General features: G+C 39.1%; 49 protein-coding genes (2 of these 49 only partly in view). 39 read left to right on the top strand and 10 right to left on the bottom strand.

Going from position 1 to position 57,671, the window contains the following annotated elements:
- Positions 1 to 171 carry the final stretch of a sialate O-acetylesterase gene (locus CPT03_RS13115; protein WP_099439272.1) on the top strand. 1,230 nt of this gene lie to the left of the window's left edge, so the window shows 171 of its 1,401 coding nt (coding positions 1,231–1,401); the start codon falls outside the window, past its left edge; it ends in the stop codon at positions 169 to 171.
- A 10-nt stretch (positions 172 to 181) separates the two neighbouring features.
- Here CPT03_RS13115 and CPT03_RS13110 read toward each other — a convergent pair whose 3' ends face one another.
- Both CPT03_RS13110 and CPT03_RS13105 read right to left on the bottom strand, forming a co-directional pair.
- On the bottom strand, positions 182 to 733 hold the full coding sequence (locus CPT03_RS13110) for a hypothetical protein (protein ID WP_157766432.1): 552 nt from the start codon (positions 731 to 733) through the stop codon (positions 182 to 184).
- Between the two features lie 53 nt (positions 734 to 786).
- A complete protein-coding gene (locus tag CPT03_RS13105) occupies positions 787 to 2,283 on the bottom strand; it encodes a sulfatase (RefSeq protein ID WP_245869835.1) in 1,497 nt (498 codons plus the stop codon).
- 456 nt (positions 2,284 to 2,739) lie between these two features.
- Here CPT03_RS13105 and CPT03_RS13100 point away from each other — a divergent pair, with 456 nt between their 5' ends.
- Entirely contained in the window at positions 2,740 to 3,198 is a 459-nt protein-coding gene (locus CPT03_RS13100; protein WP_216641547.1) for an SRPBCC family protein, read from the top strand.
- Between the two features lie 213 nt (positions 3,199 to 3,411).
- On the opposite strand, the gene CPT03_RS13095 is transcribed toward CPT03_RS13100, so the two are convergent.
- Entirely contained in the window at positions 3,412 to 3,600 is a 189-nt protein-coding gene (locus CPT03_RS13095) for a hypothetical protein (protein ID WP_099439269.1), read from the bottom strand.
- Between the two features lie 537 nt (positions 3,601 to 4,137).
- Positions 4,138 to 4,497 carry a VOC family protein gene (locus tag CPT03_RS13090; protein WP_099439268.1) on the bottom strand — a complete coding sequence of 120 codons (360 nt, stop codon included), beginning with the start codon at positions 4,495 to 4,497 and terminating at the stop codon, positions 4,138 to 4,140.
- Between the two features lie 519 nt (positions 4,498 to 5,016).
- Between CPT03_RS13090 and CPT03_RS23125 the strand changes: the two genes are divergently transcribed.
- From CPT03_RS23125 to CPT03_RS13000, 19 genes are all read left to right on the top strand, one after another.
- Positions 5,017 to 5,181, top strand: a complete 165-nt coding sequence (locus CPT03_RS23125; RefSeq protein ID WP_245869834.1) for a hypothetical protein — start codon at positions 5,017 to 5,019, stop codon at positions 5,179 to 5,181.
- 15 nt (positions 5,182 to 5,196) lie between these two features.
- Positions 5,197 to 5,472 carry a dihydrofolate reductase family protein gene (locus tag CPT03_RS23120; protein WP_245869833.1) on the top strand — a complete coding sequence of 92 codons (276 nt, stop codon included), beginning with the start codon at positions 5,197 to 5,199 and terminating at the stop codon, positions 5,470 to 5,472.
- 333 nt (positions 5,473 to 5,805) lie between these two features.
- The gene (gene gap, locus CPT03_RS13080; RefSeq protein ID WP_099439267.1) at positions 5,806 to 6,798 is read left to right on the top strand and encodes a type I glyceraldehyde-3-phosphate dehydrogenase; all 993 of its coding nucleotides are present in this window, start codon (positions 5,806 to 5,808) and stop codon (positions 6,796 to 6,798) included.
- Positions 6,799 to 6,877: 79 nt separating this feature from the next.
- Positions 6,878 to 8,071 carry a phosphoglycerate kinase gene (locus CPT03_RS13075; RefSeq protein ID WP_099439266.1) on the top strand — a complete coding sequence of 398 codons (1,194 nt, stop codon included), beginning with the start codon at positions 6,878 to 6,880 and terminating at the stop codon, positions 8,069 to 8,071.
- Between the two features lie 212 nt (positions 8,072 to 8,283).
- A complete protein-coding gene (gene mraZ / locus CPT03_RS13070; protein ID WP_068890708.1) occupies positions 8,284 to 8,757 on the top strand; it encodes a division/cell wall cluster transcriptional repressor MraZ in 474 nt (157 codons plus the stop codon).
- Entirely contained in the window at positions 8,747 to 9,652 is a 906-nt protein-coding gene (rsmH, locus tag CPT03_RS13065) for a 16S rRNA (cytosine(1402)-N(4))-methyltransferase RsmH (RefSeq protein ID WP_099439265.1), read from the top strand. The genes mraZ and rsmH overlap by 11 nt, the downstream gene beginning before the upstream one ends.
- Positions 9,649 to 10,059, top strand: a complete 411-nt coding sequence (locus tag CPT03_RS13060; protein ID WP_099439264.1) for an FtsL-like putative cell division protein — start codon at positions 9,649 to 9,651, stop codon at positions 10,057 to 10,059. Before rsmH ends, CPT03_RS13060 begins: the two co-directional genes overlap by 4 nt.
- Positions 10,049 to 12,145 carry a penicillin-binding protein gene (locus CPT03_RS13055; protein WP_099439263.1) on the top strand — a complete coding sequence of 699 codons (2,097 nt, stop codon included), beginning with the start codon at positions 10,049 to 10,051 and terminating at the stop codon, positions 12,143 to 12,145. The genes CPT03_RS13060 and CPT03_RS13055 overlap by 11 nt, the downstream gene beginning before the upstream one ends.
- A 1-nt stretch (position 12,146) precedes the next feature.
- On the top strand, positions 12,147 to 13,604 hold the full coding sequence (locus CPT03_RS13050; RefSeq protein WP_099439262.1) for a UDP-N-acetylmuramoyl-L-alanyl-D-glutamate--2,6-diaminopimelate ligase: 1,458 nt from the start codon (positions 12,147 to 12,149) through the stop codon (positions 13,602 to 13,604).
- Positions 13,604 to 14,875: a phospho-N-acetylmuramoyl-pentapeptide-transferase gene (gene mraY, locus CPT03_RS13045; RefSeq protein WP_099439261.1), complete on the top strand. Its 1,272-nt coding sequence runs from the start codon at positions 13,604 to 13,606 to the stop codon at positions 14,873 to 14,875. The genes CPT03_RS13050 and mraY overlap by 1 nt, the downstream gene beginning before the upstream one ends.
- The gene (gene murD / locus CPT03_RS13040; RefSeq protein ID WP_099439260.1) at positions 14,875 to 16,218 is read left to right on the top strand and encodes a UDP-N-acetylmuramoyl-L-alanine--D-glutamate ligase; all 1,344 of its coding nucleotides are present in this window, start codon (positions 14,875 to 14,877) and stop codon (positions 16,216 to 16,218) included. Before mraY ends, murD begins: the two co-directional genes overlap by 1 nt.
- Positions 16,219 to 16,221: 3 nt before the next feature.
- Positions 16,222 to 17,388: an FtsW/RodA/SpoVE family cell cycle protein gene (locus CPT03_RS13035; protein ID WP_172954178.1), complete on the top strand. Its 1,167-nt coding sequence runs from the start codon at positions 16,222 to 16,224 to the stop codon at positions 17,386 to 17,388.
- Between the two features lie 9 nt (positions 17,389 to 17,397).
- Positions 17,398 to 18,513 (top strand): undecaprenyldiphospho-muramoylpentapeptide beta-N-acetylglucosaminyltransferase, encoded by a 1,116-nt coding sequence (murG, locus tag CPT03_RS13030; protein ID WP_099439259.1) that lies wholly within the window; start codon positions 17,398 to 17,400, stop codon positions 18,511 to 18,513.
- Complete coding sequence (gene murC / locus CPT03_RS13025) at positions 18,513 to 19,868, top strand: UDP-N-acetylmuramate--L-alanine ligase (RefSeq protein WP_099439258.1); 1,356 nt, start codon at positions 18,513 to 18,515, stop codon at positions 19,866 to 19,868. The genes murG and murC overlap by 1 nt, the downstream gene beginning before the upstream one ends.
- Positions 19,861 to 20,736: a cell division protein FtsQ/DivIB gene (locus tag CPT03_RS13020; RefSeq protein WP_099439257.1), complete on the top strand. Its 876-nt coding sequence runs from the start codon at positions 19,861 to 19,863 to the stop codon at positions 20,734 to 20,736. Before murC ends, CPT03_RS13020 begins: the two co-directional genes overlap by 8 nt.
- Positions 20,737 to 20,786: 50 nt before the next feature.
- Positions 20,787 to 22,145 carry a cell division protein FtsA gene (gene ftsA / locus CPT03_RS13015; protein ID WP_048904200.1) on the top strand — a complete coding sequence of 453 codons (1,359 nt, stop codon included), beginning with the start codon at positions 20,787 to 20,789 and terminating at the stop codon, positions 22,143 to 22,145.
- 129 nt (positions 22,146 to 22,274) lie between these two features.
- The gene (ftsZ, locus tag CPT03_RS13010; RefSeq protein ID WP_099439256.1) at positions 22,275 to 23,909 is read left to right on the top strand and encodes a cell division protein FtsZ; all 1,635 of its coding nucleotides are present in this window, start codon (positions 22,275 to 22,277) and stop codon (positions 23,907 to 23,909) included.
- A gap of 158 nt (positions 23,910 to 24,067) precedes the next feature.
- Positions 24,068 to 25,309 carry an aminotransferase class I/II-fold pyridoxal phosphate-dependent enzyme gene (locus CPT03_RS13005; protein ID WP_099439255.1) on the top strand — a complete coding sequence of 414 codons (1,242 nt, stop codon included), beginning with the start codon at positions 24,068 to 24,070 and terminating at the stop codon, positions 25,307 to 25,309.
- Between the two features lie 259 nt (positions 25,310 to 25,568).
- Positions 25,569 to 25,745 carry a hypothetical protein gene (locus tag CPT03_RS13000; protein WP_048904203.1) on the top strand — a complete coding sequence of 59 codons (177 nt, stop codon included), beginning with the start codon at positions 25,569 to 25,571 and terminating at the stop codon, positions 25,743 to 25,745.
- Between the two features lie 85 nt (positions 25,746 to 25,830).
- On the opposite strand, the gene dapA is transcribed toward CPT03_RS13000, so the two are convergent.
- The 3 genes from dapA to CPT03_RS12985 form a co-directional block, all read right to left on the bottom strand.
- Positions 25,831 to 26,712, bottom strand: a complete 882-nt coding sequence (gene dapA, locus CPT03_RS12995; RefSeq protein ID WP_099439254.1) for a 4-hydroxy-tetrahydrodipicolinate synthase — start codon at positions 26,710 to 26,712, stop codon at positions 25,831 to 25,833.
- 10 nt (positions 26,713 to 26,722) lie between these two features.
- Positions 26,723 to 28,735 carry an NAD-dependent DNA ligase LigA gene (ligA, locus tag CPT03_RS12990; RefSeq protein WP_099439253.1) on the bottom strand — a complete coding sequence of 671 codons (2,013 nt, stop codon included), beginning with the start codon at positions 28,733 to 28,735 and terminating at the stop codon, positions 26,723 to 26,725.
- A 62-nt stretch (positions 28,736 to 28,797) separates the two neighbouring features.
- The gene (locus CPT03_RS12985; protein WP_099439252.1) at positions 28,798 to 29,484 is read right to left on the bottom strand and encodes a hypothetical protein; all 687 of its coding nucleotides are present in this window, start codon (positions 29,482 to 29,484) and stop codon (positions 28,798 to 28,800) included.
- Positions 29,485 to 29,588: 104 nt separating this feature from the next.
- Between CPT03_RS12985 and tyrS the strand changes: the two genes are divergently transcribed.
- The 3 genes from tyrS to CPT03_RS12970 all read left to right on the top strand — a co-directional run bounded on the left by tyrS (position 29,589) and on the right by CPT03_RS12970 (position 31,905).
- Positions 29,589 to 30,875 carry a tyrosine--tRNA ligase gene (gene tyrS, locus CPT03_RS12980; RefSeq protein WP_099439251.1) on the top strand — a complete coding sequence of 429 codons (1,287 nt, stop codon included), beginning with the start codon at positions 29,589 to 29,591 and terminating at the stop codon, positions 30,873 to 30,875.
- A gap of 98 nt (positions 30,876 to 30,973) precedes the next feature.
- Positions 30,974 to 31,453 carry an antitoxin Xre/MbcA/ParS toxin-binding domain-containing protein gene (locus tag CPT03_RS12975; RefSeq protein WP_099439250.1) on the top strand — a complete coding sequence of 160 codons (480 nt, stop codon included), beginning with the start codon at positions 30,974 to 30,976 and terminating at the stop codon, positions 31,451 to 31,453.
- A complete protein-coding gene (locus tag CPT03_RS12970; protein WP_099439249.1) occupies positions 31,453 to 31,905 on the top strand; it encodes an RES family NAD+ phosphorylase in 453 nt (150 codons plus the stop codon). The genes CPT03_RS12975 and CPT03_RS12970 overlap by 1 nt, the downstream gene beginning before the upstream one ends.
- On the opposite strand, the gene CPT03_RS12965 is transcribed toward CPT03_RS12970, so the two are convergent.
- Genes CPT03_RS12965 through CPT03_RS12955 form a run of 3 tightly spaced genes read right to left on the bottom strand, consistent with a single transcriptional unit; the run spans position 31,902 to position 35,711 of the window.
- Entirely contained in the window at positions 31,902 to 32,885 is a 984-nt protein-coding gene (locus CPT03_RS12965; protein WP_099439248.1) for an acyl transferase, read from the bottom strand. The genes CPT03_RS12970 and CPT03_RS12965 overlap by 4 nt on opposite strands.
- A gap of 29 nt (positions 32,886 to 32,914) precedes the next feature.
- Entirely contained in the window at positions 32,915 to 33,265 is a 351-nt protein-coding gene (locus CPT03_RS12960; RefSeq protein WP_099439247.1) for a hypothetical protein, read from the bottom strand.
- Between the two features lie 4 nt (positions 33,266 to 33,269).
- Positions 33,270 to 35,711, bottom strand: coding sequence for a penicillin acylase family protein (locus CPT03_RS12955; RefSeq protein ID WP_317044292.1), 2,442 nt, complete (start codon positions 35,709 to 35,711; stop codon positions 33,270 to 33,272).
- Between the two features lie 210 nt (positions 35,712 to 35,921).
- On the opposite strand from CPT03_RS12955, the gene CPT03_RS12950 reads away from it, so the two are divergent.
- From CPT03_RS12950 to CPT03_RS12880, 15 genes are all read left to right on the top strand, one after another.
- Positions 35,922 to 38,819: a TonB-dependent receptor gene (locus CPT03_RS12950; protein WP_099439245.1), complete on the top strand. Its 2,898-nt coding sequence runs from the start codon at positions 35,922 to 35,924 to the stop codon at positions 38,817 to 38,819.
- 210 nt (positions 38,820 to 39,029) lie between these two features.
- Entirely contained in the window at positions 39,030 to 41,486 is a 2,457-nt protein-coding gene (locus CPT03_RS12945; protein ID WP_099439244.1) for a glycoside hydrolase family 31 protein, read from the top strand.
- Complete coding sequence (gene glgB / locus CPT03_RS12940; protein ID WP_099439243.1) at positions 41,486 to 43,393, top strand: 1,4-alpha-glucan branching protein GlgB; 1,908 nt, start codon at positions 41,486 to 41,488, stop codon at positions 43,391 to 43,393. The genes CPT03_RS12945 and glgB overlap by 1 nt, the downstream gene beginning before the upstream one ends.
- A gap of 35 nt (positions 43,394 to 43,428) precedes the next feature.
- The gene (locus CPT03_RS12935; protein ID WP_099439242.1) at positions 43,429 to 43,971 is read left to right on the top strand and encodes a tetratricopeptide repeat protein; all 543 of its coding nucleotides are present in this window, start codon (positions 43,429 to 43,431) and stop codon (positions 43,969 to 43,971) included.
- 243 nt (positions 43,972 to 44,214) lie between these two features.
- A complete protein-coding gene (locus tag CPT03_RS12930; RefSeq protein ID WP_099439241.1) occupies positions 44,215 to 45,036 on the top strand; it encodes a DUF393 domain-containing protein in 822 nt (273 codons plus the stop codon).
- A gap of 5 nt (positions 45,037 to 45,041) precedes the next feature.
- Positions 45,042 to 45,968: a TIGR01777 family oxidoreductase gene (locus CPT03_RS12925; RefSeq protein WP_099439240.1), complete on the top strand. Its 927-nt coding sequence runs from the start codon at positions 45,042 to 45,044 to the stop codon at positions 45,966 to 45,968.
- An 80-nt stretch (positions 45,969 to 46,048) separates the two neighbouring features.
- Positions 46,049 to 47,635, top strand: a complete 1,587-nt coding sequence (locus CPT03_RS12920; protein ID WP_099439239.1) for a CotH kinase family protein — start codon at positions 46,049 to 46,051, stop codon at positions 47,633 to 47,635.
- A 37-nt stretch (positions 47,636 to 47,672) separates the two neighbouring features.
- Positions 47,673 to 48,299: a class I SAM-dependent methyltransferase gene (locus tag CPT03_RS12915; protein WP_099439238.1), complete on the top strand. Its 627-nt coding sequence runs from the start codon at positions 47,673 to 47,675 to the stop codon at positions 48,297 to 48,299.
- 9 nt (positions 48,300 to 48,308) lie between these two features.
- Positions 48,309 to 48,776: a VOC family protein gene (locus tag CPT03_RS12910; RefSeq protein WP_245869832.1), complete on the top strand. Its 468-nt coding sequence runs from the start codon at positions 48,309 to 48,311 to the stop codon at positions 48,774 to 48,776.
- 25 nt (positions 48,777 to 48,801) lie between these two features.
- A complete protein-coding gene (locus CPT03_RS12905) occupies positions 48,802 to 49,233 on the top strand; it encodes a Fur family transcriptional regulator (RefSeq protein WP_099439237.1) in 432 nt (143 codons plus the stop codon).
- Between the two features lie 46 nt (positions 49,234 to 49,279).
- Positions 49,280 to 51,271 carry a heavy metal translocating P-type ATPase gene (locus CPT03_RS12900; RefSeq protein ID WP_099439236.1) on the top strand — a complete coding sequence of 664 codons (1,992 nt, stop codon included), beginning with the start codon at positions 49,280 to 49,282 and terminating at the stop codon, positions 51,269 to 51,271.
- Between the two features lie 288 nt (positions 51,272 to 51,559).
- Entirely contained in the window at positions 51,560 to 54,223 is a 2,664-nt protein-coding gene (locus tag CPT03_RS12895) for a DUF1553 domain-containing protein (protein ID WP_245869831.1), read from the top strand.
- A 5-nt stretch (positions 54,224 to 54,228) separates the two neighbouring features.
- Positions 54,229 to 55,737 carry a DUF1501 domain-containing protein gene (locus tag CPT03_RS12890; RefSeq protein WP_099439234.1) on the top strand — a complete coding sequence of 503 codons (1,509 nt, stop codon included), beginning with the start codon at positions 54,229 to 54,231 and terminating at the stop codon, positions 55,735 to 55,737.
- A gap of 35 nt (positions 55,738 to 55,772) precedes the next feature.
- Positions 55,773 to 56,711 carry a sugar phosphate isomerase/epimerase family protein gene (locus CPT03_RS12885; protein WP_099439233.1) on the top strand — a complete coding sequence of 313 codons (939 nt, stop codon included), beginning with the start codon at positions 55,773 to 55,775 and terminating at the stop codon, positions 56,709 to 56,711.
- A gap of 3 nt (positions 56,712 to 56,714) precedes the next feature.
- Positions 56,715 to 57,671 carry the 5' portion of a c-type cytochrome domain-containing protein gene (locus CPT03_RS12880; protein ID WP_099439232.1) on the top strand. It continues 453 nt past the right edge of the window, so the window shows 957 of its 1,410 coding nt (coding positions 1–957); the start codon lies at positions 56,715 to 56,717; the stop codon falls past the right edge of the window.

Raw genomic sequence — 57,671 nt, 5'->3', positions numbered from 1 at the left:
AAAGTGTTTTATCCGGCCGAAGCATCAATTACAGGTAAAACTGTAGTTGTGCACAGTGAGTCTGTTAAAAGCCCTGTAGCTGTCAGATATGCCTTTAAAGACAGATCTGAAGGAAATCTTTATAATGTAGAAGGATTACCAGCCGAACCTTTTAGAACCGATACCTGGTAAACAACCGGCTTTATAACCCTGCCTGAAGCTCAGTGCCTCTAATGTAAATCTGGTTTGCCCTCTCCAGGTTTTCTTCACTTTTGGTGGTGATCTTGATGATGTCCATATCTTTTACAGCACCTTTTAAAGAACCAAAATCACTTTCAGACAAAATATTAATATTTAAGATGTAATTTTCATCAATTTTAAGGTTGGTTACATTACCTTTTAGCAGGTTATTATCTATCACGTATAAGGTAGCGCGTGCGGGAGATTTAACATATTTGTTCCTGATTTCTTCCAGTGTCATAAATCGAAATAAACCAGGGTTTTTGGTTGCCACATAAACCTCGCCGAACTTACTGTCTGAGTTTACTTTAACGTCTTTGATTTCGCTCATACTAAAGAGGGGCAGGCAGGTACCTACTAATGTGCTGTCTAGAAAATACCTTGGCTGAACATTCGTGTGAAATTTCTTAACATCGTTTCCATAAACAACATTTACTTTCTCAGATACCGGACTGGTTTGGCCTGCTGCAGCTACAGTAAGCAGACAAAATGTTAACATGAATAATAACCTCATAATTTCCCCCTTTAATAACGGAATATAAGGAATATTATCAAATAAATGTAAAATTATAAATTATTTATAATTTGTTCAGCTTCTGTATCCTCGTATTCATGGGCAGCCATACCGAGCTTTTTCTTCAGGTCTGCCATAACAGGGACATATTCCTTAAGTTCAGCCAGGTTCTTTAATTCACTCGGATCCTTTTTAACATCGTAAAGCTCCCAGTAATTTAGTTTTCCATAAAAACGGATCAGTGTGTATTGATTGGTTCTTATACCAAAATGCGGGTTTACCAGGTGTGGACCCGGGTATTCGTAGTAATGATAATAAACAGGTCTGTCAGGTTTATCTGGTTTGCTGCCCTTAAGTAAAGGCCAGAATGATTTTCCTTGTACATCTGTTGGCACTGTAGCCCCGGCAATATCAAGTAAAGTAGGAGCCCAGTCTATATTGGCTACCACATTGTTTACCGTACTTCCTGCTTTTACTTTTCCCGGGTACCTTACTATGAACGGTGTTTTTAGCGACTCCTCATACATAAATCGCTTGTCAAACCAACCGTGTTCTCCCAAATAAAAGCCCTGGTCCGAGGCATAAATTACAATGGTATTTTTGCTCAGCTGCTCCCTGTCAAGGTAATTTAAGATCTGGCCAATATTCCTGTCCAGTGAATTTGCAGTAGCATAATAATCTTTCATATAGCGCTGATATTTCCAGGTGGCCAAAGCTTTTCCGGTTGGTTTTTTCTCTTCAAAATCTTTGGTTACTTTTTGCTGGTAATAATCAGCAAAGGCTTTGCGCTGAGCAGGATTCATCCTTTCATAAAGAATGAACTTTTCGAAATCTACATTAACTTTCAGGTCGCGGTCAAGCTGCATTGCTTTTTCAACAGTCATGTACTGTTGTTTAGCTGCGGGCCTTCCTTCATATTCATCAAAAAAAGTAGCAGGTAGTGGAAAGTCTACATCATCATATGCGCCAAGATCCTGGATATCCGGCAGCCATTCCCTATGGGTAGCCTTTTCGCCAACAACCAAAAAGAAAGGTTTGCTTTTGTCACGCGAGTCAAGCCATTGTTTTGCTTTGTCTGTAATGATATCTGTAACATAGCCCTCGGTTCTGGTTGTATCGTTATTTTTACTTATAAAATCAGGATTGTAATAAAAACCCTGATCAGGCATAATTTCCCAATGATCAAATGCTTTTCCGGGCAAAGTTCCCAAATGCCATTTGCCAATCCAGGCGGTCTGGTAACCCGCATTGCTTAAAAGGCCGGGTAGCATTTGCTGATTTACATTAAATTTACCATCATTTGCTTTGTATCCGTTTATGTGGCTGTATTTGCCGGTCAAAAAGCAAGCCCTGCTTGGTCCGCAAATGGAATTGGTAACCAACTGGTTTGTGAACAAAGCACCTTCTTTCGCAAGTCTGTCAATATTGGGTGTATGTGCTATTTTATTACCATAAGCACCAATTGCCTGATATGCATGGTCATCTGAAATAATAACAATAATGTTGGGTTGGGTAGACGATTGATGAAAAGCTCTGGTTTTTGAGCTCATAAATTTTATGCTTCCCCATATTACAAGTATGCAGGCAACACTCCAAATAATGACCGATCTTATCATATCTTCTTAAAAGTATAGTTTAGAATTTGCGGATAAGATACGGAATATGTTATTTTTAGCTGGTATACAATTATGTATATTGTGAAAGAATTTCTCTAAATTTATATTATGACAGCACTAATGGTGATATTGATAACAAGAAAACTGAAAAGGTCATTAGGATCGGTCAAACTTCAAAATGCGAAGGAGGCTATTTATGAAATAGAAGCTTTATATTGATGAGGAAATGGTTTATCTATCAGAGATTTATTTAAAAAAGTGAGCATACTACTGTTAATTTAAAGGCTGTAATTGAGCGTTTACATGATGAGGGACTTGTTTAATTTGCATTTTAAATGCTATCATTCTTTGGGTAAATAATGCATGCAACTAGTATAAAACATCATTATTATGGAAAAAGCAGGTAAAACACCAGGCGTGCAAGCACAAATGTTAATCAGAAGGCCGGTGGCAGTTGTTTTTGAGGCATTTATTGACCCGCAAATCACTAAGCATTTCTGGTTTACCAAAGGGAGCGATCGCCTTGAAGTAGGAAAAACAGTTAAATGGGAATGGGAAATGTATAATGTTTCCAGTTCAGTACTGGTCAAAGAGATTGTACCAAATAAAAAAATAGCCATTGAATGGGATGAATACGGTACACCTGTTGATTTTGAATTTGAGGCACTGAGTGAGGGTACTACCTATGTTACTATTTCGCAGTATGACTTTAAAACCACTGGTGATGAGCTGCTTGCAGAGATCAATGGAGCAAGCGGAGGCTTTACTACAGTAGTAGACGGGTTAAAAGCCTACCTTGAACATGGCATTAATTTGAATTTAATAGCAGATAAGTTTGCGAAAAGTTAAGGGAGCCTGTCAAAGTCCAGGTCACTAAAAAGGAAGTCATTAGAATCAATATTTAACTTAAATCCTGTTATTTTTTTATTGGTATCCTTTATAAAAACCACTTCGCCTTCCGGCACAAAAGGGTCATTAAAAATAATCTTGAACCGGTCCGGATCAATGTTGTATAAGAAACCTGAAAAAAGTTCTTTTGTGGGAAGTAACTCGAGGAAAGGCTTACCATGCTTTATGGTCCCTGATTATGCCAATGGCAAGGCCAGGGATTTTGTAATCAGCTACCTGTTTTTCAATAAACTGATCTAGCCCAGTTGAGTCGTTTTGCTGACTGAAAGAGAGGTAAGGGGCAAATAAAAGCAGAATTATAAAGATCCTTTGGGTGGCGTTTGCAAAGCATTTGTGGTTCATTAGCTATGGATTGTATATCAAATGGTCAGGTGGTTGATGAAAAATCGGTAGGTTATGCACGAAAATTCGTATATTATAGAAAGAATAGGCACGACTGCTGTAAAGAGGTTGATAGACAGTAAGCTAGCGCTGGAATACCTTTTGTAATTAATTCTAAAGGATTTACCAAGTAAACAATCCTATCTTGAGTCTCCTGATCATAGCATTCAAATCGTCCCTGTATCTGCAGACGCACGTTCCTTTATGACTGTTAAAGTATTGGATGCATATGAGGCTGACTTAGTCAGGTTAGAATATAGTTTGATATAATTTTGTCTACGCTTTACATTATTACTGATTTAAATAGAGCAGGAAAGTCGACTGTTGGGTCTGTTTATCTCCCAGATGAAATCAGAACCAATTATAAAGTTTTTGATGTTGATAAACTTTTTATGGAGAAGCAAGCAGAACTTTTTTCCATACGTTTGAAGCTCTAGTAGAAGAAGCGCTATTGAAAAATGACAACTTCGTATATGAAGGCCATTTTAAGCTATAGTACTATGGAACCGGCTCCCAGAGTTCAATTTTATTTCCTTCGGGATCATAAACCCAGGCAAATTTGCCATAGCTCTCATCTTGAGTTTTGTCATCGATTGTTACGCCTTCTTTTCTAAGTTCGGCTAGCAATTCGTTGAGATTATTTACGCGGAAATTGAGCATAAACTGCTGATGGTCATTGCCGAAATAATCTGTGTTTTGAGCAAAAGGAGAAAATACAGTGGGTCCGGCTTCCTGATTCCAGATATATCCGGTTTTCATAGAGTTAATGCCGAAATGTTTCTCGTACCAATCTGCAAGTGCTTCCTGGTTTTTAGAGCGGAAAAAAATACCGCCGATGCCTGATATACGTGACGCCATTGTTATTGATTTTTAAGTTATATAAATATAAGTTTATTGCAGGCATTAATGCAACTGTTTACTTTTCGAACACACCATGTGTGTGTCTTTTGCGTACCTAAAACGTACCTTCTGTGAAAAAGCACCTTGTTTCCACATTTACTCCGCAGAAGGTATGCATCAGCTACGCAGAACAACCTGATAAAATATTTGCTGTTTAATTTGTTAATATTTCCTTAATATGTTGAAAATCATATGACCAGAGCGTTAATTCAGTTGCATGGTTCTCTTGGTAGTTTGCTAACTATTGAAGTAGTAAGTGGTTAATGAAAAATTATAAGGACAAATCCCCCTTATATTGTCACGATTGCACCTCACTCTTGCTTCTCGTCTTGTTTAAATTTGGGTAATAATTAAACTAATAACTAAATGAGAAAGATTAGAATTTTCGAACACATCTTGGATGGGGTGATAGAATACGATGGAGACTATACTTATGGCGCTTGAACTACGCCTTACAGAAGTTCTGTCGGGGCGGCAATGCTGTTTGATGGATACGGGCCAAGCTTTGACCTGCTGCTTGCCCGTAAAACCTACGATATATTTAGTGGCTTTTGGCCTAATGCCGGCGATTTCCCAATGGCAAATGCTATAAATGCTGCAACTAAATATATTGCAAACCACAGACCTGATAGCCTGGTATGAGGGCCGGTAAAAGATTTGAGTGGGGATGTTGTAGATGCAATTCGTGATCTTAAATCAACTGAGGGACCAGACTTGATCGTTGTGGGAAGTTCAACGCTAACGTCCCTATTGCTTGACAATGGATTGGCCCATGAGGTTATACTCATTATCTATGCGGTTTTGCTTGGCAAGGGTAAACGTTTATTGTCGGATAGTATTGATGGCCGGGAACTTGCTTTTGTCGACTCTAAGGCTACACCTACAGGTTTGCTCATTAACACCAATAAACACCTCGGAATACTGAAGAAATGATCTTTGGCTTGAGTAGCCTGAGTAACAAATTAGCTTACCCTCAAGTGTGAAGAAGAATCTGTACTTATGGGTATTCATGGGCATTTTTTTGGGTATGCTCATAGCTTGCTAAATCTGGAATAAGCCACTGCTAAATTAACTGTCACTTTAGTGATTGTTGGGGACTATGGTCATCTCTACGATAGGAGAGTTGACTGAGGGAGTAGAGAAGATGGGATGACTGGCGTAAGAGACGAACAATAATGTCTGCGTAATTTTTAATAAACCCGTTTAAAATTTTACCAGTGCTAATAAGAATATAGGTACTTTTGCCTCCAGAACAAAACGAGTAAAATGAACATCGCAATTAATGGTTTTGGTAGGATTGGACGCATCTTTCTGCGTACTGCTATCGAAAAAAACATCAACGTTGTTGCCATCAATGATCTGGGAGATCCGGCTGCTTTGGCCCACCTTTTTAAGTATGATACTGTACACAGAGGTTTTAAGGGTACAGTGAAATTTGAGAATGATGGTTTGATCATTAATGGAAAGAAAATTCTTGTATATGCTGAGCCTGACCCGGGAAAACTGCCGTGGGCCGATCTGGGGATTGACCTGGTATTGGAGTCGACAGGCAAGTTTGCCAGTAAGGCAGGAGCCGACCTTCATTTGATAGCAGGTGCCAGGCAGGTGTTGATATCAGCACCATGTGGTGATAAGGGGGTTGAAATGGTAGTGCTTGGTGTAAATGATGCTGAGGTAAACCTGAAAGCACCGGTGCTTTCGAACGCTTCCTGTACCACCAATAACGTGGCACCGATGGTTAAAATACTGGACGATAACTGGGGTATTCTGGATGGTTACATCACCACTGTACACTCTATGACCGGCGACCAGAACTTACACGATGCACCGCATAAAGACTTACGCAGGGCAAGGGCGGCATCGGCTTCTATTATCCCAACCAGCACAGGCGCTGCAAAAGCAATTACCAATATATTCCCTCATCTGGATGGTAAACTGGGGGGTGCGGGGATCAGGGTGCCGGTATTAAACGGCTCTTTAACTGATTTTACCTGTATTCTTAAAAAGGAAACAACCATTGAAGAGATTAATGTGGCCTTTAAAAAAGCTTCGGAAAATGAGATGCGCGATATAATAGAGTATACTGAAGACCCGATAGTTTCCGTTGATATTTTAGACAATCCACATTCGTGCATCTTTGATAGTCAGCTTACTTCTATAGTGGGCGATCTGGTAAAGGTTGTTGGCTGGTATGATAATGAATCGGGGTACTCTGCACGTTTGGTAGATGTGGTGCAAAAAATTATAAAGAGTAATTAATGCTTCTTATATTTGGCGCGACGCAAAAAGTTCGGCGTAAAATTTAGAACCAACCAATACGAAAACAATAATTTAAAAAATGAGAACAATAGATCAATGCAACTTTGCAGATAAGAAAGCTTTAGTCAGAGTTGACTTTAACGTCCCTTTGGATAAAGATTTTAATATTACTGATGATAAAAGAATGCGTGCGGCGCTACCTACAATCAATAAAATATTAAATGATGGTGGTAGTGTTATTCTAATGTCTCACCTGGGCAGACCAAAAGATGGTCCGGATGATAAAAATTCTTTGAAGCACATTTTAGGTGATCTTTCGAGAATGCTGGACCTTGAAGTGAAATTTGCCAATGATTGTATTGGTGCTGAAGCGGTTGAAAAAGCTAAAAACCTGATGCCGGGACAAGTGCTTTTGTTAGAAAACCTGCGCTTTTACAAGGAAGAGGAAAAAGGCGATAAAGCTTTTGCTGAAAAGTTAGCGAAACTTGGAAATGTATATGTAAATGATGCTTTTGGTACTGCACACCGTGCACATGCATCAACTGCTATTGTTGCTGAGTTTTTCCCTGATGCTAAATACTTTGGTTATTTGATGGCTGAAGAATTGAAGAATGCTGAAAAAGTAAATCATGGTGCTGCTAAACCTTTTACTGCTATTATGGGTGGTGCAAAGGTATCGGACAAGATTTTATTGATTGAAAGTTTACTTGATAAAGTTGACAACCTGATTATTGGTGGTGGTATGGCTTATACTTTTGCTAAAGCACAAGGTGGCGAAATTGGTACTTCTTTATTAGAAGCTGATAGAATGGAGCTTTGCCTGGAGCTACTGGAGAAAGCTAAAGCTAAAGGTGTAAATTTAGTGTTGCCTGTTGATACTGTAATTGCTGATAAATTTGACAATGATGCAGAAAAAGGTAATGTTGATGCCGGACAAATTCCTGCTGACTGGATGGGATTAGATATTGGCCCTAAAACTGCTGAATTGTTTGCCGGTATTATTAAAGACTCTAAAACATTATTGTGGAATGGCCCGATGGGTGTTTTTGAAATGACCAGTTTTGAGGTGGGTACACGCGCAATTGCTGATGCAGTTGTTGCGGCAACTAAAGAAAACGGTGCCTTCTCTTTAATTGGTGGTGGTGATTCGGCTGCTGCAATTGCCAAGTTTAATTTAGAAGATGAGGTAAGCTACGTATCTACCGGTGGTGGAGCATTGCTTGAATATATGGAAGGTAAAGAATTGCCGGGTGTAAAAGCTATAAATGACTAGTATACCTGACTAATTTTAAGGACAGGCGTTTCGTTTTTGCGAAACGCCTGTTTTGTTTACCACTTCCTCCCACCGTGATTTATGGCCTTTTTATAGTAAAAATGGGGGAAAGTGGTAGAGATTTAATATGTGGAAAACTTTTTGTGGTAGAATGTGGTAAAAAGTGGTAGAAGTACTTATTTTTACACTACATAAAAAGTGCACATATTATAATGGTTCAGTTATTAGGAGAATTTGATTGTAAATTAGACGCGAAAGGCCGCTTGATGGTCCCTTCGAGCCTGAAAAAGCAATTGCCTAATGTTGAGCAAGAGGGACTTGTGATTAACAGGGGTTTTGAGAAGCACCTGGTGATCTATCCTAAAAAAGTATGGGAAAAGATTGTGGAGGACTTGAGTAAGCTGAATCCGTACGAACAAAAAAACAGAGAATTTATAAGATTATTTACCCGCGGTGCTACAGAATTGACACTGGATGCAACTGGCAGGGTTAATTTGCCCAACTCATTACTGGAATCGGTAGGTATTGAAATTAATACTGAACTGGTACTGGCTTGTCAGTTCGATAAGATTGAGGTTTGGTCTAAAAAATCATACGAAGCATTATTTGATAAAGATCCTGCTGACTTTGCGCTGCTTGCTGCCGAAGTGATGGGGGATAAGAACAGGAGGGAAGATGGAAAATAATTACCATGTTCCGGTTTTGTTGCAGGAGTGTATTGATGGTTTAAATATTAAACCTAACGGTGTTTATGTTGATGTAACTTTTGGCGGTGGTGGTCACTCAAGAGAGATCCTTAAACATTTGGATAAAGATGGTGTGCTGATTGCTTTTGATCAGGATCCGGATGCGCAGAGAAATAAGATAGATGATCCGCGCTTTCACTTTGTAGATCAGAATTTCGCATTCCTTAAAAATAACCTTCGCCTGCTGGGCTTTAAAGCTGTTGATGGCATTTTGGCTGACCTTGGTGTCTCTTCTCATCAGTTTAATGAGCCGGAAAGAGGATTCTCGACCAGGTTTGATTCTGCATTGGATATGCGAATGGATAAGCAGGGTAAGCTTACTGCTGCGGAAGTACTGAATACTTATACTGAAGAAAAGCTGCACCGCATATTTGGTATTTATGGTGAGGTTAAAAATGCAAAGTCGCTGGCTAAAGCTGTAGTGACCGGCCGTATAGAGCGCCCGATAGCAACCCTGGCTGATTTTAAAAAAGCAGTTGCGGCACACATTCCAAAGGGAAAAGAAAATAAATATATGGCGCAGGTTTTTCAGGCCCTGCGCATCGAGGTGAATGCCGAGATAGATGTGCTGGAAAATTTTCTGGTACAGACTGCTGATGTGCTAAAGAGTGGGGGACGTCTGGTGGTGATGTCTTACCATTCTTTGGAAGACCGGCCGGTAAAGAATTACCTCGCCAAAGGAAAGTTTAAAGGTGAGGTTGATAAAGACTTTTTTGGTAACGAACAAAAGCCTTTTAAACTAATAACAAGGAAAGCTGTAATGGCTGATGAAGCTGAACTGGAACGTAACAGCAGATCCAGAAGTGCGAAATTAAGGATTGGAGAGAAGTTATGAATAACAGGTTTAGGGAACATATAGACGAGGAGCCGGAAGAAGACGAAGAATTGGATATCAGGATCAAGAAAAAAGAGCCTGCATCTGAAAATCAGTTCTTTAAAAAGTTATTTACTGAAGGGGTAGTGAGTAAGGAAGCTGCAACAGAGATGTTGCCGTTTTTGATATTTCTGTCGGTTTTGGGAATGCTGTATATCGCGAATAGCCATATGGCCATCAAGAACATCAGGAATATAGATCAGTTAAGTAAGGAAGTAAAAGAGATGAGCTGGGAATACAAATCGCTTAAGGCTGATTTGATGTTTAAAAGTAAACTAACAGAAGTTGCAAAAAAAGTGGATACACTGGGAATAAAAGAATTAACAGAGCCACCAAAAAAAATTGTAATAAGCAGTAATGAATATTAGAGCTAACATATTATTACGTGTTTATCTGTCTTTCGGACTGATTGTACTGTTTGCCGTGGCAGTACTGATCAGACTTTGCGATGTACAGTTTGTGGAGGGACATAAATGGCGTGCCATGGCCGATAGTCTCTCTACAAAGTATATCAATGTGGAAGCAGCACGTGGAAATATCTACTCAAACGATGGAAGCTTGCTTGCAACTTCTATTCCTGAGTATGAGCTCCGTATGGATATGTATGCCGGTGGTATTGCTGATAATGAAGTGTTTGATGGTAAGGTTGATTCGTTGGCATTGAGGCTATCGCAATTCTTTAAAGATAAAACGCCTAAGGAATACTCAAGGTACTTACGTACTGCCAGACGTGACAGTGCACGTTATTTATTGATTAAGCGTAAAGTTGGTTATCAGGAACTTAAAGAGATCAGGACTTTTCCTTTATATAATGTAGGAAAATACACGGGTGGCTTAATTGCTGTTCAGCAAAATAAAAGAATAAAACCGTTTAAATATCTTGCTGCAAGGACTATTGGCTATAAAAATGAAAATGTTGCCAATGGGGTTGGTTTAGAGGGCGCATACGGTGAATATATTAATGGCGAAAGCGGAAAAAGACTGGTTCAGAGAATATCTGGCGGTGTTTGGATGCCTGTTAATGATGAGGCTGAGGTAGCGCCTAAAGAGGGTGCAGATATTATATCGACCATTGATATTAATATGCAGGACCTGGCGCAAAGTGCGTTGGAAAAGCAGTTGAAGATTAGTGATGCTGACCACGGAACTGTAATACTGATGGAGGTGACTACAGGTGAGGTGAGGGCAGTTGCCAATTATACAAGGGTTAAAGAAGGGGTTTACGAAGAGAAATTTAATTATGCTATTGGTGGTAGCCAGGATCCTGGATCGACCTTTAAGCTGGCTTCTTATATGGCACTTCTGGAAGATAATAAAGTGGATACCAATACAATGGTGGCTACTGGAGACGGAACTTACAGGATACCGGGCCATACGATTAAAGATTCGCATGGTGGTATTGGAACGGTTACCGTAATGAAGGCTTTTGAGCAATCGGCAAATACTGCGGTAGCCAAGCTGGTTAATGCGGCTTATCAGGATAATCCATCGCAGTTTACCGATCATTTGTATGATATTCATATGAATGAAAGGCTTGGGTTGCAGATACCGGGTGAAACCAAGCCGGTGATTAAGAATCCTTCGTTTAAAAGTTGGAATAAAAATATGACACTGCCACAAATGGCATATGGTTATGAAATGCAGATTACGCCTTTGCAAATGCTGACTTTTTACAATGCCATTGCCAATGATGGTAAGTATATCGCGCCAATTTTTGTTAAGGAAATCCGTAGGCTGGGAAACCCGATTCAGCAGTTTAGTGCAAGGGTGATTTCGGATAGGGTTTGTTCTGAAAAGACAGTTAAAAAATTGCAGGCTATGCTGGAATCGGTAGTTACTAAAGGTACTGGTAAGCTGATGGGATCGCCATTATACAGGGTAGCGGGTAAAACAGGTACTGCCCAGGTTGCTGATGGGAACAGGGGGTATAAGGCTAAAAAGAGCTATCAGGCTTCTTTTTGTGGTTATTTCCCTGCTGATAAACCTAAGTATTCTATTATGGTAGCCATTAACGGGCCTAAAAACGGTTACTATGGTGCTGCGGTTGCTGGGCCGGTATTTAAAGAAATTGCTGATCGCATTTATGCCAGTGATATGGAAATGTACAATGATATTCCAAATCATCTGGTAGGCAATACAAAAGCTCCTGAAGCGAAAGCGGGTGAGAGTAAAGCGGTTAAAAAGATTTATAAATCATTAGGTATTAAAGCGCTTTATGCAGATAAATCTGTAAGTGGTATTGATACCAATAATGGGGTTCCTTACGAAGAGCTTGCTACGGTAAAAGGGGTAATGCCTGATGTGAAGGGAATGGGTTTAAAAGATGCATTATACCTGTTGGGTAATGCGGGATTAAAAACCAGGGTAAAAGGTGGTGGTAAGGTTGTAGCACAATCTATACCTGCCGGAAACAGAATTGGAAGAGGATTATTAGTTCAACTTGAATTACAATAAGATGCAGTTGCAGGAAGTTTTATATGGGGTAGCAATAACAAACCTGGTTGGGGTAACCAGCAGGGAGGTTAGCGCTTTGGTGTTTGATTCGCGTCTGGTTGCTAAGGATGTTGTGTTTTTTGCAATTAAGGGTACTTTGTCTGACGGGCATGCCTTTATCCCTGCTACTATTGAAGCAGGCGCAAGTGTTATTGTTTGCGAAGTAATACCTGCAGTTCGAGATGAGCAGGTAACTTATATAGAGGTTGAAAACAGTGCGGCTGCGTTGGGGATTATGGCTTCTAATTTTAATGGAAATCCTTCTGCTAAACTACAGCTAATTGGTATTACTGGTACCAATGGTAAAACTACTATTGCTACTTTATTATTTAAATTATTCAGGGAGCTTGGTTATAAGGTTGGTTTGATCTCGACAGTTGAGAATCATATTAACGATCAGGTGATTCCTGCTACGCATACTACGCCAAATCCTTTGGCTTTAAATAGTCTTTTACAGGATATGGTGGCTGCCGATTGTAGCTATTGTTTTATGGAGGTTAGTTCTCATGCGGTGGTGCAGCATAGAATTGAAGGCCTAAGTTTTTCAGGGGGGGTGTTTTCTAATATCACACATGACCATTTAGATTTTCATGTAACCTTTGATAATTATATTAAAGCGAAAAAGGCTTTTTTTGACGGCCTGCCAAAATCGGCTTTTGCATTAACCAATGTTGATGATAAAAACGGAATGGTAATGCTGCAGAATACTAAAGCTTCGAAAAAAACCTATGCCCTTAAACAGCTTGCTGACTTTAACGCTAAGGTTATTGAAAACAGCTTTAACGGTTTGCACCTGGATATTGACGGGGCCGATGTATTTTTTAAACTGGTAGGTTCTTTTAATGCTTACAATTTACTTGCGGTATACGGTACTGCTATGTTGCTTGAACAGGATCAGCTTTCGGTACTTACAGTATTAAGTAGGTTAACAGGTGCCGAGGGTAGGTTTGAGTATGTGGTTTCGCCTCAGAATATCATTGGAATAATTGACTACGCGCACACTCCTGATGCTGTTCAGAATGTTTTGAATACCATACAGAATATAAGAAAAGGTACTGAACAGGTGATTACAGTAATTGGCTGTGGCGGCGACAGGGATAAAGCTAAACGCCCTGTAATGGCGCAGGTTGCTTGCGACTGGAGCGATAAAGTGATTTTAACTTCGGATAACCCGAGAACGGAAAACCCGCAAACGATAATAGAGGATATGGAAAAGGGTGTTTCGCCAACAAATAAAAGAAAAACATTAAGTATAGTGGACAGGAAAGAGGCAATTAAAACTGCCTGTCATTTGGCTAAACCCGGTGATATTATTTTACTGGCAGGTAAGGGGCATGAAAAATATCAGGAAATAAATGGTGTAAGACATCATTTTGATGATAAAGAGGTATTGGTGGAACAATTTAATTTGATCAGCTAATGTTGTATTATTTATTCGAGTATCTAAATCAGAACTATGAGTTCCCCGGCTTGCGGTTGTTTCAATACATCACCTTCCGTACCTCTTTGGCTGTAATTATTTCGCTGATCATTACTACTGTGTATGGCAGAAGGCTGATCAATTATCTGCAAAAGATGCAGGTAGGTGAAACTGTGAGGAACCTTGGTTTAGAAGGCCAGATGCAAAAACAGGGTACGCCTACTATGGGGGGGATTATTATTTTGCTGGGTATTTTGGTACCTACATTATTGTTTGCCAACCTGACCAATATTTATGTGATTTTAATGATTGTAACCACCGTTTGGATGGGGGTTATTGGCTTTGTTGACGATTACATTAAGGTTTTTAGAAAAAATAAGGAAGGATTAGCCGGACGCTTTAAGATTGTTGGACAGGTTGGACTGGCGCTTATTATTGGCTGGACGATGTACTTTAACCCGAATATTGTAGTAAGGCAAACTGTTGATGAGGGTGCAAATGCTAAGGTAACTGCCGGCATAGCTGCAAAGACTACTGCACCAATGGTTTTGAGACAAAAAGGGGAGAGCTTTTATTATACTCAGGATGTGAAATCGACCCTGACCAATGTTCCTTTCTACAAAAATAACGAGTTCGATTACGCCAAAGTGCTTAAGTTTTTAGGCCCTGGCTATGAGAAATATGCGGTAATGGTTTTCCTGGTATTTGTGGTTATTATAGTAACTGCAGTATCAAACGGAGCCAATATTACGGATGGTATTGATGGGTTGGCTACGGGTACTTCGGCCATTATTGGTTTAACACTGGGATTATTGGCCTATGTGTCAGGTAATACGGTGATTGCAGATTACCTGAACATTATGTATATCCCTAATTCGGGTGAGCTGATGATTTTTGCGGGTGCTTTTGTGGGTGCTTGTGTAGGTTTTTTATGGTACAACTCTTATCCGGCCCAGGTATTTATGGGGGATACGGGAAGTTTGGCCATTGGCGGTATCATTGCGGCTTTTGCCATTATGATTAGAAAAGAATTGTTGATTCCGATTTTATGCGGGGTCTTTTTGATAGAGAATTTATCTGTAATTATCCAGGTAAGTTATTTTAAATATACAAAGAGACGGTTTGGCGAAGGCAGAAGGATTTTCCTGATGTCGCCTTTACACCATCATTATCAGAAAAAAGGATACCATGAGGCTAAAATCGTAACGCGGTTTTGGATTATCGGAATCTTACTGGCTATCATCACTATCATCACTTTAAAACTGCGGTAATGGAAAAGGGTAGAATTGTAATTCTTGGTGCAGGAGAAAGTGGGGTTGGAGCAGCAATGCTGGCGCAGAAACAGGGTTTTGATGTTTTTGTGTCGGACTTTGGGGCTATAGCCACGCAGTATAAAGAGATTTTAGAGGAATTGCGGGTTGACTTTGAAGAGAAACAACATACTGTCGAAAAAATATTGAGCGCAGTAGAAGTGATAAAAAGTCCGGGAATACCTGATAAGGCCCCGATTATAAAAGACATTAAGAAAAAAGGGATTCCGGTGGTTTCGGAAATTGAATTTGCAAAAAGGTATACCAATGCGAAAACAATATGTATTACCGGATCGAACGGTAAAACAACCACCACTATGCTTACCTACCATGCTTTAAAGAAAGCAGGATTTAATGTTGGCCTTGGCGGAAATATTGGGCATAGCTTTGCCGCACTGGTAGCAACAGCTGAATACGACTGGTATGTGCTGGAACTTTCGAGCTTTATGCTGGATGACATGCATGAGTTTAAGGCTGATATAGCCGTACTATTGAATATTACACCTGACCATTTGGATAGGTACGATTATAAACTTGGGAATTATGCTGCATCGAAAATGCGGATAACCCAAAATCAGACAGCTGATGATGTTTTCATTTACTGCGCTGATGACCCCGAAACTTTAAAAGTTTTAAAAACAACGAACGTAAGTTCAAAAATGTATCCCTTCTCTATTCGTAAAAAGATGGAGAGCGGCGCATACCTGGAAAGCAATATCATACACATAAATATACACCTAAACGACGAATTAACCATGTCTATTTCAGAGTTAGCCCTTCAGGGCAAGCATAATATTTACAACTCTATGGCTTCGGGCATAGTGGCCAAAGTATTAGACATTCGCAATACTTCCATCCGCGAGAGTATGGGAGATTTTAAGAATATTGAACACAGGCTGGAACATGTGGCAAAGATTTCGGGTGTAGATTACATCAACGATTCTAAAGCCACCAATGTGAATTCGACCTGGTATGCTTTAGAAAGTGTAGGGACCGACGTGATTCTGATTATGGGTGGCGTTGATAAGGGTAATGATTATACTATGCTTAAGGATATGGTGCACCAGAAGGTGAAAGCTATTATATGCTTAGGTAAAGATAATAAGCGTATTCATGAAGCTTTTGAAGAGGATGTGGAGATTATAGTGAATACTTTTTCTGCTCATGAAGCGGTACAGGTGGCTTATCATCTGGCTAAAAAAGGTGATACAGTATTATTATCGCCGGCATGTGCAAGCTTTGATTTGTTTAAAAATTACGAAGACAGAGGTAATCAATTTAAGACTGCTGTTAAAGAATTATAAGTTATGGTTGCAATAAACAAAATTCTGGACAAAACAAAAGGAGATCGCTGGATTTGGCTGATCATCATTTTGTTGTCGCTTATTTCGGTTTTGGTAGTATACAGTTCTACCAGTACCCTGGCATTTAAGCGCGGTGTAGGAGTTGAAAAATTATTGCTTACCAAACACGTGATATTTGTGCTGATAGGGATTGCGATGATTTATATAGCGCATCTTTTGGATTACAGATACTATGCCGGGATTTCAAAAGTGCTGATGGTGATTACCATACCATTGCTGGTGTATACGCTGATTTTTGGAGCTAACGTAAATGATGCTTCCAGGTGGGTTAAAATACCGTTGATCGGTTTAACATTTCAGACTTCGGATTTGGCTAAACTGGCTTTAATTACATTTTTAGCAAGGATGCTGACGCGTAAACAGGAGAATATTAAAGATGTTAAAGAAGCATTTATCCCAATTATGGGTTCTGTTTGTGTGGTGTTTGTGTTGATTGCATGGGCAAATATGTCGACAGCTTTAATGCTTTTTGGTGTGAGTATCTTACTGTTGATTATAGGTCGGATTAGTATTAAGCAGATCATGATGGTGTGTGCCGGTGGTTTTGTGCTTTTACTTTTTGTAGCCTTTTTAGGTCCACGTAGGGAAGTGTACAAATCGCGTATTGAAACTTATATGCATCCGGAGCGTCAGAATTCTGATAAGACATTTCAGTCTGACCACTCAAAGATTGCTTTGGCTTCTGGTGGGGTTTTTGGTAAAGGACCCGGAAATAGTATTGAAAAGAACTTTTTGCCGCACCCGTATTCTGATTTTGTATTTGCCATGATCATTGAAGAGTATGGAACTATAGGGGGGATAATTGTAATGTCGCTTTATCTGGTACTGCTATATAGGTGTATAAAGATTGTAACCCGGGCGCCAAAAGCATTTGGGGCATTGCTGGCGGCAGGTTTAAGTTTTAGTTTAACCATACAGGCCTTTGCAAATATGGCTGTTGCAGTTGGTTTGGGCCCGGTTACGGGTGTGCCTTTGCCATTGGTAAGTATGGGTGGTACCTCTCTGTTATTTACAAGTATTGCATTTGGAATAATATTGAGTGTAAGTAAAGACGTGGAAGAGAATAGTAGTAAGAAAGTAATTGTAGGCGAAATACCTGCAATGGCATAATATAAAGAGATGGAACCAACAAGAGTAATTATTTCGGGTGGCGGTACTGGCGGACATATTTTTCCAGCCATATCTATCGCCAATGCGCTAAAGCGTATGGAGCCTGAGTGCGAAATACTGTTTGTTGGCGCTACCGGTAGAATGGAGATGGAAAAGGTTCCTGCTGCCGGATATAAAATTGTTGGTTTAAATATTAGTGGTATCCAAAGAGGTTCTATTATTAAAAACCTTGGCCTGCCATTTAAACTTTTTGGAAGTGTTAGAAAGGCCATGCAATTGATCTCTGAGTTTAAACCGGATGTTGTTGTAGGGGTTGGTGGTTATGCATCAGGACCAATACTATATGCGGCATCATTAAAAAATATTCCTTACCTGATACAGGAGCAAAACTCTTATGCAGGTATAACCAATAAATGGCTGGGTAAAAAGGCTGCTAAAGTTTGTGTGGCTTTTGATGGCATGGATCAGTTTTTTCCTGCCGAGCGTATATTAAAAACCGGAAACCCGGTAAGGAAAGATGTTGTTGATATTTTAAACAAGCACCATGCTGGTGCAGAATTGTTAAAGCTTGATCCGCTTAAGAAAACAATACTGGTTACAGGTGGTAGCCTGGGTGCCGGTACTTTAAATAAAAGTATTGAAAAGCATTTGCCGGATTTGTTGAGAGAAGATGTGCAGGTGATATGGCAAACTGGTAAGTTCTATTATAAGGGAATTGCTGAACGCTTGGGTTTGGACTATCATCCAAATGTGCGTATTCTGGAGTTTCTGAATAAGATGGATATGGCTTATGCGGCTGCAGATCTGATGATATCGAGAGCGGGAGCTGGTACTATTGCAGAATTGTGTTTGATTAAAAAGCCGGTTATTCTTGTTCCTTCGCCTAATGTGGCAGAGGATCATCAGACGAAAAATGCCATGGCTTTAGTGAAACACAATGCAGCGCTGTTGATAACAGATCGATCTGCTGAAGATACCCTGGTTAGGGAGGCTTTATCGTTGCTAAAAGATAAAGAGCGGTGTAAAACACTTGCAGAGAATATCGGGGAGATGGCTTTGCCTGATGCCGATAACCTGATTGCGCAGCAGGTTTTAAATTTAGCAGGAAGGGAGGGATTAAAATAATGGAACTGGACAATATAAAAAGAGTTTATTTTGTAGGTATTGGTGGAATTGGGATGAGTGCCCTTGCCCGTTATTTTATAAAAAGAAAGTGTATTGTTTGCGGTTATGATAAAACGAAAACAAACCTTACAACTGCTCTTGAGCAGGAAGGCATCCTGATATCGTATGTGGATAATGAGGATACTTTGCCGAATTGCTTTACTGAGGACGATACAGAAACATTGGTGGTTTATACACCTGCCATACCTAAGAATTCGCAGATACTGAATTACTTTAAAGGTCATGGTTTTAAACTTAAAAAACGTTCAGAGGTTTTGGGTATCATTAGCAAAGGGCAGTTTTGTATTGCTGTTGCCGGTACACATGGTAAAACCACTACCTCATCAGTAGTTGCACATATTTTAACTGACACCGGTTATGGCTGTACTGCATTTTTAGGAGGAATAGCCACCAATTATAACAGTAATTTTTTAATTGGTAATAACAATGTTGTGGTGGTAGAGGCTGATGAATATGATCGTTCATTTTTGACCTTGCACCCGGATATTTCAGTGATTACTTCTATGGATGCGGATCATCTGGATATTTATGGTGATGCATCGCATTTGCAGGAATCATTTAAATTGTTTGCTGCTCAGCTAAAGCCTGAGGGAACGCTGTTTGCTAAAAAAGGCTTGCCTATTGCCGGTTCAATAAGCTATAGTGCGGATATGGACTCGGAGGTTAGGGCTAAAAACATCAGAGTAGAGCATGCAAGCTTCGTGTTTGATTATCAGGATGCGGATCATTTGATTGAAGGGATAAGCCTGATGCTGCCCGGAAAGCATAATGTAGAAAACACTGTGGCAGCAATTGCTGTTGCTTTAAAGCTGGGGATTGACCCGGATAAAATAAAAGCTGCTGTAGCAAACTTTAAGGGTGTTAAAAGGAGATTTGAATACATTGTAAATTCTCCGGAGCACATTTATATAGATGATTATGCCCACCACCCTGAAGAATTGAGAGCTTGCTTTAATGCGGTAAGACAATTGTATCCTGATAAGAAATTGACAGTAATCTTTCAGCCGCATTTGTTTACCCGTACCCGTGATTTTGCAGATGATTTTGCAAAAGTTTTAAGCACTGCTGATGATTTGGTACTGCTGGAAATTTATCCGGCCAGGGAATTGCCTCTGGAGGGTATAAATTCGCAGTATTTGCTGGATAAGATCTCTTTGGAAGACAAAGAGATATGTGGAAAAGATTTAGTTGTGGCGCGCATAAAGAACAAGCAGCCTGAGTTACTTTTAACTGTAGGTGCCGGTGATATAGATACATTGATACAACCCCTAAAAACCTTGTTGACAAATGTTTAAGAGGATAAATTGGAGATCGGTATTTAAAGGTTTTGCCTGGATTGTTAGTCTGGCAGGAATTATAGTGCTTATGAGTTTTGTGAGCATTAAGAAGAATACTGTGACCTGTACCAATGTTAAAATCTTAATTCCGGGGGCTGATAATTTTATTGAAAGGGAAGAAGTAGACGCGATTTTAAAACAGAGCCAGGGGGTTTTGATAGGGAAAAATCTGGAACAGATTAACCTGGAAGATATTGAAAAGAAATTAAAAGCTAATCCTTACATCGCTTTTGCAACTGTTTATGCTGATATGAATGGGGTTATTCATATTAATGTTAAACAGCGCCAGCCTATATTAAGGATTATAAATGCCAGTGATCAGGATTTCTATATCGACAGAAATGGATTGAAAATGCCAATTTCTCCAAATTTTACGGCCAGCGTATTGGTTGCGAATGGAAAAATACTGGAACATTTTAGCGGTAAGGTAGATACTTTAATTACCAAACTGGCAAAAGACTTATATAAAACTGCATCTTATATAAAGCAGGACACGCTTTGGGATGCGCAGATTGAGCAATTGGTTGTGGATAGTAAAAATGACATTCAGTTGGTACCAAGGGTGGGTAACCAGCGGATCATTTTGGGAACTGCAGATTCTTTAGAGGTTAAAATGAGAAATCTGCGCGCCTTTTACAATAAAGCAATGCCAAAGGTGGGATGGGATACCTATAAAACCATCAATATTAAATATACTAACCAGGTTGTTTGTGAAAAGAACATGGTTGATTCTTTAACAGGGAAGAGGTTAGATACTCTGGAGAAGAAGCCGATAGATACGGTACCCCGGGAAGAGATGCCGGATGAACTAAAGGAAGATAATTAAACAGTTACCAGGAAAAACAAGAATAAAAAACTCAACAAATCAATATAGTTATGGGCAAAGAAAAATTAACCACTCAGTCTCCAATTGTAGTAGGATTGGATATTGGTACTACTAAGATCTGTGTGATCGTTGGTCGCAGAACACAACACGGAAAAATAGAAGTATTAGGTATAGGAAAAGCAGAATCCGCAGGGGTAACACGTGGTGTGGTATCCAATATCCAGAAAACAGTTCAGGGGATAGCTCAGGCGGTAGAACTTGCAAGTGGACAATCGAACGTCGAAATCCGCGTTGTTAATGTAGGTATTGCTGGCCAGCATATCAAAAGTTTACAACACCGAGGTATTTTGACCAGAAGAGAGCTGAATAATGAGATAGGAAAGAAAGACATTGACAAATTAATTGATGATATGTTCAAACTGGTTATGCCCCCAGGAGAAGAAATCATTCATGTATTGCCTCAAGAGTTTACTATCGACAATGAGCCAGGTATTAAAGATCCTATTGGAATGGCAGGAGTGCGTTTGGAAGCAAACTTCCACATCATTTCTGGTCAGGTAACTGCGGTAAAAAATATAATGAGATGCGTAACCAATGCAGGGTTGCAAACTCAGGAATTAATACTGGAGCCATTAGCTTCTTCGGAATCGGTGTTGAGCGATGAAGAGAAAGAGGCAGGTGTGGCTTTGGTTGATATAGGTGGTGGTACTACCGATATCGCTATTTTCCATGAGGGAATTATCCGCCATACAGCAGTTATTCCTTTTGGTGGCAACAGTGTAACTGAAGATATCAGAGAAGGATGTTCTGTGATGAGAAATCAGGCTGAGTTGCTGAAAACCCGTTTTGGTTCGGCATTGGCAGAAGAAAATAAAGAGAATGAGATTATTTGTGTTCCGGGATTGAGAGGAAGAGAACCTAAAGAGATTTCAGTGAAAAATCTTGCTTATGTAATCCAGGCCCGTATGGAGGAAATTATTGAGCATGTTTACTATGAAATTAAATCTTCAGGTTATGAGAAAAAACTAATCGGTGGAGTTGTAATTACCGGTGGTGGTGCTTTATTGAAACACTTGTCGCAGTTGGTAGAATATGTAACCGGATTAGATTGCCGTGTTGGATATCCGAATGAGCATTTGTCAAAATATGAAGACATGCCTAAAACCATCTATGATGATTTGAAAAGCCCAATGTATGCAACCAGTGTTGGTTTATTAATTAAAGGGATACAAAAAGCTGAGGAGTTACTTGAAGAAATGAAGCAGCCGGGAGTATTTGTAGAACGACCAAAAGATAAAGAGAAAGTGAAGCGTTCTGGTGGTGGATTGTTTGATAAACTCCTTGCAAAAACAAAGGATTTTATCAAAGACGACATGAATGTAAGTGACGAAGATTATATAAAACCGTAATATTTTTCAACAAAACGCGATTTTTCCACATTCTTAACAGTTGTGGAAAACGCCTGTTAAAAAAGTGTTAATATTACATAGAGAGATGAACAGGAAAAACGAATTTTTAAATAACTGATTCATAAAGATATGCAGTTTGAAATGTTAAAAGATAAGTCGTCAATCATCAAAGTAATTGGTGTTGGTGGCGGTGGAGGTAATGCGGTAAACCATATGTACCGTTCTGGAATTACAGGTGTTGACTTTATCATTTGTAATACTGATGCTCAGGCACTGGAGTTTAGTCCGATCCCTAACAAAGTTCAGCTTGGTGCAAGTTTAACTGAAGGTATGGGTGCGGGTTCTATTCCGGAAGTTGGGAAAAATTCGGCGATAGAGAATATTGACGATATTAAGCAGATGTTGGGCAGCACTACAAAAATGTTGTTCATCACGGCAGGAATGGGTGGTGGTACCGGAACGGGTGCCAGTCCTATTATCGCTAAAGCTGCAAAAGAATTAGATATTTTAACGGTAGCCATTATTACTACACCTTTTGCCTTTGAAGGTAAAAGACGTAAAATGCAGGCTAACGATGGATTGGATGAACTGAAAAAATATGTAGATTCTTACCTGGTTATTTCTAACGATAGATTACGTGAAATATTCGGTAACCTTACTTTAGGTTCAGCATTTGCTCAGGCAGATGATATTTTAACAACTGCAGCTAAAGGAATTGCCGAGATTATAACGGTGCCAGGATATATCAACGTGGATTTTAAAGATGTGCGTACCGTTATGAAAGATAGCGGCGTATCTATAATGGGTAGTTTTGCCTGCGAAGGTGAAAACAGAGCTTTAAATGCTGTTGAAGGTGCTTTAGCTTCCCCATTATTGAAAGATAATGAGATTGAAGGTGCCAGATATATTTTATTGAACATTAGTTCTGGTACACAGGAAGTAACAATGGATGAGGTTACCATTATAACTGATTATATTCAGGAGAAGGCTGGTCTTTCTGCAGATTTGATCTGGGGTAACTGTATTGATGAGAATCTTGGTGAAAGATTGTCTGTAACCATTATTGCTACCGGTTTCCAAACTAAAGAACAGCGCGAAGAAGACAAAAAGAACGTTAAAAAAATCTCTTTGTTAACTCCTGAAGAGGCACCTATGGTGCGTCCGGTAGAGCCTGTTAACTCTTTTATACAGCCTAAAGCTGATGTTCCTGCCCAGGAACCGGTAATGAAAGCTAAAGAAGAGATAAAGCAATCTGATCTTTTCGGTGATTTATTTAATATCAATAAAACCAGAAAAGTTGATGAACCTGAAAATACAGTTGTAAGACATACTTTAATTGAAGAAGAACCGGTTCAGGAAACTCAACAGGAGTCTGCAGGTTTTGAGTTTGAAATTAAACTCGCTGAAACGGATTTCGTATTTGAAACTCCTGCATCAGTATTCAATAATGATGTTGAAGCTCATAAGGAAGAGATTCTTGAAGTGGGAGCTGATGACGATAAAAACGATGAATCAATAGAAGATCAGCTTAAAAAATCGAAAGAAAGAATTTTAAGATTAAAAGATCTTAGCATGAAATTAAGAACCAGCAATGGTTTGCAGGAGTTAGAGAATGAGCCGGCTTATAAACGTAAGCAAATGCAATTGCAGCAGGTTCAGCATTCATCTGAATCTCAGGTTTCCAGATTTACGTTAAGTAATGATGAAGATGGATCAACTGAAATCAGACCTAACAACTCGTTTCTTCATGATAATGTTGATTAATGATTAACATAAAAAAAATAGAAAGCCTTAGCAATAAATATGTTAAGGCTTTTTTGGCATAATAATAGTGTATTAGCCTTGGTACAGGCTGATGTTGCGTATCAGTCATATTAACCTTAAATTTGCAAAAAATATAAAAAAACTTAATACATATAACATTGGATATTTTTGAAAAGATAGCAAAGCATATGGGCCCTATCGGGCAACATCACAAATGGTCACATGGATATTTCTCATTTCCTAAATTAGAGGGGGATATCGCTCCTCACATGAATTTTCGCGGTAAAGAGCATCTGGTATGGAGCTTAAATAACTACTTAGGTTTAGCTAATCATCCTGAAGTAAGAGAAGCTGATTTAAAAGGGGCTTCGGATTTTGGAATGGCTTATCCAATGGGTGCCCGTATGATGTCGGGTAACTCAAAATACCACGAACAACTGGAGCAGCAACTTGCGGCATTTGTAGGTAAACCAGACGCTTTTCTATTGAACTATGGTTATCAGGGAATGGTTTCTATCATTGATAGTCTTGTGGATAGAAATGATGTTATTGTTTATGATGCTGAATCTCATGCATGTATTATAGACGGATTGCGTTTGCATATGGGTAAACGTTTTGTGTATAAGCATAACGATATTGAGAGCGCACGCAAGCAACTTGAAAGAGCAACTAAACTTGTTGAGCAAAGTGGTGGTGGTATATTGGTAATTACCGAAGGTGTTTTTGGTATGTCGGGTGCACAAGGGAAATTAAAAGAACTTGTTGACCTTAAAAAGGAGTTTAACTTCCGCTTATTGATTGATGATGCTCATGGTTTTGGTACTATGGGGCCTACCGGTGCAGGTACCCACGAAGAGCAAAACTGTATTGACGGGGTAGATGTTTACTTCGGTACTTTTGCCAAATCTATGGCTGGTATTGGTGCATTTGTAGCCTCTACCGAAGAAATGACTAATTTTTTCCGTTACAATATGCGTTCTCAAACTTTTGCCAAAGCATTACCAATGCCTATGGTTATTGGTTTGTTAAAAAGATTAGAGCTGTTAAAGAACAATCCTGAGCTTAGAGAGAAATTATGGAATGTAGCTACTACATTACAGAAAGGCCTTAGAGACCGTGGATTTGATTTAGGCGTAACAAACACAATGGTTACCCCTGTGTTCTTAAAAGGTGAGCTGCTGGAAGCTACGGCACTTACAATGGACCTCCGTGAGAACTACGGAATATTCTGTTCAATTGTAGTGTATCCTGTTATTCCTAAGGGACTAATTGAGTTAAGGTTGATACCAACTGCTGTTCATACAATGGAAGATGTACAGCGCACCTTAGATGCCTTTAGTGAAGTTTCGGATAAATTGAAAAGCGGATACTATAAAGAGAATCAATTCTCTATAGCATAACAGTCATTTTAGTAAAAAGCCCCTCTAAGCATATTAGAGGGACTTTTTTGTGTTAAGTTATTTTGTAATCGCTTGATTTTCAGTCTTATGGTTTAATTTAAAGTAGATTTAATTGTGCATAACCCCATGGAATGTGGAAAAAAACAAGGTTTTAGGCACTTTTTTATTAATCCAAAAGTTTTTTTTATAAAATAAACATCTTACTTTAGTAATAGAGTATTAATCAAAACCTTAAAAACCTAAAAGGAGTAAATTAACGATGAAAAAATTTAATGAAGTAAAAGAGCTTGTAGCAGCTTTAGAAGCTGATGCCGACAAATTCTACAACAAGGCGAACAGTGCTGCAGGTACACGTGTACGTAAAGGTATGCAAGATCTTAAGAACTTAGCTCAAACTATTCGTTTGGAAATTCAAGAGACAAAAAATAAAGGTTAGAACCACTTTACTTTTTGTTTTGATGAATAAAAAAAGCGTCCTGATATATTTCAAGACGCTTTTTTTATTGAGTGGGGTATATTAATTACCCGGTAATCTTTTTCGATTCTGCAATAATTGCTTCACGGATACCCTGAGAAACCTTAACCAAAGGAAGTCTGAGGTTATCATCGCACACGCCGAAGTGTTTTAATGCTGCTTTAGCACCTGCAGGGTTACCCTCTACAAACATTAATCTGGTAAATTCGATTAAACTAAGGTGCAATGGCAGTGCTTTAGCAAAGTCGCCGGCCAGACATAACCTAATCATGTCAGACAATTGCTTTGGTAATGCATTTCCAATAACAGATATCACTCCAACGGCACCTAATGATATCATTGGCATTGCAACAGGGTCATCGCCAGAAATTAACATAAAGTCGGCTGGCTTATCTCTCATGATCTGGTTAAACTGATCAAAATTTCCTGATGCCTCTTTGATACCAATAATGTTATTTAAATCAGTTGCAAGGCGGCAAGTTGTGTGAGCGCTAACATTGCTTCCTGTGCGGCCAGGTACATTGTATAACAAAATTGGCAATGAGCTAGACTCGCTAAGTGCTTTGTAGTGTTGGTAAATACCTTCCTGAGTTGGTTTATTGTAGTACGGGCTTGCAGATAAAATGGCACTGTAACCACTAACTTCAAAATCTTTTATATTTTGTGCAATAGCTCTGGTGTCGTTACCGCCAATTCCTGCAACAAGCGGTAAACGTCCATTATTTATTTCTGCTGTAAATTCCCAGATCTTCTTTTTTTCGTCCTTATTGAGTGTTGATGCTTCTCCTGTGGTACCCAATGATACCAGGTATTCTACCTTTCCTTCGATCAGGTAATTGATCAGGTTTTTTAACCCGTCAAAATCTACTGACCCATCTGCATTAAATGGTGTAACCAGTGCTACACCTGTTCCATGAAATTTGTTCATTGTTTAATTATTATTTCAACATCTCTAATAAATCACCCTCTGCAATCAGTGGTATATTTAATTTTTTCGCTTTATCCAGTTTAGACGGACCCATATTATCGCCGGCAAGCAGATAATTAAGTTTGGCCGAAATGCCACTTAATATTTTCCCACCATTGCTTTCTATAAGATCCTTTAGTTCTTCTCTGCTATAGTTCTCAAAAACGCCCGAAATTACAAATGTTTTTCCAGTTAACTTGTCACTTTGTAAAGCAATTTCATTTTCTATAGCTTCAAATTGAAGTCCGTAGGATTTTAAAAGCCCAATTTGATGTAAATGTTCCGGATTTCCAAAATATTCAATGATACTTTCTGCAATACGTTGTCCAATTTCATCTATAGCTGTTAGCTCTTCAAGGCTTGCGATTGATAGCTTGTCAATATTTTTAGTGCCGAAAGCTAATTTTTTGGCAACAGTTTCGCCTACATACCTGATGCCTAATCCGAACAAGACTTTTTCGAAAGGCATTTGCTTAGATTGCTCAATACCTTTAAGCATATTTTCAATGGAACGTTCTCCAAAGCGCTCTAAAGTTTTTAATTCTTCGGCCTTTTCGTGAAGAGTATACAGGTCGCTGATGTGTTTAACCAGCCCTTTCTGATAAAATGTTTCAATGGTTTCGTCTCCAAGACCATCAATATTCATAGCTTTCCTACCTATGAAATGTTGAATCTTGCCTACAATTTGCGGGGGACAAGCTTCATCATTAGGGCAGTAAAATGCCACTTCACCTTCTTTCCTGATCAGTTCCGATTGACATTCAGGACAAACTGTGGGGTAAATAATTTTAAGTGCCCCGGCTTTACGTTTATCCATGTTTACGTTAATTATTTTGGGGATTATCTCTCCGCCTTTTTCTACGAACACACTATCTCCCTCATACAAATCCAATCTTTCAATCTCATTTGCATTGTGCAGGGTGGCCCTCTTTACAGTAGTACCGGCAAGTTGCACCGGTTTTAAATTCGCTACAGGAGTAACAGCACCAGTGCGACCAACCTGGTAAGTTACCTTTTCCAATATGGTCTCTACTTCTTCCGCTTTGAATTTAAAGGAAATGGCCCAGCGAGGAGATTTAGCAGTAAAGCCCAGTTCCTGTTGCTGTGCATAGCTGTTCACTTTAATTACAATACCATCAATGTCATAAGATAATTTGAAACGTTCAGTTTCCCATTGTTTAATAAACACCAATACCTCATCTATACTACCAGCCAGTTTTGAATTGCCGCTCACATTAAATCCCCAACTTTTTAAAGTCTGTAAGCTTTCCCAGTGAGTTTTAAAATAATTCTTGTCGGTATTTAATGAATATAGAAAGCAATCAAGAGGGCGCCTGGCCACTTCTTTCGAGTCTTGCATTTTCACTGTCCCTGCGGCAAAATTCCTCGGGTTAGCATATTGGATTTCCCCAAGCTCTTCTCGCTCTTTATTTAAGCGTTCAAAGGCTGCACGGTGCATAAAAATTTCACCCCTGATCTCAAACAGAGGGGGCACTTCCTCATTTTTTAATTTATGGGGGATGTTGTTTATTGTTTTTACATTGGTGGTTACATCGTCACCTTTGGTGCCATCTCCGCGGGTAACGGCTCTTACAAGCCTGGTATCCTCATAAGTCAGGCTGATGGAAAGTCCATCAAATTTGAGTTCGCAAACATATTCAAAACTCTCGCCTATAGTTTTTCTTACCCGCTCATCAAAATCACGAAGATCCTGCTCATTATAGGTGTTTCCTAATGAGAGCATTGGCCATCTGTGTTTTACAGTCGTAAATGTTTTGGTTATTTCGCCTCCAACTTTTAGGGTAGGAGAGTCGGCGTCTGCAAATTCCGGATGTTCTTTTTCCAGTTTACTTAGTTCCTCAAGTTTTTTGTCGAACTCATAATCTGCAATGGTGGGCATTGCCAATACATAATAATTGTAACTGTGTTGATTAAGCTCCTTAACCAGCGCATCCATTTTATCTTTTATATCAAATAGTGACATGAAAGCGAAGATACAAATTAGCAACAGCAGCTAATTGAGATTTAGATGAAATATTTTTGATGTTAATGATTGCCTGAATTTAGATGGAGTTCAATGTTGTTAAAGATAGACATATAGTTCTCCTCCAGGTTTGTCTTGAAAATAGATAGTTTCTCTGTTAATAAGACAAGTTGTGGCTCCGTAAAAGGACTATCCCATAGGCGCATACAAATCCGGTTTAAGGCGTAGGATATGTTTTCGATTTTTTGATAGCTAAAAAGATATCTACTTGAAATAAAACTGTTCAGAAATTTAAAGAATATAGTGGTATCAGCTACGCCACTTTTTTTCAGAAAGGAATCTAATGCTTTTGTATCTGCCCCGCTTAGCTGCTCATAAAAAGTATTGATATTTACCGTACCGTGAATGGTTAGTAAATGATCAAGCACCAGCTCAAGACCAATATGGGCAAGAAAGAAGGGCTTAACAGGACTATTTTCTAATACCGGTAAAATGATTTGCTTTAAGGAAGTGGTGTTGGATTTGAAAAACTCTGATGAGTGGAAAACTGCGTCAACTGCAATATGTCGACCCCAGCCTTTAAGAATAGAATTTTCATTTGCAACAGATTCAAAAAGGTGTTTTTCTTTTAGCGGATATAAGTTGCTGTCTTTCTGTGCGTTCTTTACGAAATCTGGTAAAACCACTCCAATAACCATGTTTGGATCATGATTGTCTCTTTCAAAATAAAAATGCGACAAAAAGTTCATTGCCCTAAAAGTAGCTAATTTTGTTCAGTTTAACGGTTTTTGGAGCGTATTCAATTAAAAGGATAACATAGGTTTTCCTATATTTGCGGCAAAAGGATATAAGAATGACCAATTTCGTTGAAGAGCTACGCTGGAGAGGTATGTTGCAGGACATCATGCCGGGTACCGAAGAAAAATTGAATGAAGGAATGACCTCTGGTTATATAGGTTTTGACCCTACTGCCGATTCACTGCATGTAGGACATTTAACCCAGATCATGACGCTTATTCATTTTCAACGTGCAGGTCATAAGCCATATGCATTAGTAGGTGGAGCTACAGGCATGGTAGGTGATCCTTCTGGTAAATCTGACGAAAGAAATCTTCAGACTGAGGCTATGGTAGAGCATAACCTTGCCGGCATGAAAAAACAACTTTCTAAATTTTTGAAATTTGAAGAGGCTGGCAATGGGGCAGTGATGGTAAACAATAATGACTGGTTTAAGGATATGAACCTGTTTACTTTTATCAGAGATGTGGGTAAACACATTACTGTAAACTATATGATGGCAAAAGATAGTGTTAAAAGAAGACTGGAAGGCGATTCAGGACTTTCTTTTACAGAATTTTGCTACCAATTGATTCAGGGTTATGACTTTTATTACTTGTGGAAACACCACAATTGCCTGGTGCAAATGGGAGGTTCTGATCAATGGGGTAACATTGTTACCGGAACAGAACTCATCAGAAGAAAGGATGGAGGTACTGCTTTTGCGGTTACAACTAATCTGATCAAAAAAGCTGATGGCACTAAGTTCGGTAAAACTGAAAGTGGTGCAGTTTGGTTAGATCCGGCAAAAACGTCGCCTTATAAATTCTACCAGTTTTGGCTTAATGCGTCTGATGATGATACCAAAAAATGGATCAGGATTTTTACACTTAAATCAAAGGAAGAAATAGAAAGCCTTGAAGCTGAACATGACACTGCTCCGCATTTGCGTGTTCTTCAAAAAGCATTGGCAGGAGATATAACTATTAGAACCCATTCGGCTGAAGCATTGGAAACAGCAATAAAAACTTCTGAGTTTTTATTTGGTAATGGTTCTTTGGAATTCTTTAAAACATTAAATAAAGCACAGGTTTTAGAGATATTTGAAGGTATTCCTCAATTCAGCATATCAAAAGAAGAGCTTGAGCAAGGTATTGATGCAGCTACTTTACTTGCCGAGAAATCGAGTGTTTTTGCCTCTAAAGGAGAAGCTAAAAAACTAATTCAGGGTGGTGGCGTATCTGTAAATAAAGAAAAGATTAGTGACCCGCAAGGTATTTTTAATGTTCAAAACCTATTGAATGATCAGTTTATTATTGTTCAAAAAGGAAAGAAAAATTATTACCTGTTGATTGCAGGCTAATTTAGCTTTTCTGATGGAAAAGTTTAGGTAAGGAAATGTTGTGGATTCTTTTAATTTCGGACAAATTGTATTATATTCGTGTATAATGTCTGGTAGATATGAAAAAGAAAACAGAAACGCGTACCGAACTTGCTGAACCAGCAGTAGCATATGGCAACTTAAATTCAGGATCGTTTGTTGGTTTGCTTGGAGGTAGCTATGCTGTTTCAACAGATTTTGATTTGTTAAAACTTGCCCGTAAAGGTGTTTCAAAAAAAGCACTGGTAAGCCTGGCAAAACAGATTTCGCTTACTATACAGGAAATTGCAGGGATTATGCATATTTCTGAGCGGACACTGCAGCGTTATACTCCGGCAACACTAATTAAAACTGAACATGCTGAAAAGGCCATTGAATTGGCCAGATTATACGAGCGTGGTACAGAAGTATTTGGTACTATAGATAATTTTAATGATTGGATGAAAACACCCAATTATACTTTAAACGGAGAACCCCCATTGAATTTGCTGGATACCTCTATAGGTTTTGAACTGATTCTTCAAACACTAGGCCGTATAGAGTACGGGGTTTTTAGTTAATGCAGCTTTATAGAATTTCGCTTTGTAAAAAGGCTACGGACATGAGCGGGATGGGTGCCAAATTATTTGGTGGACGCTGGAACAGTGTTGGTATTTCGGTTTTGTATATGGCAAGCAATAGGGCATTGGCAGCTTTAGAGGTACTTGCACACTTAACTAATATACAGGATCCTGAAAGTTTTTGTATTGCTGTTTTTGATGTTCCAGATAATAGTATTGAAGAGGTAGAAAAACAACTGTTACCCAATGACTGGAACAGCTACCCATCTCCATCTTCCTTAAGAAAGAGGGGTGATGCTTTTGCTAAGGCAAATAAAGCATTACTGCTAAGAGTTCCTTCGGCAATTGTAGAAGATGAGTATAATTACATTTTGAATGTGAACCATCCTCTTGCCAATAAAGTTAAGATTATAGAAGTGAAGCCCTTTTTATTTGATAAAAGATTACACTAGCCTATTAATAGGTTACATCCTCTGATATCAGCATTGTCAAAACGACCTAAAACCTCAAAAGACCCATCTTCAAATACACGGCCCAGATCCTGAGTTGCTATAAAAGAACAGGAATTCACGTTAGCAAGATCAATAACATTAATTCCTCCTGTCTTGTTGTTTGCTATAAGACTTAGTGGGTCATTGGTGTCGCGCAGGTTAATCTTCATCCAGGGCGGACAGTTAAATATTCCATTTCCGTAAGAGTATGCTTGCGATAAAAGTTCGGTCATGCCATATTCACTATGAATGGCATTGACACCAAAGCCATTCTGTAGTATTTCATGCAATTCTTCTCTAACCATTTCTTTCCTTTTTCCTTTCATGCCACCAGTTTCCATAACAACCAGTTCTGGGAAAGTTATTTTGTGCTGTTCAACAAAATCAAGCAGGGCATAAGTAACGCCAATAAGAATTGTTTTTTGGCCAGAGGCCTGTAACTCTTTTAGCTTTTTAAAAAGGTCATCATGATTATGTAAAAAGTAGCCACTATCTTTATGCTTGCTCTGTTTTAACAAGGCATCAACCATATAAATTAAAGATGATCCATCGCGTTCCAGGTAAGAAGGCAATAATGCAAGAAAACAGGTTTGCTCTGGGTCACCATAAAACTGTTCAAAAGCACTATTAAAGCTTTGCTCATAGACTTTAACATCGGTAACCAGATGTCGGCTTTGTGACATGCCCGTTGTGCCTGAACTACTAAATGTAATCTCAGTTTCTTCAGTTGAACTTAACACATTGTGGCTTTTAAAAAAGCTGATAGGCAGGTAAGGAATATGATCTGATGAAGATATTTCTTCAGGCTTAATCCTTAAATGAGAGATGTATTTGCAATACACAGAACAATTCTTAGCCTGATGTTTAAATACCTTCAGCGCTGCCTTTTCAAACTGTTCTTTGGTTTCAATAGAGAAAATTTGACTGATTAAATCTTTCACGTGCGCAAAAATACACAACAAAGTTTTAATTAAGCATTGGTTTTCTTAGTTAGAATAGCTTTTCTGAAATGATAGCCACAAAAGCCACTCACCCCCGCAATAAATGCACCCAGCAAAGCGCTCAATGCCAGTACCAGTATCCATGAATTTACCCCAAGCATACCAGCAACCCTTAATGCAAGAATATTGTTGTTGGGTAAGCTTTTAAATAAAGCCATACCTGTCCATAACAATAGAATGGCAAAAAATGGCGACCATAAAGATATTTTTCCGGTTTTACCAATTAAACCACAGGTAGCAAAAGAAATTACCACAACTATCCACCATGGTAAAACCATTTGAAGCAAGTAAGAAGCTATTAAAATTACAATAAATACCATGATGCTATTTTTTGGATATTTTTAATTTAGAAATTATTTTGGCGGATGGATCATCGACAGATTGCATAAAGAAAAGGTCATATAGCTCTCCATTGGCCCAGGTATCAATCATATTGTCATAAAATTTACTTCCGGGATTGCCCGATTGTCCACCTGGAAAAACACCATGTCCTTTAGGCGTTTTTCCCAATTCAATCACCATTCGCCATGATGGGCCGTTGCTTTCGCTTAATGCATCAATGGTCATTTTTCCGCCGCCAATCATTAAGGTTTTAGATCCGAAGCCAGGTACCTTTGCAAGGTGCGGAACATTGCTATGTTTAAAGTTAGCCCATTGCCATCTCTCGCCAATAGGACCGTACTTACGTTCCAGGCTATCGCACGAATACTTAAATGCTTCATTTACGAGGTCACTTAAAGTTTCTTTCTGGGGAGTATTAACATTGTCGATCCACTTAGCATCCGGTTGTGTTAAAATCAGCTGCACAGTTCTGTCTCTCGAAGGATAGCGCATTGGCACACCATCCACATTAAACTCATCCTCCCAGATGTTATATTGAATACGCTTTGTCCATAGGTCAAAGATACTTGCTGCAACTTCTTTTGCATTATAGTGTTTATTCCAGGCAGACACTAAAGAGAACCCTTCTTTTTGTGTCGCGTTGAGTTTGCTGCCGTCTACCAAAGGTAAAATGGCAGGTAATATATTTTGAGCATGAATACTGTAAGTGTCAGTTTGCATCGTTCTGATACTGTCAGCAGTAGCATTGGTCATAACCGATAACCGGTCATTTATGCGCTTTGCCCGTTCATACGGACTAAATTCCCAATTAATGTAATAAGGATAAGTTTGATCGGTTGAGGATTGATTAGCAGAGCTAACAAAATCTCGTGGAGGGTTTTTAACCGTAGGGTTCTGTGAAGCAGGAATCCATCCCTGCCAATCATTTTTAGGATCGGAACCGTCCAGAATAAATTTACCCTGATCTTTCCATTTTAGTGGGAATTTGCCATTTGCAGTAATGGCGATATCATTATCTGCAGATGCGAATACAAAGTTTTGGGCCGGAGCCGTATAATAGGTTAATGCCTTGCGGTAATCGTTATAGTTTTTGCCACGGTTTAATAAATAGAAAGTTTTAAGCTCATTGGATTTATCGTGAGCAATCCACCTAAGGGCATTGCCGACAGGAATATTTTGAGCTTTAGAGAATTTTTCTGGCTTTTGCAGATAAACAACGGGGCCTTGATGCGTATAATAAACCGTATCTATCTCAGTTTTGCTACCCCTAATTATAATCTTTTCAAGGCGGGTAGTAGTGTTTTTCCACTCATTATTGTACCAATAACTTTTGTGCGTATTGTCTTTAAATTTGATCTGATAAAAATCTAAAACATCGGCAGCTACATTGGTTACTCCCCATGCAATGTTCTGGTTAAAGCCAATAATTATGCCTGGAGCTCCGGGTAATGATACACCGTAACTGTTCAATCCTGGCGCATGAAGCTGAATTTGATACCAGATAGAAGGGAGGGTTAAATCAAGATGAGGGTCGTTTGCTAAAATGGGATAGCCGGATTTTGTTTTTGCACCTGATATAGCCCAGTTATTACTTCCAATTCCCTCTTCTTTTTGCTTGGTTTGTATGTTTCCTGTTAGCATTTCTTCTGCTACATCAGCAGGAGGTGTAGGTATCGGAAGAGGATTAAAGTCCCATTTGGTGCCTACAGGGATAATTGGGTCTTCTTTAAAAGGGTAGTCAGGAAATAAATCTTTAACCACATCAGTTCCAAATTTCTTTCTGATGTTGGTCATGTAGAACTCGTCAGATCCCATAGCCAATACCGCCGACATCTGTTTTAGCAGTAGGGCACATTTTAATGGGGTCCAGTCTTCTGGTCTGAAATCCAGTAGTTTGTACTCAACGGGTAGTTTTGCCTGAGATAAAGAATGTATATAGGCGTTAATACCGGCAGTGTATGCAAGTATCATTTCTTTTGATTTGGGGTCGGCCATCATACCTTCCAACGATTTCTCTGCACCATAAACCATACCCATCCGGCGTTGATACTTATCAAGTTCTATTGCCTTTTTACCTACAACTTCAGATATGCGCCCGGCGGCAAAACGAGTTTGAAAGTCCATTTGCCATAAGCGATGCATTGCTGTTACATAACCCTGGGCAAAGTAAACATCATGATCATTCTGGGCAAAAATATGTGGAATCATCCTGTCGTCGAACGCGATGTCAACATTTTGAAGGGTACCCTTTAAAACCAGTTTTTTGTTGGCAGCCACCCTGGTGTTTTCTGCATTTTGCCAAAAACCTGTAAAAGGGTTCAGGAATCTGAGAAGAGGTGGGGTATCGCCGAATTTTGTATTGAGAGCATATGTTAGCAGTATTGGTATAACAATGCAAATGAGGGCTTTTATTTTATTCATCATAGCTCAGTTAAAGGCACATCTAAAACATGAATGAAGTATTTGGTTTTTACTTCTTCCGGAATTTAAATTGACTTTGCAATTTAACATAAAAGTTAAATCAATTGCAATGAAAATGAGATTTTGATGATGAAATATTCATTGAAATTAGATTTGGAAAATTAAATTAATGTATTATATTTATAATAAATTAACCTTATATAAATTAACTGCATGAATAAAACTTTTACAAAAGCAATCTTTACATTTTTGTTGCTTTCCATGTCCGTCTTGATAGCACAAGCACAAAATGTAATCATTAGTGGAACTGTTTCAGATAAAGCCACTAAGGAACCAATACCAGGTGTTGGGATTACTGTCAAAGGCACTACAATAGCAACGGCAACAAACACGAATGGTAAATATACCCTTACGGTTAAGCAGGCTGCTCCATTTACAATCGTTATTTCTTATGTTGGTTACGCCTCAATCGAGAAAGAAGTAACAGGGAATACCTCAAATTTAGATTTTGAAATAGAAACCACTACTGTTCTGGGGCAGGAGGTAGTTATTTCTGCATCAAGAACTCCTGAGCGTATTCTGGAATCACCGGTATCTGTAGAGCGGATGGGACCGGCGGTATTAAAAGAACTATCTGCACCATCATTTTATGATGCCCTTACCAATATGAAGGGGGTTGAGATCAGTGCACAGAGTTTAACTTTTAAATCAATAAATACCAGAGGGTTTAACTCTAATGGTAATACCCGTTTTAATCAGCTTGTTGACGGAATGGATAATCAGGCGCCAGGGTTAAATTTCTCGGTAGGTAACATTATTGGTATTTCAGATCTTGATCTAGACAACGTGGAGTTGCTTCCGGGAGCATCTTCGGCACTATATGGTGCCGGTGGTATTAGCGGTACCATGCTTATGACTTCAAAAAGCCCTTTCGATTACCAGGGTGCAAGCTTTTCTTTTAAATCAGGAATTAATCATATAAATGATGATAATACCGGAAATCAGCAGTACAATCAGTTAGATGTGCGGATGGCAAAAGCATGGAATAACAAGTTTGCTGTAAAAGCTACATTTTCATACCTACAGGCTAAAGACTGGCAGGCAGACAACTATAGTAACTTTGATCGTACGGGTCGTGCTTTTAAAGCAGGCGACCGATCAGATCCGGCTTACGATGGTATAAACGTTTATGGTGATGAAAGTTCGCAAAATATGCGCAGTGTAGTTCAGCAAAGCATTGAGCCTACAATACGTGCTGGTATTTTAGCAGCATCCGGAGGTGCATTTAATCCAAAAACTGTACTCGACAACCTTCCTGCGGGAACCAGTTATCCGCAGTATATAGGTTTTATAAATGCGAATGTGCCGGCTCCTTTGCGCCCAGCAGTAACTAATCAGTATCTGCCATTCTATTTCGGACTTAAAAATTCTGCCATTCTTCCAAATCAGGAAGTAACAAGAACTGGTTATAATGAAAATGCACTGGTTGATTACAATACCCAATCACTTAAAGCATCTGGTTCATTACACTACAGGTTTACACCTACAATAGAGGGTATTGCTCAGGTAAACTGGGGGTCAGGTACTTCGGTTTATACAGGTTCCGACAGATACTCATTGCGTAACTTTAGCATCGGACAGTATAAATTAGAACTAAAAGGACAGGATTTCTTTGTTAGGGGGTATACCACACAGGAACGTTCCGGTGATTCTTATATTTCTTCTATTTTGGGTGCGTTCATTAACGAGGCTTCAAAAAAATCACAAGCATGGTATCCTGAATACATCAGTACCTATATCGGAGCAAAACTTACAACTCCAGGAATTACTGATGCACAGGCCCACGCCGCTGCAAGAAACGTTGCCGATCAGGGGCGTTTTGTACCTGGTAGCCCACAGTTTGAGGCTGCAAAAGATAAAATCGTAAACAGTACAATTGCTTCTGGTACAGGTGCAAGATTTGATGATAAAACCAATTTGTATCACTACGAGGGTATGTACAATTTCTCAAATGCACTTAATAATGTAGTGGAATTGCAGGTTGGTGCATCCTACCGCATTTACCAATTGCGTTCAGGCGGAACTATTTTTGATGATCTTAACCATAAAATTGACATCAATGAGTATGGTGCATTTGCTCAGATCGCTAAAAAGATGTTTGCTGATAAGTTTAAACTGGCTGTATCTGGAAGGTATGATAAAAGCTCTAATTTTGACGGACGCTTTACACCAAGAGTATCAGGAGTACTTACAGTTGCACCAGATAATAACATCAGGGTTTCCTTTCAAACAGGTTACCGTAATCCAACAACCCAGAACCAGTATATTGACCTTTCTGTGGCTGGGGGCTTACAGCGACTTATTGGTGGAATACCAAGCATGCTGAACAAATACAATATGCTTACCACAAATATTCCTTTTACTGATGTAAGTTACCGTGCATTCCTTGCATCGGTTGCAGCAGGAACGCCAGATCCTACAATCTTAAAACAATACAATTTTGATCCGAGAGGAGTTCGTCCAGAGAGTGTTCAGGCTTACGAGGTGGGTTATAAAGGATTATTAGGCTCAAGATTCCTGATAGATGCCTACGCTTATTACAATACCTATAAAGACTTCATTACAGCGGTAGATGTTTTTCAGCGGAATCCGGACAATTCATTTTCTAAATTTGGCGCACCTGTAAATGCAACAGGCAAAGTAACTTCTTATGGAGGTGCATTAGGACTGGACTATTTAATCGGAGGTTATAACTTAAGTGGAAATGTATCGTACAATAAATTGGGCGATCTTCCTGCTGATTATATCAACGACTTTAATACACCGGAAGTGAGATATAACCTTGGCCTTGGTAACAAAGAGATCATTAAAAACTTTGGTTTCAATGTAAATTACCGCTGGCAGGATAAGTTTTACTGGAATTCGTCTTTTGCATCAGGAGATGTGCCTTCATTTAGTACCATCGATGCTCAGGTTAACTTAAAAATACCTTCAGTAAAATCAATGATCAAACTTGGAGGTTCAAATATTTTAAATAAATATTACTTCACTTCGTATGGTAACCCTTCAATAGGTGCGCTTTACTATGTAGGATTTACATTTAACCCATAAAATAAATTAATAAAACTCCACTCATTTAATTAGTTTTATAAAGCGCTTGTATCAATACAGGCGCTTTTTTTAATAAGTATATTTTTATATGATAATAATCCTTTGGTTTTAATAGAAATTTTAACACTTTAGTTGTATAAAATACACGATCTGTTATGCAATACGCTACATGATCAACAGGGGAGAGAATTTTTACTAAAGCGATTTTTCATGGAAGAAAATAAAGAATTAATAAACAATATAATTACTAAGGAAACTGTTGATGCACCGATACAGCACTTAAACAATCCGGTAACGGATATAAAACCCATAGTTAAAAAATACCTTAGCCCTGTACAAAGTGTTACTACCGCAGGAAACAAGTTTTTCTTTGCCGATGGCGATGCAAAAGTGGAAATAAGAGTAGTAAGCGACGAGATTATTAGAGTTAGACTTGCGCCTCATGGTGTTTTTCTGGATGATTTCTCTTATGCCGTTCCGGTGGTTGATCAGAAAGTTACCACATTTAAGTTCGAAGAGCTTCAGGACCATTACGCAATATCAACCAATACCGTTACCTGTAAGGTGAAAAAAGACGATTTTCATATCTCATTTACTGATAACCTGAATCATAAGGTGATGAGTGAGGATGCTACACCTATGCACTGGGAAGAAAACATAGAGTTTGGTGGTTACTATGTTTATGCCACTAAAAAATGCGGAGCAGAAGAGAACTTCTATGGTCTCGGAGATAAATCAGGAAACATGAACCTTAGAGGGCGTCATTTTCAAAACTGGAATACCGATGCATACTCATTTGGATGGGATCAGGATCCTTTATACCGCACCATTCCTTTTTACGTTGGCGTAAATGAACAGGCTGCATATGGGATTTTCTTCGATAATACTTTCCGTTCTTACTTTGATTTTGGAAGAGAAGACAACTCGAAAACCAGCTTCTGGGCAGATGGCGGCGAATTGCAATATTACTACATCCACGGGCCGCATATGATGGACGTGGTAAAAAGATACCAGACCTTAACGGGAACCCATCCAATGCCTCCAAAATGGGCCTTAGGTTATCACCAGTGCAGGTGGAGCTATTACCCTGAAAAAAAGGTTAAGGAAATAGCGGATGGGTTCAGATCACGTAACATCCCTTGCGATGCCATTTATCTGGATATTGATTATATGGACGGCTATCGTTGTTTTACCTGGAACAAAAGCCATTTCCCAGATCCGAAAAGAATGATTAAGGAACTTGCTAACGATGGTTTCAAAACTGTTGTAATGATAGATCCGGGTATCAAGGTTGATGACAACTATTGGGTATTTAAAGAAGGTAAAGAAAACAATTACTTCTGCCGCCGTAGTGACGACTATTTCATGGAAGGACATGTTTGGCCTGGCCGGTGTCAGTTCCCAGATTTTACCAATCCAACCGTTAGAGAGTGGTGGGGTAACTTGTACAAAGAACTTGTAGATATTGGTGTCGCCGGAGTATGGAATGATATGAATGAGCCTGCAGTATTTGGCTCTGGTACATTCCCTAACGATGTACGCCACAATTATGATGGTTACAGAGGCTCGCACCGCAAAGCCCATAATGTTTATGGCATGCAGATGGTTCGCTCAACTTACGACGGACTGAAAAAGCTAATGCGCAATAAGCGTCCGTTTACCATTACCCGTGCAGGGTATTCTGGTATGCAACGCTATGGTTGTGTGTGGACAGGCGACAATGTGGCTACATGGGAACATTTAAAAATTGGAAATATCCAATGTCAGCGTATGTCTGTTTCAGGTGTACCTTTCTGCGGAACAGATATAGGCGGTTTTAGCGGAGAACCTGATCCGGAATTGTTTACAAGATGGATACAGTTGGGTACATTCTCTCCATTTATGCGTGCCCATTCTGCAGGTGATACTGCCGAAAGAGAGCCATGGAGCTTCGGTGAGCCATACACCAGTATCAACAGAACATATATAGAATTAAGATACAGGTTGCTTCCTTATCTGTATTCCGTATTCTGGGAGCATCACCGTTATGGTTTCCCTATTTTAAGACCATTGGTAATGCTTGAGCAGGAAAACATCAGCAATGGGTACCGTCAGGATGAGTTCACATTTGGCGATAAAATATTGGTTTGTCCGGTTTTAGAGCAAGGTGCAGCATCCCGTATGGTTTACTTGCCGAAGGGAAAATGGTATAATTTCTGGACACACGAAATATTAACAGGCGAAAGTGAGCACAGCATTGCAACACCTCTGGATCATATGCCATTGTTTGTAAGAGCAGGCTCAGTAATACCTGAATATCCTGTAATGCAATACGTTGGCGAGAAGGATGTAGACGAAGTGCTACTGAATGTTTATTTTTCTGAATATGAAGTGAACTCATTTCTGTTCGAAGATCATGGCGATACTTTTGCTTATGAGCAGGACATTTACTCAGAGAAAAAGTTCAGTGTTAAAGGAACGCAGTATGCTTTAACCATTGAGCAGACCAGAAGCGGTTTGTATACTCCTAATTACGAGTTGTACAATTATAACATTGTTGGCTTACCATTCAACGTAAATAAGATCACGGTTGATGATATTGAAATAACCGATTATGCTTTGGATGAGCTTAATTGCTTACGTTTTAAATCAAATAAAAATTTCACCACAATAAAAATCTATAATTAATGGAAGTGCTTGCCTATAGTTTATTTAGCGATTTTGATATCTCATTATTTATTTCAGGCAAGCATTTTAGGCTGTATGAGAAATTTGGTGCACACCTGATACAGCACAACAATACTAACGGAACTTATTTTGCTGTCTGGGCACCTAATGCCCAGGCGGTAAATGTAACCGGCAATTTTAACCAATGGAATAAAACATCACACCAACTTAACAGACGATTAGATTCTTCTGGTATATGGGAGGGCTTTATTCCAAACATTGGTAAAGGTGAAGTATATAAATATGCCATTAAAGGATTTGATGGTACCGATATAGAAAAAGGTGACCCTTTTGCTACTAAATGGGAGCATCCACCAAGAACTGCTTCCATTGTTTGGGATACTGATTACGCCTGGAAGGATAAAACATGGCTCAACAAGCGCCCAAAAGTTAATGTATTAAATAAGCCAATGTCGGTTTATGAAGTGCACCTCGGCTCATGGCAGCGCGATCCATCAGAACCCAAAAGGGTATTAACCTATAAAGAAATAGCAGTAAGCCTGGTGCCTTATGTACTGGATATGGGCTTTACCCATGTAGAACTTATGCCTATCATGGAATATCCATATTACCCTTCATGGGGATACCAGATTACAGGTTACTTTGCCGCAAGTTCCAGACATGGAACCCCACAGGAGTTAATGTTCCTGATAGAGGAGCTGCATAAAAACAATATAGGTGTTATATTAGACTGGGTTCCTTCGCATTTCCCAGGTGATGCACATGGACTTTTTAAGTTTGATGGTACTCATTTGTATGAGCATGCTGATATGCGTAAAGGATTTCATCCCGATTGGAAATCATACATCTTTAATTACGACAGAAACGAGGTGCGGTCTTTCCTGATCAGTAATGCAATGTACTGGTTGGATAAGTTCCATGCCGATGGTTTACGTGTAGATGCTGTAGCATCTATGCTTTACTTTGATTTCTCCAGAAAGGCCGAAGAAGCTGCTACAAATGAGTTTGGCGGTAGCGAGAACCTTGGTGCAACATTGTTTCTTAAAGACCTTAACGAAGCCGTATATGGTTCCTTTGAAGGCATACATACCATTGCTGAAGAAAGCAGTACTTATCCGGGAGTAACCCATCCTGTATTCGCCGGCGGACTGGGTTTTGGAATGAAATGGATGATGGGCTGGATGAATGATACGTTAAAATACTTTAAAAACGATCCTGTTAACCGAAAATACCATCATCATCAACTCACTTTTAGCATTACTTATGCCTTTAGTGAGAACTTTATGTTGCCTTTTTCTCATGATGAGGTAGTGCATGGCAAATCTTCTATGATTTATAAAATGCCTGGCGATGAGTGGCAAAAATTTGCCAATCTGCGTGTACTTTATGCTTATATGTTTACACAACCGGGCACAAAATTGCTTTTTATGGGTAATGAGTTTGCTCAAACCCATGAATGGGATTTTAAGAACTCGTTAGATTGGCACCTGCTACAACATCCTCCTCATTTAGGAATGCAGAAAACCGTAAGGGCTATTAATAAGTTATATAAATCTGAACCAGCTCTGTATGAGCATAGCTTTTCGCATGAAGGCTTTGAGTGGATCAATGCAGATGATGCACAGCATTCCGTTTACATTTACATTAGAAAAGGTTTAAAAGCAAAGGATACACTGATTGTGATTCTGAATCTTACTCCTGTTTACCGCGAGAACTACCTTGTAGGTTTACCATTTAAAGCCAAATGGAAAGAAATATTCAATACAGATGCTAAAGAGTTTTTTGGAAGCGGAAAGTTGAATGAAGACGTATTGCTTCCTCTACAAGAGACCTGCCATGGTAGGGAGTATTCTATTTCTTTAAATATTCCACCCTTAGGGGCATTGGTTTTAAAGCAAGCCAAGTAGATCTTTGTTTTCAGTATTTTTATTATAATTCGTAAATGACTCAGAATATACATTTTTCGGAAGAAGGTAAGCAGGCAGAAATTCCTATTAAAAAAGCTAACTATAAATCTTATATCATATGGGGTAGTGTAGCTGTGGTTTTAATAATAAGCTTGTTTATTTGGGCACCATGGTCTTCTGGTTTGTATAACAAATTCGCTATTAGTAAACAAATGTCGGTAACCGAGCGTGGAGAAAGTGCAGGAGTGCTTACTAAAGCTGCCGAGTTATATAACTCAGGAGATTACACTGCAGCGCGTAAAATAATGCAAACAGAATACATGAGTAACCCTCAGGATCCATTGCTGTCATACTATTTTTCAATTACATTGATAAAGAATTCTCAGGAACATGAGGCAAGAACAGTACTAAAAAAATTGTATGAAGGAGAGTCGGCATTTAAATACGATGCAGCCTACTATGTGGCATTGAGTTATATTAAACAAGACAATAAAAAAGAGGCCTTAATTTGGTTATCCAAAATTCCTCAAGGCACTCCGAATTACGAAAAAGCAAAAGAACTTTCAGGTAAATTGTAAGTAAAAAGATTTCTCAGGTAGGCTTTTTCATGGTCTTGATAAGGAGTTGCTAGGGTTCTGATACGCTTTTGTCCCTATTAACTCCCTATAAGAACCCTATTAATACCCTCTCAATATTTTGGAAATAAAATTTTTTAGATGTACATCAATAAGAAACTGGAATAATTAAATATTTTAAATGTATTTTATATTAAACTTTCAGTAATTTTTGAAAGTTTAATAATTTATTGTTACATTTGATCTATGAAAAGCTTAAAAAACCATTTGATCCTTTTTGATGCGGAATGCCCTATGTGTAAGCTGTATACTAAGGGTTTTACTAAGGTTGGAATGCTTGATCCTACGGGAGCACAACCTTATCAGAACATGCCTCAAAATGTTTGTCCTTATGTGGATCAGCAAAGGGCAGTTAATGAAATTGCACTGGTTGATACTGAAACAGGGCAGGTAAGTTATGGCATACATAGCCTGTTTAAAGTGCTTGCAAATTCAATCCCATTTTTAGGTCCACTGTTTTCTCTTAAGCCTTTTATCTGGATAATGAGTAAAGTGTATGCCTTTGTATCTTATAACAGGAAGGTAATAATACCAGCAGAAATTACAAAAGACAGCTTTGCCATTCAGCCTACCTTTAAATTGAAGTATCGCATTGCGTATCTATTATTTACCTGGTTCATGGCTAGCCTTATCCTTACACATTATGCTGGTTTATTAAAAGATTTGATGCCGGTCGGGGATGCTTACAGAGAATATTTTATTTGTGGTGGGCAGATTGTTTTTCAGGCCATCGTAGTGGGTATTCTAGCTTGGGATAAGAAATGGGAATATCTGGGTAATATGATGACGATATCTTTTGCCGGTTCTTTATTGTTGCTTCCTGCATTGTTAACAGCTAAGTTCCTGGTATTGCCTGCTCTTTTTTACGTCATTTACTTTATGGGAGTAGCTGGTATTATGTTTCTGGAACATTTGAGAAGAATGGGCATTTTAAAGTTAGGATATATACCTACCTTAACCTGGGTACTGTACAGAATAATTGTTCTTTTACTGATCTTGTTTATCTAAAGAATATGAAATATGCAAAAATAGTATTGGCCGGAGGCAACGGTTATCTGGGGAATGTTTTAGCTAACTATTATAAAACTATTGCCACTCAGGTAATAATACTCAGCAGAAAAAATAAACCTGTTGAAGGTAATGTGGAAACAGTTTTATGGGATGGAAAAACAGAGGGGCTATGGATAGAAGCGCTTAATGGTTCAGACATGCTGATTAATCTTTGCGGGAAAAATGTAAACTGCCGTTACAACAAAAAGAACAGGGACGAGATCATTGCTTCGAGAACAGTTCCTACGAGATTGTTAAATAAAGTAATAGCAGAGATGGCTAACCCTCCAAAACTTTGGATTAATGTGACTTCTGCAACGATTTATCGCCATGCGGAAGATCATGAACAAGATGAATATACAGGAGAAATTGGCTATGGTTTTTCTATAGATGTGTGCAAACAATGGGAAGGTTCATTTTTTGAAACTGAAACACCTTTGACACGTAAAGTTGCGTTAAGAATGGGTATTGTATTGGGTAGACATGATAGCGTGTTCCCTCGACTGCTTAATTTGGTTAAATTCGGTTTAGGTGGTAGCCAGGGTGATGGTCAGCAGTATGTTTCCTGGATTCATGAGTACGATGTGGCCAGATGTACAGAATGGTTAATAAATAATGAAGAACTGGTTGGTGTTGTTAATTGTGTTGCCCCACAGGCAGTTAAAAATACAGAACTAATGAGTTTAATACGGAGTACTTATGGTATTCCTTTTGGATTACCCAGTCCACAATGGTTATTGGAAATAGGAATGCTTTTAATAGGCTCAGAAACAGAACTGGTTTTAAAGAGCAGGTGGGTGGCGCCTAAGCGCTTGCTTGAGTCAGGCTTTATTTTTCAGTTCCCAAATGCAAAACATGCAATTCATGATATTTTGAGCATAAGAATATGATGCTTAGTCTTTAAAGTGTTCTGCGTTTGAGGGTATTTGGAAATAATTCCTATCTTGAATAGCCAAATACACTAAACCTTATGACCTGCAGAGCTTTAAAATCTGGTAAGAACTGGTGCAAATTGATGTTTATCTTATCAGTACTTATTGTAATTTCTTCCTGTAAAAAAGATGAAAAACATGAAGACCCACCGGTAATACCTAAAAGCGACAAGCAATTAAAAATTTTTAGATTCAGTGCATTGAAGAACAGTGTTCTGGTAAAAGACATTGATGGCGAGATTGTAGGTGATACCATATATGCCAGGGCATTTGCAGGAACAGACATTAGTAAGCTTATACCTTCCTTTACTTATGATGGTGCAAAGATATTGGTAGGCGATGTGGTTCAGAAAAGTGACACAACAATTAATGACTTTACTCATTTGGTAAGCTATAGCGTGGTAGCCGAAGACAATACCAAAAAAACCTATTTTGTTAAGTTTACTGATAATGGGATAGCTGCACTTTATATCAATACAAATAATGTTCCTATTACCAGCAAAGAAACCTATATTATGGGTTCTTTAAAGTTAGTGAGCAATTTTAAAGACGTAGTTTACGAAGGTAAAACGGAAATAAAGGGAAGAGGCAATTCGACCTGGTATGATATGCCTAAAAAGCCTTATCGTATTAAGCTTGATAAGAAAGCCGGCTTGCTGGGTATGGCAGAGAGTAAAAACTGGGTGCTTTTAGCCAATTATGCCGACAAAACATTAATGCGCAATGAGCTTGCCTTTATGCTAAGCCGGAATATGGGGCGTGCTTTTACACCAAATTCAAGATATGTTGAGGTATATTTAAATGGGTCGTTTATTGGTAATTATCAGCTAACTGAACAGATTAAAGAAGGTAAAGGGCTTGTTGATATTGAGGAGCAACCCGATGGTACTACAGCTTTACCAGATCTTGCGGGTGGATACCTGATAGAGCAGGATCTATTTGCCGATGGTGAGCCGGTATATTTTAAGACGCAAAAGAATATGCCTTTTGTAATTAAGTATCCTGACGAAGATAAGATCAGTCAGCAGCAAAAGGATTATATCAAAAATCATTTTCAGAAATTTGAGGATGCTTTATATTCGATAAACTTTACGGATCCGGTAAATGGCTACAGAAAGTATTTTGATGTAAATAGCTATGTAGATTTTTACATTGTAAATGAAGTTATAGGTAATCCTGATGCATTTAGAAGCACTTATATGTTTAAAAAACGTAACGACGATAAAATTTATGTCGGTCCGGTTTGGGATTTTGATAAGGCGGCAAATAACGATAATCGTTTGGGTGACCAGGTAAATGGGCTAATGTCTAACTCAGCATTTGAACCTAAGATATGGTTTAAAAGATTGATGGAGGACCCAGGCTTTAGGCGTAGAATAAGAGAACGATGGAACGAACTGAAGGCAAAAATAAATACGGTGCCCGATGCAACTGCCCCACTAGCCAAAAAGCTAGCGGTTTCGCAGGTCAGGAATTTTATTAAATGGGATATCTTAAAAAGACAGTCGTATTTAGAACTTCAGGTATCGGGATCATATGCAGGAGAAGTTGCTTATCTGAAAAATTTCCTAACAAGGCATATCGAATGGTTGGATACAAAATTCAACAGCAGCGAATATCAATAGGGTAAGAAATAGGAGGGATTTTTGTTATTTTTGTGCTATGAATACTAAACAAGCTTATAACATCTGGGCTGCACAATACGATACTAACGATAATAAAACAAGAGATCTGGAGGGCTTGGCCCTAAAATTATGCCTTGCCCGTGTTCCATTTAATAAGGTTTTGGAGATTGGCTGCGGGACAGGAAAAAATACTGAATGGCTTATTGGAAAAGCAGCAATGATTACGGCTGTTGATCTTTCAGATCAAATGCTGGCCAGAGCAAAAGATAAAATAACATCTAACAGGGTTGATTTTAAACAGGCAGATATTACTGCCCGCTGGAACTTTAGGGATGGTCTATACGACCTGGTAACTTTTAGTTTGATATTGGAGCATATTGAGAATCTTGATTATGTTTTTAACCAGGTATCTAAATCTTTAAACCCGGAGGGTTACGTGTATGTTGGTGAATTGCATCCATATAAGCAGTATACCGGTACTAAAGCCAGATTTGATACAGAAGATGGTAAACAACTGGTAGATTGCTTTAACCATAATATATCTGATTTTATTCAGGCCGGTAAAAAGCACGGACTGACTTTGGTTGATGTTGAGGAGTATTTTGATGACAATAACAGAACAGATATTCCAAGAATTTTAACCATCTTGTTCAAGAAATCCTAATCATTCTATATGAAAACCCTTACAATAATCGTTTTAAGTTTGGTAATGTTAACCCCGTTTCAAAAATCAATGGCTCAGGCAGAAAAGAAGCAACAAGGAGCAGTTCTAAATCATATTGCAGTGTATGTTACTGATCTGGCTAAATCAACCGCATTTTATAAAGATGTTTTTGACCTTGAAATAATACCGGAGCCATTTAAAGATGGCAGACATACCTGGTTCTCATTAGGCCCTGCCGGGCATTTGCATTTAATTCAGGGTGCAAAAGCCAATGTAGAGCATGATAAGAATGAGCATTTGTGTTTTAGCGTGCCTTCTGTGGACAAATTTATTACTCTGCTTAATGTTAAGAAAATTGAATTTGAAGATTGGGCAGGAACACGCAAGGCGGTTACTTTAAGAGTTGACGGAATAAAACAAGTTTATTTTAAAGATCCGGATGGACATTGGCTTGAAGTAAACGACGACTATAAATAACAGGATTTGGAAAAAAATAGCGCATATGATAATAGACATAGAGAATAAATTGAAAGTAAAGGATGTTAATCCTACTGCTATGCGATTGTTGGTGCTAGACTTTTTAACCAAGCAAAATGCAGCCATTAGCTTAAATGATCTTGAAAGGGGGATGGCACCATCTGACAGGATTACGCTTTACAGAACATTAAAAACTTTTGAAGAAAAGGGCTTGGTTCATAGTATAGAGGATGGTACCGGTGCTACCAAATACGCTTTATGCGAAGAAGATTGTGACGGGAAAAATCATCATGACCTCCATGTTCATTTTTATTGTAATACGTGCAAGGAAACATTTTGTTTGCCGAACACCCAGATACCTGATATATCTTTGCCAATTAATTTTTTTCGCCAGGAAATGAACCTCATCATTAAAGGAATATGTGATCAGTGTAATCCATCCATACCTTTGCAATAGTATTGCATAGCTGTAGCCTTTACCTTTGGCTATATATATTAAAGTTATGCAATTATCAAATCATCATAGTGGTTGCTGCTCGACTGAGGAACCAAAAAAAGGAACCATAAACAATCAAAAAGACAATCATCAGCACGAACATTCTGATGATGACGGGCACCATCATGGGGCCGAGGAACCATCTGGCTTAATAGGCCATTGGCCATTATTAACCTCACTGGCCATTATAGTGGTTATGATGGTGTTGGAGTATGGATTCGGTATTGTGTTTAACAATATTATTCAGTTAGCGGTGTTTGTTCCTGCCTATTTGCTTGCAGGCTATAACGTGCTTGCACTTGCTTTTAGAAAAGCAATAAGGCTTGACTTTTTTAATGAGTTTTTCCTGATGAGCGTAGCTACTATTGGTGCTTTTGCAATTGGATCTTATAGCGAGGGTGTTGCTGTAATGGTATTCTATTCTATAGGAGAGTGGTTTCAGGATTCGGCCGTTAGCAATGCGAAGCGAAGTATTAAGGCTTTGCTCGATATCAGACCAGACAGTGTAGATGTAATTAGGGATGGAAAGGTAATTAATGTGTTGCCTGCTGCGGTTCAGATTGATGAAATTATACAGGTTAAGCCTGGTGAAAAAGTAGCGCTTGATGGAGTATTGATATCAGAAAAGGCAACATTTAATACCGCTGCTTTAACTGGCGAAAGTAAACCTGACAACAAAGAGACAGGGGAAACTGTACTTGCTGGTATGATTAACTTAAATCAGCTTGCTGAATTAAAAGTTACTGCTCTATTTAAAGATAGTAAGCTGAGTAAAATTCTTGAAATGGTGCAGGATGCTACTGCCAGGAAATCTCAAACGCAATTATTTATTTCGCGTTTTGCCAAGGTATATACTCCAATTGTATTTTTACTTGCTGTTCTTGTTGTTGCTGTTCCTTATTTTTTTGTAGCCGATTATAACTTTAGTGATTGGTTGTACAGAGGGTTGGTGTTTTTGGTTATCAGCTGTCCTTGTGCCCTGGTGGTTTCGATACCTTTGGGATATTTTGGAGGAATTGGTCTTGCATCTAAAAATGGTATACTCTTTAAAGGGTCTAACTTTCTGGATGTAATTACTACTGTAAATACTGTGGTAATGGATAAAACAGGAACGCTTACCAAAGGAGTTTTTGATGTTCAGCAAGTAATAACAGCTAATGGATATAATGAAAAAGAGCTTGTCCGAATAGCGGCCGCGCTAGAAAGTAAATCAACGCATCCCATTGCCCTGGCTGTTAAACAATATGCTGGAGATATAATTTCGGAAATAAAAACTGATAAGGTCGAAGAAATTGCCGGTCATGGCTTAAAAGGTATTGTGGATGGAAAGGAAGTGCTTGCAGGGAATGCGAAATTGCTTAAAAAATTCAATGTAGCTTATGATAATGCTATAAATGAGATTACCGATAGTGTGGTTGTTATAGCTATAGATAATAGCTATACCGGTTATATAACCATTGCTGATGAAGTGAAAGAAGATGCCAAACAGGCAATTGCAGATATGCATGCGCTTAGTATTAAAACTGTAATGCTAAGTGGCGATAAACAAAGCGTTGTAAGCAAAGTTGCGTCCTTTTTAGGTATTGATGAGGCATTTGGCGATCTTTTACCTGAAAATAAGGTACAAAAGGTGCAGGAGCTTAAAGACAAAAGTTTAAAAATTGCTTTTATTGGAGATGGGGTAAACGATGCGCCGGTTGTGGCATTGGCCGATGCCGGAATTGCTATGGGTGGGTTGGGTAGTGATGCGACTATTGAAACTGCTGATATTGTGATTCAGAATGATCAACCATCTAAGATTGTAACGGCCATAAAGATTGGTAAAATTACCCGAAGCATAGTTTGGCAAAATATTTCATTGGCTATGATTGTAAAGGTAGCCGTCCTGATTTTAGGTGCCGGGGGCATAGCTACATTATGGGAAGCTGTAATTGCCGATGTGGGTGTTGCGCTGCTGGCTATCCTAAATGCGGTACGAATACAGAACATTAAATTCTAATATCGTACTGCTCTTATAATTTTTTTTTGATTTTCTAAAAAAGTAGCAGAAACATTAAAAATATTGCGCAAAGGTTTGTTTTGATATTTAAATGCTGTTTTTTCCGATTTTTAACCTGATTTGTTAGAAACTTTTACACTGGCTATTAGGTTTTTAAGCGAAATAATAGGTAATTTACATTAACACACAGAAGCCAAATATTGTAATGCTGTTATGAGACTTTTTCGAAATAAGAAATTATTAGTCCTGCTTGTCCTTTTTGTAGTTGTGATCTTATGTTCACTGCTAATGTCGTATGATAAGAAAGTGGATTTCAATACTGAAGTAAAACCTATTATTAATAAGAAATGCATTTCCTGTCATGGGGGAGTGAAAAAGCAGGGCGGATTTAGCTTGTTGTTTCATGAAGAAGCATTGGCAGCTACAAAAAGTGGTAAGCCTGCTATTATTCCAGGAGATCCCGATGGGAGTGAGCTTATAAAACGCTTATTAACCAAAGATCCTGAAGAACGGATGCCTTATAAACACGAAGCCCTTAATGAGGATGAAATTGATATTTTTAAGAGATGGATAAAGCAAGGTGCAAAGTGGGGTGATCACTGGGCCTACCTGCCGGTTAAAGAAGTGGAGGTGCCAAGTGTAAGTGGCGATTGGGCTAGGAATGATATTGATAAGTTCATACTTGAAAAATTAGACGAACAGGAATTAAAGCCCTCGGGCGAGGCGGATAGAGCTACGCTATTAAGAAGGGCTAGCTTAGATTTAATAGGTATGGCACCTCCTCAAAAACTGGCTGAACAATATTTAAAAGCTAAGGATGGGGATAAGGCTTATCAAATATTGGTTGATTCATTAATTGCTTCGCAGCGTTTCGGAGAGAAATGGGCATCTATGTGGCTGGATGTTGCCCGATATGCCGATACTAAAGGTTATGAAGCTGATGCCGGAAGAAATATATGGCAATACCGTGATTGGGTAATACGCGCATTTAATAAAGATATGCCTTACAATGAGTTTGTAACTGAGCAGATTGCCGGAGACTTCTTTGTAAATCCGACGGATGATCAATATATAGCTACAGCCTTCCAGAGAAATACCATGACGAATGACGAGGGTGGTACCAACAACGAAGAGTTTAGGGTTGCAGCTGTTCTTGATCGCGTTAACACAACCTGGGAAGGGCTATTAAGTACAACATTTGCATGTGTACAATGCCATAGCCACCCATATGATCCGTTTAAACACGAGGAGTTCTATGAATTTATGGCTTACTTTAACAATACAAGAGATGAAGATATTTCGTCTGAATATCCTTTGTTAAGGCAATACAATGATTCATTGCAAGGAAAGCTTACTTCATTAACCAATTGGCTAAAGGTTAACGTGTCTGCAGAGAAGTCAACTGAAATCCATAAGTTTTTAAAAACAGGCCAGCCGGTTATCAATTCAGTGATTGCAGATAGCATGGTAAATGCAATTATAGGCAATAACAATATTGCACTTTTCTTTAAAAATAATGCTGTGGCTAGAATTCCTGCAGTAAATCTTAACAAGGTAGATCAGTTGATTTACAGGTATGCATCAGGTAAGCCCGGGGGGAGTATGCAGTTAAGGTTAGATAAGCATAACGGACCGGTAATTGCATCATGGAAAGTTCCCGAAGGTCCTGGTTACCGTAACCTTGCTGTTGATTTTAAGGCACAAACCGGAGTGCATGATGTGTATCTTACCTATACTAACCCAACCGCCACTAATAAGGATGAGGTTATTGTATACTTTGATTGGTTCCGCTTTTCGCAACAGTTCCCTGGAAAGGGTAAACCAGGCTATGAAGAGAATAAGGCTTCATTTTGGGCGCTTATGGATGCAAATGTTGGATCAACACCTATTATGGTTGAGAACCCAGCCGATAGATCGCGTAAAACATTTGTATTTAAGCGGGGTGCATGGATTACTCCGGGAGCAGAGGTTCATGCAGGAGTTCCTAAATCTTTAGCGTATGCTATGCCGGCAAATGCACCAAAAAACAGGGTAGGGCTTGCCATGTGGCTTACTGATAAAAGGAATCCATTATTATCAAGAACGATGGCGAACCGCGTGTGGGAGCAATTGTTTGGAACCGGTATTGTAGAAACCCTTGAAGATATGGGTACACAGGGAATGAACCCAACCCATAAAGAATTGCTGGATCATTTATCATGGCAGTTGATGAATGATTACAAATGGAGCGTGAAAAGACTGATTAAGGAAATGGTAATGAGCGCAACATACAGGCAGGATTCAAAAGTTACTGAGGATACAAAAAAGAAAGATCAGTTTAATAAATATTATGCTCGCGGCCCAAGAATGAGGCTAAGTGCTGAACAGATCAGGGATCAGCATCTTTCGGTAAGTGGTGTATTAAGTGCCAAAATGTATGGCCCTGGTGTAATGCCATGGCAGCCAAATGGCATCTGGAATTCGCCATATAATGGTGCTACATGGAACAATTCGCAGGGAGAAGATCAATTCAGAAGGGCAATTTATACCTATTGGAAAAGAACAGCTCCCTATCCTTCAATGATTGCTTTTGATGGCGCACAAAGGGTGGCATGTACTCCGCGAAGAATAAGGACAAACACGCCGTTGCAGGCATTGGTTACCTTAAATGACTCCGTATATATTGACATGGCGAAATTCTTTGCTTTGAGGATGAAAAAAGAGGGAGGAAAGGAAGTGAAAAGCCAAATAGCCAAAGGATATGAATGGATGATGTATAAACCTATTTCGGGTGCTAAACTCAGGATTTTAGATAACCTTTATATGACGGCATTAAACGATTACAAAGTGCATCCTGATAAGGCGAAACAAATACTTGGAGGGCAGCAAACAGATAAATACCCTGAAACAGCCGCCCTGGTGGTTGTGGCAAATGCAATGTTGAACCTTGATGAAGCGGTAACAAAAAACTAATTGTAATGACAAGAGATGAATTAAATGCACATCGCCTGGTAAAGGAAGCTCAGGAAACAGAACTAAGGGCCTTTACCCGCAGGCATTTTCTTAAAGAAAGTGCAATGGGGCTTGGTGCCGTAGCTATGGGAGCTTTGCTGGGCAGTTGCGGTTTGGGAGGTAAAACTACTAATGATATTTTGTATGACCCGGTACATCCTTTATTACCAAAGGCCCCGCCTTTTTTAGGTAAAGCTAAGAGTGTAATTTATTTGCACATGGCGGGGGCACCTTCGCAGCTTGAGCTGTTTGATTATAAGCCGGAACTAATGAAAATGGATGGCCAGGATTGTCCGCAATCTTTATTGGCAGGTAAGAAATTTGCCTTTATTACCGGAGTGCCTAAAATGCTTGGGCCACAGGCAAAATTTGCACAGCACGGCCAGAGCAGAGCATGGGTTAGTGATAACCTACCGCATTTCTCTACAATGGTAGATGATGTTAGTTTCTTAAAGGCCGTTTCGACAGATCAGTTTAACCATGCACCTGCACAATTGTTAATTCATACCGGAAGCCCTCGTTTGGGCAGGCCCAGTATGGGTAGCTGGGCAACTTATGGATTAGGTACTGAAAATCAGAATCTTCCCGGTTTTGTGGTGCTTACCAGTGGTGGAAGCTTCCCTGATGCAGGTAAAAGCATTTGGGGAAGTGGATTTTTGCCTTCTGTATATCAGGGAGTTCAATGCAGAAGTGAGGGAGATCCGGTATTGTTTATTAAAGATCCTCATGGAATGAGCCGCGATTTGCGCAAGGCTTCTATAGATGCCATAAATGCTTCTAATGAACAGGAATATGCGGCCTACAATGACCCTGAGATTTTATCGCGCATATCGCAATATGAAATGGCCTACAGGATGCAGATTTCTGCGCCTGAGGTTATGAATATTAATGATGAGCCAGAATATATCCATGAAATGTATGGAACGCAGCCTGGCAAATCTTGCTTTGCAAATAATGTTTTGCTTGCCCGTAAACTAGTAGAAAAAGGGGTGAGATATGTACAGTTATTTGATTGGGGCTGGGATGCACATGGAGATGGACCTAACAATTCATTAAATATTGGTTTGAAGAATAAGTGCCGCAGTATTGATAAGCCTATCACTGCATTGCTTCTGGATTTGAAACAACGTGGTTTACTTGAGGATACCTTAGTGGTATGGGGAGGGGAGTTTGGCCGTACACCAATGATGGAGAACCGTAACGGGGTTCAGAATCCTTATAATGGAAGAGATCATCATACTGATGCCTTTACCATCTGGATGGCCGGAGGAGGCGTTAAAAAAGGCTTTACCCATGGTGAAACTGATGAGATTGGATATAGCGGCATAAGTGGTAAGGTTGATGCTTTTGATATACAGGCCACTATACTGAATCAGCTGGGTTTTGATCATGAGAAATTTACCTATCCTTTCCAGGGACGTCCGTTCAGACTTACCGACGTTGGAGGAAAAGTTATACATGATATTATTGCTTAATTAATTTACTTAAAGAACTTTTACCGCTATTATAAATGCACCAAAACAGACGACATTTTTTAAAAACTACGGCAACTGCCACAGCAGCCGGATTATTGGCTCCACTTGGCGAAATAGTTGCTCAGGAAATTCCTTCCGTTAAAGCAAAAGCTGGATATGAATTGTTATTTATGGCTACCGATTGGGGCTTTCCGGGTACTACGGATGAGTTCTGTGCTTTAGCAAAAAAAGAAGGATATGAAGGGATAGAGGTTTGGTGGCCGGGTGATAATGCCAAAGCACAGGAAAACTTATTTACTGCATTAAAGAAACATGGTTTACAGGTTGGTTTTCTTTGTGGTGGGGGCGAAAGTGACGCGGTAGCACATTTAAATACCTTTAAAAAAAATCTTGATGCTGCAACCGGAAATAGCTTTCAAAAACCAGTGTACATTAACTGCCATTCGGGTAAGGACTATTTTACTTACGAACAGAATAAACTGTTTATAGATTATACAACCAAAAAGGCCAAAGAAACGGGAGTTCCAATTTATCATGAAACACATCGTGGACGAATGCTTTTTTGTGCACCTATTGCAAGAAATTTTATTGAGAAAAACCCTGATTTACGGTTGACGCTTGATATATCGCACTGGTGTGTTGTGCATGAAAGTTTACTTTCTGATCAAAAACAAACAATTGATCTTGCATTAGAAAGAGTTAGCCATATTCACTCAAGAGTTGGCCATCCACAGGGAGCACAGGTTAACGACCCGCGTGCGCCCGAATGGGAGGGCGCTATAAAAGCGCACCTGGCATGGTGGGATAAAGTTATTGAACGTAAGAAATTGAAGGGGGAAAGGATGACTATTCTAACAGAATTTGGCCCACCTGATTATATGCCAACTTTACCTTATACCCGACAACCAGTGGCAGACCAATGGGCAATAAATGTTTATATGATGAACCTGCTGCGTAAGCGTTATCAGTTGTAAGAGATGACATTATTATCAATTCCCGACCTTATTGGCCGGTTTCATCCTATTCTTGTACACTTGCCAATAGGTATTTTGCTGTTGGGGTGCCTGTTTCAATTGCTTACTATAAATGTTAAGTTTTCTGGCTTAAGGCCTGCAGTGCCACTTATTTATTTACTTGGTGGATTGGGTGCTGTCTTTTCTTCTGTCAGTGGTTACCTATTGTCGCAAAGTGGAGATTACGACAGCAATATGGTTGGCATTCATCAGTGGTTGGGTATAAGTGTTTCCGTTATTTCGCTAAGTGTATATAGCATGTACAAGAAGCAGGCAAAGGAAGCAACATTAAACCTGGTAGCTGTAGTGTTAGTAGTTTTAATAACTCTTACCGGTCATTATGGTGGTTCACTTACCCATGGATCTGACTATATCAGTTCTGCCTTAAAAGATGAAGGTAAAGGTAAAGCTGCTATACCTCCAATTGCAAATGTGCAACAGGCAATGACATATACGCATATGATTCAGCCTCTGTTACAGAACAGATGCTATAGTTGTCATGGTGCTGAAAAACAGAAGGGAAAACTGAGGCTTGATGGAAAAGATTTTATATTAAAAGGGGGCGAAGATGGAAAAACATTGGTTCCGGGAAGTGCTGAGGAAAGTGAGCTAATTAAAAGATTGCTCCTCCCGCCATCTAACGAAGATCATATGCCACCTAAAGAAAAGCCCCAGCTTACTGCAGAAGAAATTGCATTGCTGGAGTGGTGGGTAAAGCAAGGGGCTGACTTTAATAAGAAAGTAGCAGACTTGAAGCAATCGGAACAGGAAAAGGCAGTTCTGCTAAGTTTCCAAACCGGGGCAGCCAAAAAAGAAAATAAACTGGCAGATATTCCTGAAAAAGAGGTTGGACAAGCAGATGCTGCTGCTGTTGATAAACTTAAACAGGCAGGTGTTGTAGTTATACCTGTGTTAAGTTCA

The sequence above is a fragment of the Pedobacter ginsengisoli genome, from assembly GCF_002736205.1.
In the GTDB taxonomy this organism is placed as follows: domain Bacteria; phylum Bacteroidota; class Bacteroidia; order Sphingobacteriales; family Sphingobacteriaceae; genus Pedobacter; species Pedobacter ginsengisoli_A.
Note: the sequence above shows the minus strand (reverse complement) of the source record. Positions and strands in the feature narration are given on the sequence as shown.

Bases quoted from the DNA above. Each gene is read 5' to 3' on its own strand.
- ftsZ (WP_099439256.1), top strand. From the start codon at position 22,275: ATGCAGTTTGAAATGTTAAAAGATAAGTCGTCAATCATCAAAGTAATT.
- CPT03_RS12935 (WP_099439242.1), top strand. From the start codon at position 43,429: ATGACTCAGAATATACATTTTTCGGAAGAAGGTAAGCAGGCAGAAATT.
- CPT03_RS13100 (WP_216641547.1), top strand. From the start codon at position 2,740: ATGGAAAAAGCAGGTAAAACACCAGGCGTGCAAGCACAAATGTTAATC.
- CPT03_RS12900 (WP_099439236.1), top strand. From the start codon at position 49,280: ATGCAATTATCAAATCATCATAGTGGTTGCTGCTCGACTGAGGAACCA.
- CPT03_RS12950 (WP_099439245.1), top strand. From the start codon at position 35,922: ATGAATAAAACTTTTACAAAAGCAATCTTTACATTTTTGTTGCTTTCC.
- CPT03_RS13035 (WP_172954178.1), top strand. From the start codon at position 16,222: ATGGTTGCAATAAACAAAATTCTGGACAAAACAAAAGGAGATCGCTGG.
- CPT03_RS13000 (WP_048904203.1), top strand. From the start codon at position 25,569: ATGAAAAAATTTAATGAAGTAAAAGAGCTTGTAGCAGCTTTAGAAGCT.
- CPT03_RS12945 (WP_099439244.1), top strand. From the start codon at position 39,030: ATGGAAGAAAATAAAGAATTAATAAACAATATAATTACTAAGGAAACT.
- CPT03_RS12920 (WP_099439239.1), top strand. From the start codon at position 46,049: ATGACCTGCAGAGCTTTAAAATCTGGTAAGAACTGGTGCAAATTGATG.
- CPT03_RS12960 (WP_099439247.1), bottom strand. From the start codon at position 33,265: ATGGTATTTATTGTAATTTTAATAGCTTCTTACTTGCTTCAAATGGTT.
- CPT03_RS12915 (WP_099439238.1), top strand. From the start codon at position 47,673: ATGAATACTAAACAAGCTTATAACATCTGGGCTGCACAATACGATACT.
- CPT03_RS12930 (WP_099439241.1), top strand. From the start codon at position 44,215: ATGAAAAGCTTAAAAAACCATTTGATCCTTTTTGATGCGGAATGCCCT.
- CPT03_RS13110 (WP_157766432.1), bottom strand. From the start codon at position 733: ATGAGGTTATTATTCATGTTAACATTTTGTCTGCTTACTGTAGCTGCA.
- mraZ (WP_068890708.1), top strand. From the start codon at position 8,284: ATGGTTCAGTTATTAGGAGAATTTGATTGTAAATTAGACGCGAAAGGC.
- murD (WP_099439260.1), top strand. From the start codon at position 14,875: ATGGAAAAGGGTAGAATTGTAATTCTTGGTGCAGGAGAAAGTGGGGTT.
- CPT03_RS13060 (WP_099439264.1), top strand. From the start codon at position 9,649: ATGAATAACAGGTTTAGGGAACATATAGACGAGGAGCCGGAAGAAGAC.
- CPT03_RS12970 (WP_099439249.1), top strand. From the start codon at position 31,453: ATGCAGCTTTATAGAATTTCGCTTTGTAAAAAGGCTACGGACATGAGC.
- mraY (WP_099439261.1), top strand. From the start codon at position 13,604: ATGTTGTATTATTTATTCGAGTATCTAAATCAGAACTATGAGTTCCCC.
- murG (WP_099439259.1), top strand. From the start codon at position 17,398: ATGGAACCAACAAGAGTAATTATTTCGGGTGGCGGTACTGGCGGACAT.
- CPT03_RS13105 (WP_245869835.1), bottom strand. From the start codon at position 2,283: ATGAGCTCAAAAACCAGAGCTTTTCATCAATCGTCTACCCAACCCAAC.
- rsmH (WP_099439265.1), top strand. From the start codon at position 8,747: ATGGAAAATAATTACCATGTTCCGGTTTTGTTGCAGGAGTGTATTGAT.
- ftsA (WP_048904200.1), top strand. From the start codon at position 20,787: ATGGGCAAAGAAAAATTAACCACTCAGTCTCCAATTGTAGTAGGATTG.
- CPT03_RS23125 (WP_245869834.1), top strand. From the start codon at position 5,017: ATGCTGTTTGATGGATACGGGCCAAGCTTTGACCTGCTGCTTGCCCGT.
- CPT03_RS13075 (WP_099439266.1), top strand. From the start codon at position 6,878: ATGAGAACAATAGATCAATGCAACTTTGCAGATAAGAAAGCTTTAGTC.
- CPT03_RS12910 (WP_245869832.1), top strand. From the start codon at position 48,309: ATGAAAACCCTTACAATAATCGTTTTAAGTTTGGTAATGTTAACCCCG.
- CPT03_RS13090 (WP_099439268.1), bottom strand. From the start codon at position 4,497: ATGGCGTCACGTATATCAGGCATCGGCGGTATTTTTTTCCGCTCTAAA.
- CPT03_RS13095 (WP_099439269.1), bottom strand. From the start codon at position 3,600: ATGAACCACAAATGCTTTGCAAACGCCACCCAAAGGATCTTTATAATT.
- CPT03_RS12895 (WP_245869831.1), top strand. From the start codon at position 51,560: ATGTCGTATGATAAGAAAGTGGATTTCAATACTGAAGTAAAACCTATT.
- CPT03_RS13050 (WP_099439262.1), top strand. From the start codon at position 12,147: ATGCAGTTGCAGGAAGTTTTATATGGGGTAGCAATAACAAACCTGGTT.
- CPT03_RS12925 (WP_099439240.1), top strand. From the start codon at position 45,042: ATGAAATATGCAAAAATAGTATTGGCCGGAGGCAACGGTTATCTGGGG.
- murC (WP_099439258.1), top strand. From the start codon at position 18,513: ATGGAACTGGACAATATAAAAAGAGTTTATTTTGTAGGTATTGGTGGA.
- gap (WP_099439267.1), top strand. From the start codon at position 5,806: ATGAACATCGCAATTAATGGTTTTGGTAGGATTGGACGCATCTTTCTG.
- CPT03_RS13055 (WP_099439263.1), top strand. From the start codon at position 10,049: ATGAATATTAGAGCTAACATATTATTACGTGTTTATCTGTCTTTCGGA.
- dapA (WP_099439254.1), bottom strand. From the start codon at position 26,712: ATGAACAAATTTCATGGAACAGGTGTAGCACTGGTTACACCATTTAAT.
- CPT03_RS12905 (WP_099439237.1), top strand. From the start codon at position 48,802: ATGATAATAGACATAGAGAATAAATTGAAAGTAAAGGATGTTAATCCT.
- glgB (WP_099439243.1), top strand. From the start codon at position 41,486: ATGGAAGTGCTTGCCTATAGTTTATTTAGCGATTTTGATATCTCATTA.
- CPT03_RS12955 (WP_317044292.1), bottom strand. From the start codon at position 35,711: ATGATGAATAAAATAAAAGCCCTCATTTGCATTGTTATACCAATACTG.
- CPT03_RS12885 (WP_099439233.1), top strand. From the start codon at position 55,773: ATGCACCAAAACAGACGACATTTTTTAAAAACTACGGCAACTGCCACA.
- CPT03_RS13020 (WP_099439257.1), top strand. From the start codon at position 19,861: ATGTTTAAGAGGATAAATTGGAGATCGGTATTTAAAGGTTTTGCCTGG.
- CPT03_RS12890 (WP_099439234.1), top strand. From the start codon at position 54,229: ATGACAAGAGATGAATTAAATGCACATCGCCTGGTAAAGGAAGCTCAG.
- CPT03_RS12975 (WP_099439250.1), top strand. From the start codon at position 30,974: ATGAAAAAGAAAACAGAAACGCGTACCGAACTTGCTGAACCAGCAGTA.
- CPT03_RS12985 (WP_099439252.1), bottom strand. From the start codon at position 29,484: ATGAACTTTTTGTCGCATTTTTATTTTGAAAGAGACAATCATGATCCA.
- tyrS (WP_099439251.1), top strand. From the start codon at position 29,589: ATGACCAATTTCGTTGAAGAGCTACGCTGGAGAGGTATGTTGCAGGAC.
- ligA (WP_099439253.1), bottom strand. From the start codon at position 28,735: ATGTCACTATTTGATATAAAAGATAAAATGGATGCGCTGGTTAAGGAG.